At 44.4% G+C, this 57,671-nt stretch carries 47 protein-coding genes, 1 pseudogene and 1 riboswitch (2 of these 49 only partly in view); of the genes and pseudogenes, 10 read left to right on the forward strand and 38 right to left on the reverse strand.

The window, feature by feature from the left end:
• Window positions 1-741 carry the 5' portion of a cytochrome P450 family protein gene (locus tag HW560_RS23820; protein ID WP_179264927.1) on the reverse strand. It extends 522 nt beyond the left edge of the window, so the window shows 741 of its 1,263 coding nt (coding positions 1-741); it begins with the start codon at window positions 739-741; the stop codon falls past the left edge of the window.
• 35 nt (window positions 742-776) lie between these two features.
• Complete coding sequence (locus HW560_RS23825; RefSeq protein ID WP_090897605.1) at window positions 777-1,358, reverse strand: cysteine hydrolase family protein; 582 nt, start codon at window positions 1,356-1,358, stop codon at window positions 777-779.
• A gap of 129 nt (window positions 1,359-1,487) precedes the next feature.
• On the opposite strand from HW560_RS23825, the gene HW560_RS23830 reads away from it, so the two are divergent.
• Window positions 1,488-2,084: a TetR/AcrR family transcriptional regulator gene (locus tag HW560_RS23830; protein ID WP_090897602.1), complete on the forward strand. Its 597-nt coding sequence runs from the start codon at window positions 1,488-1,490 to the stop codon at window positions 2,082-2,084.
• A 92-nt stretch (window positions 2,085-2,176) separates the two neighbouring features.
• Here the strand turns inward: HW560_RS23830 and HW560_RS23835 are convergent, their stop codons facing one another.
• On the reverse strand, window positions 2,177-2,647 hold the full coding sequence (locus HW560_RS23835; protein ID WP_090897599.1) for a GNAT family N-acetyltransferase: 471 nt from the start codon (window positions 2,645-2,647) through the stop codon (window positions 2,177-2,179).
• 86 nt (window positions 2,648-2,733) lie between these two features.
• Entirely contained in the window at window positions 2,734-3,909 is a 1,176-nt protein-coding gene (locus HW560_RS23840; protein WP_179265898.1) for an MFS transporter, read from the reverse strand.
• Window positions 3,910-4,113: 204 nt separating this feature from the next.
• On the opposite strand from HW560_RS23840, the gene HW560_RS23845 reads away from it, so the two are divergent.
• Entirely contained in the window at window positions 4,114-4,662 is a 549-nt protein-coding gene (locus HW560_RS23845; protein WP_090897593.1) for a TetR/AcrR family transcriptional regulator, read from the forward strand.
• Between the two features lie 150 nt (window positions 4,663-4,812).
• Here HW560_RS23845 and HW560_RS23850 read toward each other — a convergent pair whose 3' ends face one another.
• The 7 genes from HW560_RS23850 to HW560_RS23880 all read right to left on the reverse strand — a co-directional run bounded on the left by HW560_RS23850 (window position 4,813) and on the right by HW560_RS23880 (window position 10,224).
• The gene (locus HW560_RS23850; protein WP_090897590.1) at window positions 4,813-5,163 is read right to left on the reverse strand and encodes an MmcQ/YjbR family DNA-binding protein; all 351 of its coding nucleotides are present in this window, start codon (window positions 5,161-5,163) and stop codon (window positions 4,813-4,815) included.
• 131 nt (window positions 5,164-5,294) lie between these two features.
• A complete protein-coding gene (locus HW560_RS23855) occupies window positions 5,295-6,017 on the reverse strand; it encodes a class I SAM-dependent methyltransferase (protein ID WP_257032055.1) in 723 nt (240 codons plus the stop codon).
• Window positions 6,018-6,274: 257 nt separating this feature from the next.
• A complete protein-coding gene (locus tag HW560_RS23860; protein WP_179264929.1) occupies window positions 6,275-6,559 on the reverse strand; it encodes an antibiotic biosynthesis monooxygenase in 285 nt (94 codons plus the stop codon).
• A gap of 120 nt (window positions 6,560-6,679) precedes the next feature.
• Window positions 6,680-8,044 carry a DEAD/DEAH box helicase gene (locus tag HW560_RS23865; RefSeq protein ID WP_090897581.1) on the reverse strand — a complete coding sequence of 455 codons (1,365 nt, stop codon included), beginning with the start codon at window positions 8,042-8,044 and terminating at the stop codon, window positions 6,680-6,682.
• Window positions 8,045-8,174: 130 nt separating this feature from the next.
• The gene (locus HW560_RS23870) at window positions 8,175-8,489 is read right to left on the reverse strand and encodes a DMT family transporter (RefSeq protein WP_179264930.1); all 315 of its coding nucleotides are present in this window, start codon (window positions 8,487-8,489) and stop codon (window positions 8,175-8,177) included.
• Window positions 8,486-8,827, reverse strand: a complete 342-nt coding sequence (locus HW560_RS23875; RefSeq protein WP_090897576.1) for a DMT family transporter — start codon at window positions 8,825-8,827, stop codon at window positions 8,486-8,488. The genes HW560_RS23870 and HW560_RS23875 overlap by 4 nt, the downstream gene beginning before the upstream one ends.
• A gap of 97 nt (window positions 8,828-8,924) precedes the next feature.
• A riboswitch (guanidine-I (ykkC/yxkD leader) is annotated at window positions 8,925-9,025 on the reverse strand.
• 212 nt (window positions 9,026-9,237) lie between these two features.
• Window positions 9,238-10,224, reverse strand: coding sequence for an aldo/keto reductase (locus HW560_RS23880; RefSeq protein ID WP_179265899.1), 987 nt, complete (start codon window positions 10,222-10,224; stop codon window positions 9,238-9,240).
• Between the two features lie 235 nt (window positions 10,225-10,459).
• Here HW560_RS23880 and HW560_RS23885 point away from each other — a divergent pair, with 235 nt between their 5' ends.
• Window positions 10,460-11,377: an AraC family transcriptional regulator gene (locus HW560_RS23885; protein ID WP_179264931.1), complete on the forward strand. Its 918-nt coding sequence runs from the start codon at window positions 10,460-10,462 to the stop codon at window positions 11,375-11,377.
• Between the two features lie 183 nt (window positions 11,378-11,560).
• Entirely contained in the window at window positions 11,561-12,019 is a 459-nt protein-coding gene (locus HW560_RS23890; RefSeq protein ID WP_163754719.1) for an OsmC family protein, read from the forward strand.
• Window positions 12,020-12,174: 155 nt separating this feature from the next.
• Here the strand turns inward: HW560_RS23890 and HW560_RS23895 are convergent, their stop codons facing one another.
• From HW560_RS23895 to HW560_RS23900, 3 genes and pseudogenes are all read right to left on the reverse strand, one after another.
• Window positions 12,175-12,399 carry an S-layer homology domain-containing protein gene (locus HW560_RS23895; protein ID WP_143067052.1) on the reverse strand — a complete coding sequence of 75 codons (225 nt, stop codon included), beginning with the start codon at window positions 12,397-12,399 and terminating at the stop codon, window positions 12,175-12,177.
• A 6-nt stretch (window positions 12,400-12,405) separates the two neighbouring features.
• A pseudogene (locus HW560_RS34070) lies at window positions 12,406-12,507 on the reverse strand (S-layer homology domain-containing protein); the annotation flags it as partial.
• A 62-nt stretch (window positions 12,508-12,569) separates the two neighbouring features.
• Window positions 12,570-14,081 (reverse strand): glycoside hydrolase family 30 protein, encoded by a 1,512-nt coding sequence (locus HW560_RS23900; protein ID WP_090897557.1) that lies wholly within the window; start codon window positions 14,079-14,081, stop codon window positions 12,570-12,572.
• 344 nt (window positions 14,082-14,425) lie between these two features.
• On the opposite strand from HW560_RS23900, the gene shc reads away from it, so the two are divergent.
• Window positions 14,426-16,321 carry a squalene--hopene cyclase gene (shc, locus tag HW560_RS23905; RefSeq protein ID WP_179264932.1) on the forward strand — a complete coding sequence of 632 codons (1,896 nt, stop codon included), beginning with the start codon at window positions 14,426-14,428 and terminating at the stop codon, window positions 16,319-16,321.
• A 123-nt stretch (window positions 16,322-16,444) separates the two neighbouring features.
• On the opposite strand, the gene HW560_RS23910 is transcribed toward shc, so the two are convergent.
• Window positions 16,445-19,825 carry a discoidin domain-containing protein gene (locus HW560_RS23910; RefSeq protein WP_179264933.1) on the reverse strand — a complete coding sequence of 1,127 codons (3,381 nt, stop codon included), beginning with the start codon at window positions 19,823-19,825 and terminating at the stop codon, window positions 16,445-16,447.
• Between the two features lie 574 nt (window positions 19,826-20,399).
• Window positions 20,400-21,455 carry a YeiH family protein gene (locus HW560_RS23915; protein ID WP_090897548.1) on the reverse strand — a complete coding sequence of 352 codons (1,056 nt, stop codon included), beginning with the start codon at window positions 21,453-21,455 and terminating at the stop codon, window positions 20,400-20,402.
• Between the two features lie 181 nt (window positions 21,456-21,636).
• Here HW560_RS23915 and HW560_RS23920 point away from each other — a divergent pair, with 181 nt between their 5' ends.
• Entirely contained in the window at window positions 21,637-22,530 is an 894-nt protein-coding gene (locus tag HW560_RS23920) for a LysR family transcriptional regulator (protein WP_090897545.1), read from the forward strand.
• Between the two features lie 29 nt (window positions 22,531-22,559).
• On the opposite strand, the gene HW560_RS23925 is transcribed toward HW560_RS23920, so the two are convergent.
• The 8 genes from HW560_RS23925 to HW560_RS23960 all read right to left on the reverse strand — a co-directional run bounded on the left by HW560_RS23925 (window position 22,560) and on the right by HW560_RS23960 (window position 33,311).
• Window positions 22,560-24,182 carry a glycoside hydrolase family 13 protein gene (locus HW560_RS23925; protein WP_179264934.1) on the reverse strand — a complete coding sequence of 541 codons (1,623 nt, stop codon included), beginning with the start codon at window positions 24,180-24,182 and terminating at the stop codon, window positions 22,560-22,562.
• Between the two features lie 59 nt (window positions 24,183-24,241).
• Window positions 24,242-25,135: a carbohydrate ABC transporter permease gene (locus HW560_RS23930; RefSeq protein ID WP_090897539.1), complete on the reverse strand. Its 894-nt coding sequence runs from the start codon at window positions 25,133-25,135 to the stop codon at window positions 24,242-24,244.
• A gap of 13 nt (window positions 25,136-25,148) precedes the next feature.
• Window positions 25,149-26,063, reverse strand: a complete 915-nt coding sequence (locus HW560_RS23935) for an ABC transporter permease (protein ID WP_063565144.1) — start codon at window positions 26,061-26,063, stop codon at window positions 25,149-25,151.
• A gap of 61 nt (window positions 26,064-26,124) precedes the next feature.
• Window positions 26,125-27,861, reverse strand: a complete 1,737-nt coding sequence (locus HW560_RS23940) for a type 2 periplasmic-binding domain-containing protein (RefSeq protein WP_090897536.1) — start codon at window positions 27,859-27,861, stop codon at window positions 26,125-26,127.
• 345 nt (window positions 27,862-28,206) lie between these two features.
• On the reverse strand, window positions 28,207-29,865 hold the full coding sequence (locus HW560_RS23945) for an extracellular solute-binding protein (RefSeq protein WP_257031419.1): 1,659 nt from the start codon (window positions 29,863-29,865) through the stop codon (window positions 28,207-28,209).
• A gap of 49 nt (window positions 29,866-29,914) precedes the next feature.
• Entirely contained in the window at window positions 29,915-31,321 is a 1,407-nt protein-coding gene (locus tag HW560_RS23950; RefSeq protein ID WP_179264935.1) for a response regulator transcription factor, read from the reverse strand.
• Window positions 31,318-33,030, reverse strand: coding sequence for a sensor histidine kinase (locus HW560_RS23955; RefSeq protein WP_110002140.1), 1,713 nt, complete (start codon window positions 33,028-33,030; stop codon window positions 31,318-31,320). The genes HW560_RS23950 and HW560_RS23955 overlap by 4 nt, the downstream gene beginning before the upstream one ends.
• Window positions 33,031-33,188: 158 nt before the next feature.
• Complete coding sequence (locus HW560_RS23960; RefSeq protein WP_079697598.1) at window positions 33,189-33,311, reverse strand: sporulation protein YjcZ; 123 nt, start codon at window positions 33,309-33,311, stop codon at window positions 33,189-33,191.
• Between the two features lie 233 nt (window positions 33,312-33,544).
• Between HW560_RS23960 and HW560_RS23965 the strand changes: the two genes are divergently transcribed.
• On the forward strand, window positions 33,545-34,030 hold the full coding sequence (locus tag HW560_RS23965; RefSeq protein WP_179264936.1) for a CcdC protein domain-containing protein: 486 nt from the start codon (window positions 33,545-33,547) through the stop codon (window positions 34,028-34,030).
• A gap of 224 nt (window positions 34,031-34,254) precedes the next feature.
• On the forward strand, window positions 34,255-35,436 hold the full coding sequence (locus HW560_RS23970) for a multidrug effflux MFS transporter (RefSeq protein ID WP_179264937.1): 1,182 nt from the start codon (window positions 34,255-34,257) through the stop codon (window positions 35,434-35,436).
• Window positions 35,437-35,758: 322 nt separating this feature from the next.
• On the opposite strand, the gene HW560_RS23975 is transcribed toward HW560_RS23970, so the two are convergent.
• Window positions 35,759-36,637 carry a helix-turn-helix transcriptional regulator gene (locus HW560_RS23975; RefSeq protein ID WP_179264938.1) on the reverse strand — a complete coding sequence of 293 codons (879 nt, stop codon included), beginning with the start codon at window positions 36,635-36,637 and terminating at the stop codon, window positions 35,759-35,761.
• A gap of 135 nt (window positions 36,638-36,772) precedes the next feature.
• Here HW560_RS23975 and HW560_RS23980 point away from each other — a divergent pair, with 135 nt between their 5' ends.
• A complete protein-coding gene (locus HW560_RS23980) occupies window positions 36,773-38,752 on the forward strand; it encodes an alpha-amylase family protein (RefSeq protein ID WP_179264939.1) in 1,980 nt (659 codons plus the stop codon).
• A 113-nt stretch (window positions 38,753-38,865) separates the two neighbouring features.
• Here HW560_RS23980 and HW560_RS23985 read toward each other — a convergent pair whose 3' ends face one another.
• The 4 genes from HW560_RS23985 to HW560_RS24000 form a co-directional block, all read right to left on the reverse strand.
• The gene (locus HW560_RS23985; protein ID WP_179264940.1) at window positions 38,866-39,924 is read right to left on the reverse strand and encodes a threonine aldolase family protein; all 1,059 of its coding nucleotides are present in this window, start codon (window positions 39,922-39,924) and stop codon (window positions 38,866-38,868) included.
• Entirely contained in the window at window positions 39,921-40,355 is a 435-nt protein-coding gene (locus HW560_RS23990; protein ID WP_231952523.1) for a MarR family winged helix-turn-helix transcriptional regulator, read from the reverse strand. The genes HW560_RS23985 and HW560_RS23990 overlap by 4 nt, the downstream gene beginning before the upstream one ends.
• Window positions 40,356-40,544: 189 nt before the next feature.
• Window positions 40,545-42,263, reverse strand: coding sequence for an ABC transporter ATP-binding protein (locus HW560_RS23995; protein WP_179264941.1), 1,719 nt, complete (start codon window positions 42,261-42,263; stop codon window positions 40,545-40,547).
• 2 nt (window positions 42,264-42,265) lie between these two features.
• The gene (locus HW560_RS24000; RefSeq protein ID WP_179264942.1) at window positions 42,266-42,697 is read right to left on the reverse strand and encodes a hypothetical protein; all 432 of its coding nucleotides are present in this window, start codon (window positions 42,695-42,697) and stop codon (window positions 42,266-42,268) included.
• Window positions 42,698-42,892: 195 nt separating this feature from the next.
• On the opposite strand from HW560_RS24000, the gene HW560_RS24005 reads away from it, so the two are divergent.
• Window positions 42,893-44,992 carry a serine hydrolase domain-containing protein gene (locus HW560_RS24005; protein WP_179264943.1) on the forward strand — a complete coding sequence of 700 codons (2,100 nt, stop codon included), beginning with the start codon at window positions 42,893-42,895 and terminating at the stop codon, window positions 44,990-44,992.
• Window positions 44,993-45,095: 103 nt separating this feature from the next.
• Here HW560_RS24005 and HW560_RS24010 read toward each other — a convergent pair whose 3' ends face one another.
• The 9 genes from HW560_RS24010 to HW560_RS24050 all read right to left on the reverse strand — a co-directional run.
• The gene (locus tag HW560_RS24010) at window positions 45,096-46,037 is read right to left on the reverse strand and encodes an alpha/beta hydrolase (RefSeq protein ID WP_090897503.1); all 942 of its coding nucleotides are present in this window, start codon (window positions 46,035-46,037) and stop codon (window positions 45,096-45,098) included.
• A 76-nt stretch (window positions 46,038-46,113) separates the two neighbouring features.
• A complete protein-coding gene (locus HW560_RS24015) occupies window positions 46,114-48,243 on the reverse strand; it encodes a serine hydrolase domain-containing protein (RefSeq protein ID WP_179264944.1) in 2,130 nt (709 codons plus the stop codon).
• Between the two features lie 194 nt (window positions 48,244-48,437).
• A complete protein-coding gene (locus HW560_RS24020; protein WP_179264945.1) occupies window positions 48,438-49,799 on the reverse strand; it encodes a sensor histidine kinase in 1,362 nt (453 codons plus the stop codon).
• Window positions 49,796-50,470 (reverse strand): response regulator transcription factor, encoded by a 675-nt coding sequence (locus tag HW560_RS24025; protein ID WP_024634381.1) that lies wholly within the window; start codon window positions 50,468-50,470, stop codon window positions 49,796-49,798. Before HW560_RS24025 ends, HW560_RS24020 begins: the two co-directional genes overlap by 4 nt.
• 237 nt (window positions 50,471-50,707) lie before the next feature.
• Window positions 50,708-52,798: a serine hydrolase domain-containing protein gene (locus tag HW560_RS24030; RefSeq protein ID WP_179264946.1), complete on the reverse strand. Its 2,091-nt coding sequence runs from the start codon at window positions 52,796-52,798 to the stop codon at window positions 50,708-50,710.
• 34 nt (window positions 52,799-52,832) lie between these two features.
• Entirely contained in the window at window positions 52,833-54,287 is a 1,455-nt protein-coding gene (locus tag HW560_RS24035; RefSeq protein WP_179264947.1) for an alpha/beta hydrolase family protein, read from the reverse strand.
• Window positions 54,288-54,419: 132 nt separating this feature from the next.
• Window positions 54,420-55,403: an alpha/beta hydrolase gene (locus tag HW560_RS24040; protein WP_090897486.1), complete on the reverse strand. Its 984-nt coding sequence runs from the start codon at window positions 55,401-55,403 to the stop codon at window positions 54,420-54,422.
• Window positions 55,404-55,533: 130 nt separating this feature from the next.
• Window positions 55,534-56,520: an alpha/beta hydrolase gene (locus HW560_RS24045; RefSeq protein WP_179264948.1), complete on the reverse strand. Its 987-nt coding sequence runs from the start codon at window positions 56,518-56,520 to the stop codon at window positions 55,534-55,536.
• Window positions 56,521-56,745: 225 nt separating this feature from the next.
• Window positions 56,746-57,671 carry the 3' portion of a sensor histidine kinase gene (locus tag HW560_RS24050; protein WP_179264949.1) on the reverse strand. It continues 442 nt past the right edge of the window, so only the last 926 of its 1,368 coding nucleotides appear in the window; its start codon lies beyond the right edge, outside the window; it ends in the stop codon at window positions 56,746-56,748.

Below are 57,671 nucleotides of genomic sequence, written 5' to 3' on the forward strand. Positions count from 1 at the left end.
TTCCGGTTCACTGAGTCGATCGCCCTCTTCTTCTATAGCAATCAATTGGCTGATCAAATCATCTGCAGGATGTTTGCGTTTCTCAGCTACCAGCTGTGCGGTATAGTCACCGAAAGCTCGGAGGTGTTCCTCCACTCCCGGTTCACGCACTCCGAGACCCAGACCATGTGCAATTGCGGAGGACCAGGTCTGGATCTGCGGGCGATCTGCTTTAGGCACTCCCAGCATATCGGATATCACATGAATCGGTAAGGGATAGGCGTAATCCTTGACCAAGTCCATCTCGCCCTGGGCTTGAACCTGATCCAATAATTCATCAGCGATCTGCTGTACACGTGGACGAAGACTTTCCATGTATTTTGGGGTAAAGGCTTTGGAGACCAGTCGGCGTAATCTCCGATGATCAGGATCATCTACAGACAGCATCGATTTTCCGGTAAAGAACGTTGGAGGAGCATCTGGATCTATGTTTTCCACATAGGCTTTCAGGATATTCTCATTGCCGTCAATGGAGAGTGGGTCTACTGTGAAGTGGGCATGATCTTTGAGTACCTGTGACGCTTCTTCCATTCGTGTGACCAACCACTGCCCGCGATCTGTACCACCCATTGGCAAGGATACTGGAATAACAGGACCTGTTTCACGCAATTGCTTGATCAGTGAAAACGGGTTTTCACCACTATCCCCACTAAACAGGCTCAGTGCTGCTTTTTGTGAAACATTAAGATCTAACTCACTCATAATTACCATCCCTTCGCTTCGACCATTTTATTGGTTTACATTAATGCATTGATCCAATCATCTACAGCCAGCACATCAGCTTGTTGGGGGAATACGCTCTCTACAAGAACTCGATGAACTTCAGGGTCCCTATCCAGACAAGCATCAGAAAGTACAGTCAGCGCGTAATCCTTATCCGCCGCCTCACACAAGGTAGACAGCACTACTCCACTTGTTGCGATACCGCTAAGAATAAGTGTATGAATGCCATGGGATTGAAGAAGGGTTTCCAGGTTGCTCCCTGAGAATCCACTGACGCGGAACTTGTCCACCACGAGCTCTCCTGGAAGCGGCTGTACCGATTCGTGAAGGTCCATTGCCACTTTCATCGCCGGATTAGCTTCGTTTCCACCATCGCGGCTTGACTTTTTTCCAAACAACTTGTTACGCTCACTGATTGGAGGGGAATCCTGGCGATGACCAACCTTCACAAAAATCACGGGTACGTTATGTCTACGGGCTGCTTCTACCGCTTTCTGAAACGGGAGCAGTTCATCCTCGTGCTTCGCATATTGCGATACAATGATGTTCTGCATATCCATGACTAGAAGTGCAGCTTGGTTATGATGACTCTCCATGGGTTGCACATCCCTCTCATTTTGTTTAAAATCAAGAGGAGAACTCTCCGCTTAACCTCTTCTTGATATTAAACGGAGGGTTCTCCCCTTGTCAAATTTTAGACGTTGAAGGATAGGAAGTGACAGACAGTGGATAGAACCAATACAGCCTCTCGCTCGGAACGACGGGATGCCGCCGAAAATCGCCAACGTATTTTGGATGTAGCTAGCAAACTATTCGAGCTGCACGGCGTCGAGCGGGTCAGCATGAACCAGATCGCTTCCGCAGCGCAGATTGGAGCGGGTACCTTATACCGACGATACCGCAATAAAAGTGAGTTATGTATGGACTTGATCAAAGATAACGCAGCGCTGTTCTTCGATGATGTGGAGATATATTTGCAGGAGAACGCACAGCATCCACCATCTGAGCGATTGCGGGGTCTGCTGACGTTATTTATCCAGTTTAGAGAGAAAAATGCGGAGCTGCTCTCGGGTATCGAGAATGCAGTATATCAAGGATCAGAGTCCAGAACCTCAAGTCCTCTTTATGACCAATTGCATCAACAGCTATTCGGATTATTCGAAGAGATGGCAACAGGGAATGACGAATCGCAAGCCATCAGTTTGTTCAAAACGGACATGCTCCTGACCGCCATGAGTAATGATTCATATCTGTTTCAAAAAAACGTGCGCGGCAACTCTCCCGACCGCATTGTGGAGCAGCTCTGTTTGACGTTTCTTTAACGTATATGGATATATAAAATGCAAAAAGCCTAATTCAATGTCGGCAATCTGCCGCTAGAACTAGGCTTTTGGTGCATCATGAGGTGTGAATATTATAATGTTTTGATATACCATGCATCACAAGCGAAATGCTCTGTTGCATTTAACGGATCATCTAATGGAATAAAACCGTTCTTGATATAGAACTTGTTGGCTGCGACCATGTTGTTAAGCGTCTCAAGATAACATTGTTCATAGTGTTCTTTGGCAAAATCAAGGGAAATCTGAAGCAATTCATATGAGATTCCGGTGCCTCGTGCTTCTTTTAATGCATACATCTTCTGCAATTCACAAATATGTGAAAATCCCTCCACGGGTCCGATACCGCAGCCAGCTACCACGGTGGAGTTATGCTCAACCACCCAATACCTGGAGCCCTCGCGCTGATAAAGATGATAAAAATCGCCCAGATTCGGGTCAGCCCACGCTGTTCCTGACTTATTGGCCCCGAATTCGATCAAACAACTTCGAATTAAAGACTCTACTTCTTGATTATCTTTTTCTTCTATCTCTCTAATGAACATGCAGTAAGCCTCCGCATCATGAAATAATTGCTGCTCTTCACTGCACAAATTATACTACAATTCTGATTTAACACACTACCATTCAACTACAATGAAACAGAGTCACTCGTTTTGGTAGGCAGTGTCTGTTTGATCTTCAACAACCGTCTTACATAGATTATGAAAAGCAGAAAAGAAACCTGGACTGACAAAGCACTGACCATAAACAATATGTGATAGCTCATGTATTGGGATACCAGTCCCAAGGCCATGGCACCCAGCCCGATACCGAGATCAGTCGCCGTCGAAAAGAAGGCATTGGCCGCCCCTTTCCGATCCTCGGGAGCGAGGCGAAGCGTTATGGCCTGAAGAGCTGGCTGAGCGGAACCAAAGCCGATCCCGTACAGAACTGCTGAAGCGAGCACGCCAAGTAAACTGGTTGCAAAGCTAAGCACAATCAAAGCAATGATCGTAATGATCAGCGCCGGGACAATGACTGCTGTGTCTCCTTTCTTATCGGACAGCTTTCCGGCAATGGGCCGGGATAGCGCAAGTGTCGCGGCATAAACCAGAAAGAATGTGCCAGAATTGACTTTGATCTGCTCCGCAAACAAGGGTACAAATGTAGTAATTCCCCCATATGCAATGAAAAGAAAAAAGATTGGCGCCATCACAGGCAAAACTGATTTTTCGAAGATTTGGATTTTCTTTCTGTCCGTATGTGGTTGAAATGGCATTTTGGCTCCCAGCGTCAAAAGCAGGGCTACGACGGACAAACCAACAGCAAAGAGAAACATCGTCTGATATGATGTGCCTTGCATAATCCCCAGACCGATCATAGGGCCAACCGCCATGGCTAGCGTCATTGAGGTGCTAAACCACCCCATACCTTCCCCGCGCCGAGCGGATGGAATCAGGTCAGTCACAGCTGTCATCATGGAAGTTGTGGATACAGCCCAGCTCATTCCATGTATGATACGAAGTCCGATCAGCATGATGATTCCACCAACCCAGTTGTACATGTACATCACCAATATAAATAGAAGCAGCCCCCCAATCATAAACGGACGTCTGCCGAATCGATCCAGTAGTCCACCCACAAAAGGACGAAAGATAACGGAGGACAGCATTAAAGCTCCCATGGCCAAGCCCACCTGTTTTTCATTGCCACCCATCTCTTTAATGAAGAGCGGCAGTGTAGGATACAGCATATAAAATGCAGTAAATAAAAAAAGCAAACCCAGCGTCATTAGAATAAATGACTTTGTCCATAAACGTTGCATCATTCATCCCCCCAACTGTTGTTATGATATCTATGATGCGATCTGATCTTGTACAAAAACAAATATTGATATATTAATGAACATCTGTTAATAATTATAAACAGAATGAGTAAGGTTACCATTGTTAATTGGACTCGTTTCGTTAATTAGTGAACATTAAACATAAATTTGTTTATTATCTTTAGAAAGTTTGGTGAGAATCACATGACCAAAGTGGATCGAAGAATTCGAAAATCACAAGAAGCCATCAAAGCAGCAGTGATTGAATTGATGTCAGAAAAAAATTTCGATGATATCACTCTACAGGATATTTCCGATAGGGCAGACGTTAGCAGAGGCACCATTTATCTGCATTACGTAGATAAGTATGATCTGTTGGACAAGCTCATTGACGGGCATATCAAAGAATTAAGTGAAATTTGCCATTCGGTTGCCGACTTGGAATGGAAAGAATCCATCATTCCCTGGTTTACCTATTTGGAACAGAACTACTTGTTCTTCTCGACGATGATGGCCAGTAAGGGAGCGGTACAATTCCGCAACCGCTTGGTTGAGTTTCTTAATGAGGATTTTAAGGAGGAAGTACACTTATCTCAGGCCAGAAAATCCGGATTAAGTGAGGATATCATCCTCCAATATGTGGTCATGTCTTATGTAGGGGTCGTTGAGTGGTGGATCAAGAACGAAATGCCCCATCCACCCGAGGTCATGTCTGAGCAATTAGGAGAATTAATCAAAATGAATTTGGGGTAACGTGCAATGTGCACGTAACTAAAATAGCGGTAGTCTCAGGATATGAAGTTAACATCCTGGGACTACCGCTATTACTTTTTGAAAAAAGCTGATTTTTCTGCTAGTGGCGCCGAACACCTGCTGCCTGAATTGTTATTGCATGTGGACTAATTACGATATGGATTCCAAAAGACTCTTGGACAGCGTTTTGACAACCAAGTCGTATGAATGGTCAATCATGACAAAGATATCCTGCTCCGACAAGGAACCATCTAGAACAATGGTATTCCAATGCTTTTTGTTCATATGATACCCCGGTTGAACGGCTTCATGCTGCTCTCTCAGGTTTTCCGCAATGATCGGATCACATTTTAAGTTCAAGCGAGCGTTATCCGCCTTGTCCTCAAACATAAGTGCAAACATTTTCCCTGCAATTTTGATAACAACCGGATCGGCTCCGAAGGGATAATCCTTCGTTGCACCTTTTTTCTTCAAACAGTACTCTATAATCTTATTCTTCAATTCAGTATCTCTCCTTTGCGCAGAAGACAACAACTTTTCCTACCCAATCTAATGATACCGAATGTACGTTTGCATGTAAATATCAAGCATTCCATTTCAACTATTCTTCCAGTAATAGAGAAATTATCTTCTCAGACAGGTTCTTTAATCGCTACGATACGTAATCGGGTAGTGTCGAGAAACCATTGACCTTCTCGCTCAAAGTGGGGCTTAACCTCAGTCAAGATAGCTTGATAAATTGATTCCATGTCTGCGGAGGAAACATCTTTAAAGAAATAATCAGTGAAACTATCTAACCAATTCCGAAGTCCTTCTTCTTCTTTGAGCGGAGCAGGCTTGTCAAAATACTGAGCGAATGTGACACGAAAGCCGTTCTGCTCCAGCAGGGTGGCGTATTCACCAAGAGTAGGATGATACCAGGGATTCCGTCCTGCCCATGTATAGCCATGCTCTTCCAAAACCTGTTTCATCGCAGTGGTCAAGATGGAGACATTGCCACTTCCGGCAAATTCAGCTACGAATCGTCCACCTTCGCGCAGGGCCAACCAGATGGATCGGGTTGTAGCTGCAGGATTATTGATCCAATGTATAGCTGCATGTGAGAATACAGCGTCAAAGGGTATATTGGTCCGATATTGAGAAGCGTCTTTCACCTGAACATTCAGGTCAGGATACTTCTGTTGGGCAAGTGACACCATTCTCTCCGATAGATCGATACCTGTCGGTATCGCTCCGGCAGCTGCGATCTTGGCTGTCAAATCTCCGTTGCCACTGCCGATATCCAGAATACGTTCCCCGGTTTGGGGCTGCAATAAGGACAAGATATCCACTCCCAGATTAGATAAGAAATCCATTGAATGAATTTGGGGTACTGAAGTATGACTTTTTTTGAATTTTTCATCACTCATGAGTTCAACCTCCTTTATAGACCTTAGATATCTATAATAGCTTTAATAATTAAAACCTGTCAACTTGCGTTCTTAAGACTGCATTATAGTATTTATTAAAAAACCTATACATAGAAATGATGCGACAAAACTTCAATGGACATACAAACAAAAAAAACCAATCCCATGAGAGAAATCATAAGATCGGTTTTTCATCATTCGAATTAAGCATTCGATACTCTAGCTGTCTTCACTTTCTGTACTTCGTACATATTTACCGTAGTGCTAATCAGATACTCGGGTTTCTCCTGTCCTCTTTTCTCCTTATGACCTTTAATATGAACATCACTCTTCTCCCAATTCTTCCATGCTTCTTCTGATTCCCAACGAATTAGCACCATTACTTCTTCGTGTTCTTTACTCTTTTTATTAACCATTACACTGAAATCAATCAGTCCCGGCATTTCCTCTACAGGGCTAGGGGCACTACAACATTGGCCTTGGGACATTTTTTTAAGTTCCACTCTATTATTCTGTTATTATTGAGAATCATTATCAATATCATATCGATTTTGTGTTCATAAAAAAAACCTCCTCCACGAAGTGGAGAAGGCATTTTGCTCGTTTTTTTAGAGAGCTTTATTCACTTTGCTGCTCTTTGGTTTACTGTGACTTGTACTATTGTGGTTTGGTTTACCGCTATTTGGCTTACTGTGATTAGCTTTACCGCTCTTCTTAAACCACTCGGATTTAGGTTTGCGAGCCGGATTCGCTTTTGACTTCGCTGGTTTATCAGCTGCAGATTTATGGGTCGCAGACTTTGATGTTTGATTCGATTTTACAAAAGTAGGCACACTTGTCATCGGATAAGGATGATTTTTCACTTCAGGAATGGTCTTCTTGATTACTTTCTCGATATCCTTCAGGAACGGAAGCTCTTCCTTTTCACAAAAGGAAATGGCCATTCCGCTATGCCCTGCTCTGCCCGTACGGCCAATTCGGTGAACATACGTTTCTGGAATATTAGGAAGGTTGAAGTTGATTACATGTGACAGCTCTTCAACATCAATGCCCCTTGCGGCTATATCCGTCGCCACCAGCACTCGTGTAACTCCGCTTTTGAAATTATTTAGAGCTCTTTGACGCTCATTTTGAGATTTGTTGCCATGAATGGCCTGCGCCGTAATATTCACTTTGGACAAATCGCGAGTTACACGGTCAGCTCCACGCTTTGTACGGGTAAACACCAGTGCCGAAACAATAGATTTATCCTGCAAAATATGATTCAACAGACTCTGTTTTTTGCCATTTTCCAATAAATACACAGACTGTTCAATTCGATCCACTGTGGAGGATACGGGCGTAATTTCTACTTTTACCGGATCAACAAGCAGCGTTTTTACCATTTTTGTAATTTCCGGAGGCATTGTAGCTGAGAAGAACAACGTCTGTTTCTTGCTCGGCATCTTGGCGATAATCCGTTTAACATCATGAATGAAGCCCATATCCAGCATACGGTCTGCTTCATCAAGAACCAGTATTTGCACATGTTTCAGATCAATGCGCTTTTGATTGACCAAGTCAATCAGTCTACCAGGCGTTGCAATAATAATATCTGCACCTTGATTAAGGGCACGCTCCTGGACTTTTTGTGAAACGCCTCCCACGATTGCTGCACAACGAATATCGGTGTAACGGCTATATGCCTTAATATTATCTGAAATCTGAATCGCAAGTTCTCTTGTTGGTGTTAAAATCAATGAGCGAATATGACGTGCGGCTTTGGGGCCATTCGACTTTTCGCTTAATAACTGAATGATAGGCACAGAAAATGCTGCCGTCTTGCCTGTACCTGTTTGCGCACAGCCAAGCAAATCTCTGCCTTCCAATACGGCTGGAATCGCCTGTTCCTGTATAGGTGTCGGGGCAGTATAGTTTGCTTTGTTCAAGCCTTCCAAAATTGCGGGTATAATATTCAAGTCTTTAAATGTCATTAGGTCTCCTTAATTTACGCAACAAATATTCATTTGACGTATATCTCATTTCAAAACGTAACACATAAGGATAACATTAAAAAGCACTTCTGTATATTATATTTTCAAAATCAAGTCCCGAACCAATCCATTAACTTATCAGTTTCAACCCTACTGCTGATCCAAGCACCATGGCAATAAACAGAATTCTTAACGCATTTCGAGGTTCTCCATAAAATATCATGCCGAGAATAGCTCCCCCGGAAGCGCCGATTCCCGTCCATACGGCGTATGCCGTCCCCATCGGAAGAGTCTTCATCGCAATCGATAGGAACAGAAAGCTTAGTCCAAAACCTGCAACCAACAGTATAATTGACATCAGGTTACGATCTTTGTGCAATTTATTAATCATCATAACCCCAATCATTTCAAAGACACCTGCCAAAATAAGATATACCCAGTTCATGATTCATATACCTCCTTTGTTTTTCCTTTGCTTAGAATTTTAAGACCGATTACACCCAATAAAAGAACCCCAATGAGCAGCATTTTCCCAGATTGAATCGCCGCATCGAACAATATAATTTCTGCCAGTACAGTTCCTGCTGTACCCAATCCAACGAATACTGCATATACCGTCCCTACATCAAGTGAGCGGGAAGCCGCAATCATCAAGGTGAAACTGACAATAATGGCAATCAGTGTAGCCCCCCACTCCAAAAAATCACTGGCATGTTTCAATCCAATGACCCAACCGACTTCAAATAAAGCTGCAATAACGACGGACAACCAGGTTTTGTTCATTTCTATCCACTCCTTATCAAATTTTGCTACGTGTATTATTCGTTACATGAAGCCAAAATAAAAAAAGCCCGGGAAACAAACTGCATTAAAGCAGTTCATCTCCCAGGCTTTTGTCCCTCCGTGACACAACCAATAGGCTGTGAGTTTTCTCTCGGACCAGACCGACATAACTGTCGCGGAACCCTAGAAAACATTTGAATATTTTGATGTGACTCCAATTATACACAATTCTTTTTGATTGGCAACATCTGAAGTTAATTTTATCCAATAACTGAGATACAATTCTTTGAAAATCGGATTTTCTTCCCATTTGATCTGGGACTCCAATCTCTCGATTACAATTTTCTTCACTTGGTTCGATAAGCGTTTACTCAACCTTTCCACCCATCTTTCTGGCATACTAAAATGGATCAAAGACCCGTTCTTCTCTCCAATTCTTCCGTATATCTTGAACCCAACAGAGTGATTTTTGAAGCTGCGTCATTAATGCTCTGTACATCTTCATTTGTAAGTTCAACGTACGCCGCATCCATATTTTCTTTGAGACGACTTGACTTGCGCGTTCCCGGGATCGGTACAATCCACGGTTTCTGGGCTAGCAGCCAAGCAAGTGCGATCTGTGCAGGGGTGGCTTGGATCTTATCCGCCTTCTCTTTTAACAGATCAACCAGCACATGATTGGCCTCGAGGGCCTCTGGAGTGAAGCGTGGCAGAATATTACGCAAATCCCCCTGATCAAACGTTGTTTTCGCATTAAAACTTCCCGTGAGATATCCTTTACCCAAAGGACTAAAAGGGACAAAACCAATACCGAGCTCCTCAAGCGCTGGAATCAGTTCTTCTTCCGGACGTCTCCACCATAAGGAATATTCGCTCTGAACAGCAGCGACCGGCTGAACGGCATGCGCACGTCGAATCGTGTTCACGCCAGCTTCCGATAACCCCCAATGCTTCACTTTACCTTCTCGAATCAGATCCTGCACGGCTCCGGCAACCTCTTCAATCGGCACATCCGGATCAACACGGTGCTGGTAAAACAAATCAATTGCCTCGATCTTAAGTCGTTTGAGAGACTCTTCGGCAACTTTCCTGATCTGCTCAGGACGGCTATTCATTCCGCTCTGTTTGCCACCTTGAATGTCAAATCCGAACTTCGTCGCTATGACAACCTGATCGCGTACAGGAGAAAGTGCTTCGCCGACGAGTTCTTCATTGATATATGGACCATAAACTTCAGCGGTATCAAAGAAAGTTACGCCGCGTTCAACAGCTTCACGTATGACCGCGATCATCTCCGTTTTGTCCGAAGCTGGACCATACCCGTAGCTCATTCCCATACAACCAAGCCCAATTGCCGAAACTACCAAGCCGCTATTTCCAAGTGTCCGTTTTTGCATCATATAACTTCCTTTCCTGATCTAATTTGTAAGCCTAACTTACCTTGAGTTTATTTTTCCTTTTGGGATCAAACTGGATTATTCAGCCTGCCAACTTACTATTATTATGCCGAACTGAAGGAGCGAAGCGGTATATCATTTGTCTTAATTGATTGCCTGATCCTCTCAGGCCTACTTTTGTCTAAAGTCGTTAAGTCTTATAATGAAGCAAGAACAACTCGCAAGGAGGATATGTATGTCCGATAACGCAGTTCAGCAGAAACAGGAACTCACCGAACTAATCAAACGTCACTCCATTCATAACAGTTCTAAGGAAACTGCAATCCCTTCCCTGTATGTCTATCAGCATTCCAGCATAAGCGAGCCTGCTTACCGGGTTTACAAGCCTTCCTTTTGTGTGATCGTTCAAGGCTTGAAAGAAATCTTGCTTGCACAGGAAAGATTCAAATACGGACCATCCAATTATCTCATTGCTTCCATGAACCTGCCGGTGATTGGTCAGATTATTAAAGCATCCACTGATAGGCCTTACCTGGCTCTGAAGCTTGAGTTTACAAAGAACCAGATTCTTGAAGTACTGAATGATTGTAATATTAAGGTCACGTCTAAAGAAAACGCCAGACGTGCCCTATTTGTTGGACAGATGGAGCCCTCCATTCAGGATGCTGTACTTCGATTGGTTCGGCTGCTGGATACACCGGAAGAAATCCCGTTCCTTGCCCCACTGTATACGCGAGAGATTCTGTACCGGCTTTTGCAGGGACCTTATGGAGCTGAACTGGCCCAGATTGCCGTGGAAGGCAGCAGCAGCTATCGAATTCGAGAAGCCATTGAGCATATTGTTCGGCATTGGGAGCAGCCTTTTCGGATCGAAGATCTTGCGGAGACAGCTAATATGAGTGTGTCCTCGTTCCATCGACATTTCAAAGAAATTACCGCCATGAGCCCACTTCAGTTTCAGAAGCAGCTAAGACTTCAGGAAGCACGTCGACTCCTCATGGCTGAGTCAGCTGATGCTGCGGATGTAGCGTTCCGGGTTGGTTACGAGAGTGCGTCGCAATTCAGCCGAGAGTACTCCCGCATGTTCGGCGCGCCGCCGAGAGCAGATATCCAACGTTTGAAGGAAAAATATGATCATATTATGAGTGAATAAGTACACCGGCTGAAAAGTTGAAATGTTAGAGAAATGGATAGCCATTAGGCTATCCATTTCTTAATTTAAAGAGTGAATATCTAATTCTATTCCCATCCTTATATTGACAGCTTGTGATTCATGGAACTATAATCCTTACTAAACCAAGTTACATACCATGTTTTATAAAGGAGAGGTATCCGGATGGCTAATGTTCAGACTTTCAAAGCTACTGCCCATCTACAGGATGGGGTTAAAGTGATCACTAAAGCAAGACAATTCGAACTGATCATCGATGAGCCAACAAATCTCGGGGGTACAGACACAGGAATGAATCCTGTAGAAGCTTTACTTGCCTCCCTTGGCGCATGTCAATCCATTGTGGCCCGGGTCTATGCTTCCAAATTCGATGTAGTCCTTGATGATTTCAGAGTTGAAGTTGAAGGTGATCTGGATCTTGACGGATTTTTTAACCGATCTGATGTACGTCCCGGTTATTCTGATATTCGATACACCTTCTATATTAAAACCAGCTCATCTGAAGAAAAAGTTGAATCATTTGTACAATTTCTAGAAAGTAAATGTCCTGTGGGTGATACGATTTCCAATCCGGTAAATACCAAACTCAATCGTGTCATTATCGAAAATGGGATATCGTTGTAAAAAACGAATGAACCAGATACAAAGAGAAATAAGCAATATAAAAACATACACACAATACAGAAAGGCTGCTCTCCAACAAGTTAAACTTGCTGGAGAGCAGCCTTTCTAAAATCTTGAATTTATTTTGTTAATTTATTTTTTAATTGTTTTGATCATTATTTTGTCAATTGAATAGTTCTTTCGATGAGTGTAGCGGCTTCTGCGCGAGTTGTATTCCCTTTTGGTTTCAATGTTCCGTCAGGATAACCGTTAACAAGCCCATTGGTAATGGCCGCAGCAAGTGCTGAACAAGCCCAGCTGGATATTTCAGCACCATCGGAGAAGCTGATAGTACTATCTGAATCCGCGATCTGCGCTGCACGAACGATCATTGTCGCCATTTGCTCGCGGGTCACCAGTTCATCTGGACCAAAGGTGTTATCAATATATCCATTCACAATGCCCAGACCTGACGCAGTGGAAATTGCGTCTTGCGCCCAATGCGTCGTAGTATCCTCAAATTCGCGGCCCCTAGCTTGCTAGATGCGGGAATCTGAATTCCTGCTATCCCTTAAGAAACATTGCCATACCATTTATACGTCATGGCGGACTTGCCTGGAATGGTGACAACGAAGCTTTGGCTGCCCCATTGGATCTTTACATTTTTCGACGAACTGGAAGAGTTATAGGCAACTACCACTTTGGAACCATCCGGATTGCGGAAAGCCACATTTTTGACTTCAGATCCGGTGTTGCTGTCAATGCGGTATGCATTGGGTACTACAAATTTACTAAAGTGACCCAGCAAATAATATTGTTTGTGATATGTCACATTATTTTCAGGAGCGTCATTACGGTTGTCCGAGTTGCGGATGGTAATCATGCCTTTGTTCGTGTTGTTCGGTGAAAGCAATGCCGGACCGTCTTTTTGATCCAGAGCAGCATTCCAGAGAATGATCGATTTGGACCAGTTTCTTGTAATATTAATGAACTCGTTCATCATATTATCGAAACCTGAAGAGGTACCATTCTGCGGATCATTCCAGTTGCCGAAACCACCCTCCGTGAACCAAATTTCCTTGTCCGGGTGACTGTTATGCATGGAGGTCATGGTCGATCCGTCCCCACTGTCATAATGGTGGAATGCGCTGCCGGATACGTAGCTGCCCTTGCCTGCGTTCTTCAGATTCGTAATGACCTGGTTCGGGAAGTTCCAGTCCAGAAAGTTGTGGTCGAATGCAATAATCTTGGTGTTAATTCCGGCATTGCGCAGTGTTGGTCCAAGATAATCGCCGATAAAGCCCGTCTGATCCTGTACATTCATCCCCATGGAAGGATAATGGGATGGCTCGTACAATGGCTCATTTTGCAACGTAACAGCATAGATGGGTACACCTTCAGCCTGGTAGGCTTCAATGTATTTTTTGAAATAATTCGCATATGTTCCGTAGTGTTCCGCTTTCAGTTTGCCGCCGTTCAGATTGTTGGAATATTTCATCCAGGCAGGTGCACTCCATGGGGAACCCATGACTTTGATATTGGGATTCTTAGCGAGTGCCGCTTTGACCATGGGCAAAATGTAAGCCTTATCCCGGTCGATCGTAAATTGATTGAGTGAAGTATCATTTGGCGTATCGGCATAAGTGTAGGCGGCCCAGGCAAAATCAGAACTTCCGATCGGCTGTCTCAATAAACTAAGCCCAATGCCTGTGTTACCAAACAACCTCTCCATCACTTCCGCGCGCTTATTGTTATCCAGCTTGTAGTTCATGAGCCATGCGGAAGCATCCGTTAATGAAACTCCAAATCCATCCATCTGCTGATACGTTTTGTTCTCATTTACCGTAATGGTAACATCGGCATTGCCTGAGTTGCTGCTGAAGTTTTTGGATGCAATCTTGGTAAGTCTCGCATCTGTTCTAAGTCCAACTGCTGGTTCGGAGTTGGGGTCTGAAGTTGAAATCCATACCTCCACCTGTTCACCCGCTGCATGCGCAGTCTTGGGCATATATGAACCATATGAACCCGCCGTTACCAGAAAAGTGGACAGCAACACTAAAGCACTCTTTTTCCATATCTTCATCAACATATCTCCTTTAATTTGTTATAATTTGAGCTGCCAAATATTGAATACTACAAAATGAAATCGATTTCATTTTCAAAAGCATAAAGTCCATTTTTCAGTTATTGCATGTTGTTGTACTACCACCTCCTTTTTGAAGGGTATCGGAGAAAGATATAGATCAAAATCTTGTAAGCGTTAACAAAGATATTTATACACTTTATTGGAAATAATTTCAACAGTAAAATTCATTTTTTTATTAAAATTATAGAGAACCCCTGAATAGACTGCTCCTTCTGCTCCTCATTTCCCTTGGTCTACCATCATATAATACAAAAATGACGTACTCTGGAGGTATCCCTGGAATGAGCCATGTACTGAGCACAATAGATAAGGAAATAAGTCGGATGACGACTTCCTTGCTACAACAGCAGCGACAAGACGGCTCCTGGCATTTTTGTTTTGAGAACGGTACGGTTATTGATGCTTATGTCATCATTCTCTTTCGGATATTGGAAGTCCCGAATGAAGCGCTGATCCGGGAATTGCATGATCGTATCCTTAACGAACAGCAACAGGATGGATGCTGGAGATTGTACGCCGATGAAGAGGATGGAAATTTATCCGCATCGGTTGAAGCCTACTACGCCCTGCTTTACTCCGGATACAGCCAGAGTACGGACGAGCCAATCCAGCGGGCCAAAAAATATATTCAGTCCAAAGGAGGTATTGGAAAAGTTACGAGCATTTTGACCAAAGCCATACTTGCCGCTACCGGACAAATGAAATGGCCTTTATCTATCTCTATGATCCCGCTGGAGATACTGATGTTCCCTATCTATTTTCCCATCAACTATTTTGAATTTTCCGGTTATTCCAGAGTTCACCTCACTCCCATGCTCATTATGGCAGACTTACGTTTCGCCCTTGCAGCCCCCCATGCCCCCGATCTGTCTGATCTGACCGACTTACGAAATGTTGCAGATGAGCCAACTGCTCGCGGATATCAGGAAATGCAGGACGACATTCTAAGCGGGAGAAGCCGACTGCTTGGTAACCCTCGCCACATCCACAACACTGCAAGAACGAAGGCGGAACAGTTCATGATAGAGCGGATTGAATCGGATGGCACATTATACAGCTACGCTAGCAGTACAATTCTCATGATCTTTGCCCTATTGGCCCTAAAATACGATAAGCAGCATCCCCTGATCACAAAAGCCATAACAGGACTCACGGCAATGCAGTGCCGTTCTTCTGGAGGCAAAACAACGATTCAAAACTCCCCATCTACCGTGTGGGATACGGCCTTAATCACCTACGCATTGCAGGAGGCTTGTCTTACCGATGACCATTACGCTATTCAACTCGCGGCCTCCTATTTGCTCTCCCGTCAGCAAGATAAAACAGCCGATTGGAGCATCCATAATCCGAATACAGTCCCTGGAGGATGGGGATTTTCGGAGTCGAATACAATCAACCCAGACGTAGATGATACAACAGCAGCTTTACGGGCTATCCGAAGCTTGTCCACTACTCTTCCAACGTTTCAGGAATCCTGGAATCGCGGACTGAATTGGGTTCTGTCCATGCAAAATAAAGATGGCGGCTGGCCGGCATTCGAAAAAAATACGAACAAGGAGATGCTCACCTGGCTCGCCATCGACGGTGCCAAATCTGCGGCCACAGACCCTTCAGAGGCTGACCTGACAGGACGTACTCTAGAGTATCTCGGAAACTTTGCCGGGCTTGACACCAGGCATGAATGGATCAATCGTGGAACTACATGGCTCATTCGAAACCAGGAGAAGGATGGCTCATGGTATGGAAGATGGGGCGTATGTTATATCTACGGTACCTGGGCAGCATTAACCGGTCTTATGGCCGTTGGGCTGCCTGCAAGCCATGATACAGTGCAAAAAGGAGCGCAGTGGCTCTTAAGCATCCAGAACTCCGACGGTGGCTGGGGAGAATCCTGTCAAAGTGACCGACTCCTTCACTATGTGCCATTAGGGGAAAGTACCCCTTCTCAGACCGCTTGGGCACTTGACGCACTAATTGCAGTCCAACCCAAACCTACACCTGAGATGAATCAAGGTATTCTAAGGCTTATTGCATCAATGTACGAGAACGATTGGAGAACCACTTATCCAACAGGAGCTGGTCTGCCCGGGAACTTTTATTCCCATTATCACAGCTATACATATATTTGGCCTCTTCTCACATTAAGTCACTACAGAAGTAAATATGGGGCATCTTGAAAACTTACTTTGCGCGGCTATTTTTTCAATATTTCAGATCCGGATCAATGTTCACCCATACTTCATCAAAGTAACCTAAAAAACAGGGAACTCTTAGAGCTCCCTGTTTCTGTTTGAAATAATTTATTGAATGATCAAATTAAAGCCATTTTGAATCTGATTCACATTAGGGTTGGCAATGTTGCTTGTTGTCAGATTATTGAATGTGGCAGAACCATTACCCGTATAGGTGTAAATTGCTGCACCTTTATGCGGAGTTGTGAACCTAGATGTCTCAATTCCGTCCAGACCAGTACCATTAATGTTGATGTTATTAAACACAATGTTCTGGAAACCGCCGCCGTATCCGAATTGAACGGCACTGCGCTGCGTGTTGAGTATATCAATATTGGTAAACGTTACGTTCTTGATGGAATCGTTGGAAGCTTCGAGATCAATAGCTCCGCGTTCACCATTGTACAGATCTTTACTTGTGCCGCTGTTAATGATCGTTGTATCGGAGAACAGAATACCTGTGTTATTTTGGAAATGGTATCCAGGGAAAACAGTGTTCATCCGGATCGCCGAACCGCCAACCGTGTCAACAATCAGGTTGTTGGTTGCCTTATGTCCGCTGCCACCAAAGAATGCAATGCCTGCTGCGCGCCAGTTATTCTCAATCGTGTTGAACGAGAATGTATTGTTCACACCGGCAGGCGCACCATTCACGTTGCTGGTCCATACGGCCAGACCATCATCACCATTGTTGCGGACGCTGCTGTTGCGTACAGTCGAATTGCTCGTGCCTTGGGCAAAGTTGACACCGTCGGCAAGGTTGTTCCGAATACGACTGTTCTCGATCACAAGGCCATCGGCAATGATTGCAGGAGTGTGGGCGTAATCCCCTACCCAGAAACCACATTCAAAGTGCTCGACCCATACGTTGCTGACCTTTGAATTTTTACCAAAATTGTCCATAAAGCCTTTGTAAACTGCATTCTCGTTATAGCGCGAACGCAGCATGGAATTCATATAAATATTGCTGAAATCCAGCTTGCCCTGCACACGGAAAGAAATCCCGCCTGAGGCTGCATTAGGGTTGGTAAATTGAATGTTCGTATGCCAGATGCCTGCACCTACAACGGTGAGGTTGTTAATCATATTTGTCGGCGTACCAATTTTCCACATATTGCCCAGATGGAACGTGCCCTCAGGGATATATAGAGTCTTGCCTGTGGATACCGCGGATTGGACTGCCGCTTCGAATGCGGCAAGGTCATCTTTTCCATCATTTGCAATCGCACCGAAATCGGTTACAGAGACGGAGTTAGCCGGGCGCGGGATTACCGCTTGAACGGGTTCGATTTCGAGGAAATCCACACCGTATTCCAGGTTATCTCCATTGTTTTTCTGAATACGAATGGTGTCTCCAGCTTTTAGAGGTGTATCCAGTTTCCAGTGCACTTCATCAAAACGGAACAACGGACGTCCTGCACTTTGCGTATCCCCCGGATGATCACTGGAGAAGTACTGCCAATTGTAGTAGGAGGTCAAAGGAACCGTTTTGGCCTTGGTCCCGTTAACATAGACGTCAAGTGCGCCGTTAAGACCCATGCCATCTGTGGAATCCGGCATCGTGAATCGCATGGTTACACCTGCGCCTCCCTCCCCTTGTCTAACCGTCCATTGTGCATAGGAACCGTTGGAAGGAAGAGCGATATAGCGCTGGCCAGAGGCTTCCGAAGCCGTCAGAGCCTGATCAAAGGTCGGTGCGGATTTCAATGCGGCACTGCCACCACGTGTAGCATCATCCGTATCATACCGGGTATAAGGCATGCTTGCACCACGGGCTGAATATACGTTCAAACTTGTTGTAGCGACGTTATTCGTTTGTTTGACCGGAGCTTCATTGTTGTCCACTGCTACGGTAGTTGTCACATTGTAGTTACCGGTTGCAGCATTCCAGGTACCTACATTGACATTGACCGAAGCTCCGGGTGCCAATGTACCGGTATAGGAACCACTATACGTCTGAAGCGTTGCTCCGGCAGCATTCTTGAGAACCACTGTAACTCCGTGTGTACCACCTGCGGAGGCCATGTTGCCTTGATTTTTCAAATTAACTGTAAATGTTACTGTACTGTTTGCTGTAGGGGTTCCTGGACTCCAAGAAACCGTGCCTACCAGATCAGAACTTGTAATCGGTGCAACCACCAAAGAAGAGGTGTGTGTGTAACTGTTGTTTCCTTCATTCTCTTCGATGATCTGGTTATTCTCATCTACCTTGGCACTGAGCGTATATGATGCAGCTGCTTTATTGCCAGCATTAAGCGAGACCGTAGTCGAAGCCCCTGCTTGCAAAGCAGCTACAGGTGAGGAACCCGCCAGTTCGTTGTTCAGATAGAAGTTGACGCTTGAAGCTGGAGAAGCGGCAGAACCAATGTTTTTGACGATAGCATTAAGGGTGACGGCATTGTTCTCCACTGGAGACGATGGAGACCAGGACATACCTGTAATCGTCAGATCAGGATTGGGTGCAGGTGTACCGAATACCTGAAATTCAGCAATTTGCCCGGCAGGAGCGCCCGAGTTCGCGGTAATGTTCAATTGCAGACGTTTAACCGTTGCTGTAACGGGAATGGTCACTGTGTTACCGGAAGCCGGATTGAATGTATATGATTGGGCGGAAACCAGATTGCTGAAGGTTGTTGTATCCTGGTTATGTCCAAGCACTTGAATAGTCTGTGTTCGGGTGCTCCAGACCGGATCCGGGTTCAGTTTAAGTACAATGGATGTAATCTGATGATTGGAGCCGAGATCCAACGTCAGTGAGCTTGGATTGCTGCCCCCTTCCCAGTACGAATTGATATTGTTATCGTTTGCATTCGCAGCTACGAAAGATAAGGTGCTGGACGATGCAGTTATCGACTTCCCGATGGCGATGTTGCTTCCCTCTGTAGGGATTGGGGGATCCACAGGATCGGGGCCAGGTAGCGTTGGTCCCTCACTGCCTGGACCGTAAATTTCAAATGTCGACAGTTGAGCTGCCGGCCACTCGGAATTGCCCGTTACGCTTAAGCGAACGTACCTTGTCTCAACAGCAGGAAAATCGATAGTAACCGAGTTCTCCCCCACCGATGGATTAAATACATAATCCGCAGAAGCTACGATATCTGTGAACGATGAACCGTTCGTGCTGCCTTGCACCGTTATCGTTTGGGTTCTCTTTTCCCACACTTTCGGAAGCTTCAAAACAATTTGGTCCATGGTGGTATTGGTGCCAAGGTCCACTTGAATCCATTGGGGGAACGCACTATTGGTACTTTCCCAATAGGTTGCTTGGTTATTGTCAATCACATTGGTCGGGATGTATGTTTGGTTGTACCCGCTCGCGGTCACCTGTTTGCCCTGTGCCAGGTCCGGCCTTTCGGCTGCTGATACAGGAGATGGAAATCCGACACTCAGGAATACGTTCGAGATCAGCATCGTTAATACGATTGACCACATCATGTACTTGTTGCGCAAATTCAATTCCTCCTCAGGTTATTAGCAAAATGGTTTTTCAATGAAAATGGACGGTTGATCTGCCTCATTCTTTCGCTGCGCCGATCATCACCCCCTTATCAAAGTACAAGACAAAAAAATAGCAAAGGCATACAACAAGGCTTGCGAAACCGAAATGCGTAACCGCCACTTAACTTGGGGAGTTTTTTGGAGAGCTGATCTATTTTACCGCTTTCTTTTGTCATTTCTGGAATAAATTTATTATAAACCGCTTTCATTTCTCCTTATCGGACTCCTAGAGACGGTATTCGGACTTCTGATGTTCCTTTTTGGATGTTTTCGAGCAGCCTTGAGGCTTGCGAGCAGAAAGTACATCGTTATCCAGACTTTCCTGTGTGCATTCCAGACTTTTGAACCAAAAGAGGAAAAAATTTATATTTTTTCAAGTGATGGATTTATACTATTCCTTTTGTGTTCGTTCTGGATCTGATGACCATCACCTCTCGAACAACAAAAAGCACACATTGATCCACTAAGGGCCACTGCGTGCTTTTTATTAACGTTATGAAGGGAATACCTAGGTTTAAGCACATTCCTAGTTCAGGCCAAAGCCACGAACAAGCATGAATCCGAGAATGGACAACACCATAGATCCCAGCAGTCCTGCCAAAAAAGGTTTCTTGCCCAGACGACGGAAGGTTGCAATATCCACACCCAACCCCAATCCAGCCATGGCCATCGCGAGCAGCATATAGGAGACAACCAGAAGTCCTGAGATCATCTCTTGCGGAATAATACCCAGCGTGTTTAACCCACTCATAGCCAGAAAACCGAAAATGAACCAGGGTACTGGCAATTCACGCCACCGGATTCCTTTAGATGATTTTTGCTCTCCCCCACGCGCCTGTCGTCCACTCCACAAGCCGATGATCAACGCAATGGGCACCAGCATGCTGACCCGAGTTAGTTTCACGATGACTGCCATATCCAGTGCTGTTTGCCCTCCAGGTGCAGCCCCAGCAATGACATGTGCCACTTCATGAAGCGTGGCGCCTGTGAATATGCCATATCCATTCGCACTTAAACCCAATACCGGGTATAGCAATGTATAGACTAGAGTGAAGATTGTGCCCAATATCGCCACCGTGGCCGCACCTACTGCTGTTTCTTCATCTTTGGCCTTGATCTGTGGCGCAATCGCGACCACTGCCGCTGCACCGCAGATGGCTGTTCCACAAGCGGTTAGCAGCCCTATTCGTTTGTCGATCTTTAACCACTTGCTGAGTCCGTAGACAACAAAAATCGTAACAATAACATTGATTGCCGCTAGCGCAAAGACTTTGTAGCCTGCATGGACAATATCCAGAAGGTTTAGTTTCAAACCCAGCAGGATGATGCCGAACCTTAGCAATCGTTTTCCGGAAAAGGATATTCCTGATTGAGCGTTCAGTGGAACGCCGCGCACCGCCCGGTATAGGATACCTAGCAGAATTGCAATTACCAGTTGACCCATAATATCTAAGAGTGGTAGATAACCCAGCAGCTTGGCGATAAACGAGAGCAGTAAAGTCAGTCCGATCCCCTGCAGAAATCCCCTGTTCCTAACACCGTTTATGTTTTTAACGAATTTCAATTGTGTCTGTAAAATCATAGCTCCACACTTCCTTATTGGATAAGTATATCCTCACTATAGAAGCAGACAGAAAGGAAGTGAAATATGAATCTGCGATCCTAATCATTACAAAAACTTATGATTGATTGGATATCTTATGCTAAAATGAGTTCACTAGGCTTATAACGTTGAAAATACACTACTTAAATGAGGAATTATAATGATAACTGATGCGTTAAAAGTCTTCGTTACCGTTGTAGAACAAAGCCATTTCTCCAAAGCCGCAGAACTGCTGAATCTGTCCCAACCGGGGGTGAGCCTGCATATCAAAAATCTGGAGAATGAGCTGGGAGCCAAGCTGCTGCATCGTTCGCCAAAGCAGGTGTCCTTGACTGAAGCGGGGACGATCCTCTACAAACATGCCAAAGTCATTCAGGCCCGCTACGATGAAGCACGACAGGAGATCCAGATGCTGCGGGATGAGGTGACCGGAAGCATTCAGATCGGGGCCAGCTTCACCATAGGTGAATATATTTTGCCTAAGAAGCTGGCAGAATTCGCAGCGCAGTATCCGCAGGTCAACATCCAAGTTACCATCGGCAATACCCAGGAGATTCTGTCGGCGGTTAGGGGCAATCAACTGGATATCGGATTTGTGGAGGGTGAAGCACAAGCCTCGGCAGAACTTGACGTTATCCCTTACATGAAGGATGAGATGATCGTAGTAGCTCCTTCCGGTCATCCCCTCTCCGGTTCCGTCGTGGTAGAGCAAAATATGCTTCAGGATCAGGTCTGGGTGCTTCGTGAGTCGGGTTCAGGAACACGCGCGTTTAGCGATCATTTTATGGAAGAGACTGCGATCCGTCCCAAGCGGTCCTATGTCTTCACCAGCAGTCAGGGTGTGAAGGAAGCTGTTGCTGCGGGACTCGGAATTGCAATGGTATCCAGATGGATTGTTCATAAGGAGCTGGCAACCGGGGAAGTCGAAGAACTGCGAATCAGACAACTGCATCTGGAACGCAGCTTCTCCATCATTCGTCTCATCGAGCATTCACATTCCATGGCGCTTGACGTTTTCTTGCAAAAGCTTCTTTTCGTCAAAAAAGAGGGTTGAAGGCTATTTGCCTTCAACCCTCTTTTGAACTACACAAGCAGATACATTCTTGCTTCATAAGGACGAAGTGTGTTCTCTGAAACAACGTCCGAATAGTTACTAATCAATAAACTTTTATCTCCTGCAAATTCGCTTGTAAGCTGGAATGGAATAACTTTGCCGTAAAAGTTGCACAGGACTAGCAATTTGGTTTCACCAAGTGTTCGTGTGTAAGCGAAGAGGTTCGTGTCTTCCGGGTACAGAAGTTCATAATCCCCATAGATGATCACTTCATGCTCTTTTCGCAGCTGAATCAGTGTTTTATAGTAATGGTAAATGGAATGCGGATCATGTATAGATTCTTCTGCATTAATCTCCGTGTAGTTCGAATTCACCAATATCCATGGTTTACCTTCCGTAAAACCCGCATTTTCGGAAACATCCCATTGCATCGGCGTACGTGCGTTATCACGGCCTTTTGCATAAATGGATTCCATCACTTCTTCCTCAGCGTACCCATTCTCGACCCGTTCCTTATACATATTCAGCAACTCAATATCACGGTATTCTTTAATAGGGTAACGAACGTTCGTCATCCCTAACTCTTCACCCTGGTACACATATGGTGTACCTTGCATGCCATGCAGAAGAGTCGCCAGCATTTTGGCAGACTGCACACGATATTCCCCGTCATTTCCCCAACGGGACACGATCCGCGGAAGGTCATGGTTGTTCCAGAACAAACTGTTCCAGGCTTCGCCCTTCAGCTCGGTCTGCCATTTGGACAACACTTTCTTTAATTGAAGCAGATCCAGCGGCTGGAGGTCCCACTTGCCTTTTCCCTCCTGCTCATCCAGGCTGATATGTTCAAATTGGAAGACCATGGATAGTTCACTGCCGTCCGGGTTGCTATAAAGCCTGGCACTTTCGGGCGTTGCTCCCCAGGTTTCTCCGACGGTTAGCAGATCACCCTTTTGGAATGTCTCTTTACTGAGTTCACGCATATATTGGTGCAGATTTGGCCCATTGCCTGTAATTTTATGGTCAGGCTGTTTGCCAATCAGATCGATAACATCAAGACGAAAACCACCTACACCTTTATCCATCCACCATTGAATCATGTCGTATATCTCCCGCCGTACCTTGGGATTCTCCCAGTTAAGATCCGGTTGTTTAACAGAGAAAAGATGCAGATAATACTGTCCCAGCTCGGGCACCCATTCCCAGGCCGATCCACCAAACGTTGAACCTAAATCGTTGGGAGGTGTGCCTTCCACACCATCTCTCCATACATAATAATCGTGGTATGGATTATCCTTGCTTTTCCGGGCTTCCTTAAACCAGGGATGCTCGTCGGATGAGTGGTTAAGCACCAGATCCATGATAATTCGGATGTCCCGCTTGCCTGCCTCCTGAATCAGCAATTCCATATCTTCAAGTGAACCAAACATTGGATCGATATCCTGATAATCCGAAATGTCATACCCGTTGTCATCTTGCGGCGATTTGCACACTGGTGACAGCCAGATCGCACCGATGCCAAGATCCTTCAAATAATCGAGTCGGGATAATATACCTCTCAGATCCCCGATTCCATCACCATTGCTATCTTGAAAGCTGCGGGGATAAATTTGATATACGACAATTTCTTTCCACCATTTTTTATTTCCCATATGGAACCACCTTTCTCTTGAACCAGTTTCTGCTCATCCGGATTCTGTTCCATTACCTATTATTCTTTTACCGAACCCACAACAATGCCGGTTACAAAATATTTTTGCAGCAGCGGATAAATCAGCAGCAGTGGGATGACAGCCACTACGATTTTGGCTGCATTTAGATTTTTGTTTGAAATCTCAGTCAGATTGCTGAGCTGAGCAGAGTTCGTGCCGGATTGAAGAAGCTCTGCGATATTCACGTTAAGCGACTGAATATAGGTCATTAGCGGATAATTGCTAACTTTGGTCATATAGATTAATCCACTGAAGAAATCATTCCACGTGCCCACGATACTGAACAGGGATACGGTCGCCAGCGCAGGAATAGACACGGGCACATATACTTTGAACAGGACCTGCAATGCATTTGCCCCGTCGATGAATGCCGCTTCTTCAAGCGCTTTTGGTACTGCGGCGAAGAAATTCATTACAAGAATGACACTGAATATTGGGACAGCACCCGGCAGTACAAGCGCCCAAATGGTATTGAGCATATCCAGGTTTTTGATCAACAGATAACTGGGGATCATGCCCCCACTGAACAGCATGGCAAAAATCATGATATTCATATATATATTTCTGCCCTTAAACTCCCTTTTCGATTTGGACAGCGGGTAAGCCATCAAAACAATAAGAATCATGTTGAGTACTAGGGATAGAGCCACACGTAGAACGGAAATGCCAAAGGATCGCCAGAACTGCGCATCATCAATAATTTTTGAATAAGCGGCTGTTGTAAACTTGACGGGTAACAGACCTACGGCATTGGCCGATACGGCCTCACTGCTGCTGAATGAAATCGCAACGATATTCCATAATGGAAGGAGGCAGATCAAGGCCAGCAATATAACGATGGCGTAGATGACAAACCGGCCCATTCGGTCTTTCAGGCTTGCGGAATAAGACACAAGTTTCGCCTCCTTAGAAAATTTTTCTGTCGGTGTATTTTTTGGCCAATTCATTGGCGGACAATAATAGAACAATACCAATCACTGACTTGAACAACCCAACTGCCGTACCGAAACTATACTGTCTGCCAACGAGACCAATCCGGTATACATAGGTATCCAGAATATCGCCCGACTCATAGACAACCGGGTTATACAGATTGTAGATTTGATCGAAGCCTGCGCTCAAAATATTGGTCAGACTCATGACCCCCATGAGCAGGATAATAGGCAGCATACCCGGCAACGTAATATGCCATACTTTTCTCCACCAGCTCGCTCCATCTATCCCTGACGCTTCATATAGACCCGGATCAATTGAAGTTATTGCAGCCAAATAAACGATGGAGCTATAACCGAATTCCTTCCATACGTCCGTCCCGATAATCAGTGGCTGGAACCAGGTGTTGCTTCCGAGAAAATTAATATTTTCCAAACCGAAAAAGGCTAAAATCTGATTTACACTTCCATCCAGGCTGAACATGTTAACGACCACGGAGGCCAGAACAACCCAAGACAAAAAGTGAGGCAGATATACAATGGTCTGCACGGATTTTTTAACAAACTTAAAGCGGATTTCGTTTAATAAAATGGAAAAAATGATAGCCATCAGTGTGCCGAGTAGAATCTTGGCAATGGCAATCACTAACGTATTACTGATCACTTGGCCGATGTCCGGCAGCTTGAACATATAAATAAAATGCTTGAGCCCAACAAACTCCGAGCCAAACATACCTTTGGCTGGTACATAATCCTGAAACGCCGTAATGACACCAACCATTGGAATGTAGCTGAATACGAGCAAAAATAAAATGCCTGGCAGCATCATCATATGATACATGGCACCCGTGCCCAATCGGTTTCTTGCTTTATATTTTTCCTGCTTCATGGATGAACCCCTTTCCTGAAGAAAGGCTGCGTAGCGCAGCCTGTCAGCAGTGTTAGCTTAATTATTTTTGGGATGTAGTCTCGGCTTCGATCTCCTGAATCACTTGGTCTCCGCCTTGTTTTTTCCAATTAGTGACGAATGTTTCGAAGTAATCCAACGGTTCTGCACCCGTTATGATTTTGATGAAAGATTCCTGTTCCATTTTGGTCAGGTTAGCCCATGTCTGTTTCATGCTTGGTGTAGTTCCAGAGAACGCTGGCGTCATCCAGTTGAATTTGCCTTCCTGTGTCAACTTATCGATCAGCCCCACTCCGTTCATGCGTGAGTGATATTTAGACCAAGCTGTTACATCATCCGTATCCTGGTCTTTCAAGTACGTTTGGATACTGCCAATATTGTTCTTGGATTCCGTTGTACGGACCTGATCCAAACCGATCTCGCCTTTAATTCCACGAACAACGTCGGAGTAATCATCCAGCAGGGATGTTGCCGAGTTGACTTCAATATTAAAAGGTCTGGTTGAACCGTCTACACCGCTTTCCAGATACTTAGCTGCCTCAGGCATGGTAGTTGCGACATCTTTGTCATTTGCCAATTTATCGTAGAACAGATTAATAATTTTAATCGCGAGTTCCGGGTGTTCATATCCTTTTCTCACTACGATAAACTGACCGGATGGATTGGCGTGTGCCACGTTTACCTTACCGTTTGCATCCTCCAGCGTATAAGCCGTGAATTTTGCATGTTTATCCATCTGCTTGACACTGCTCAGTCCCCAGTCTGGAATATGCCACGGTCCAAAAGCAATCCCGCTCTGACCATTGGTGTAGAGTGCAGTGATATCGTCAAATGTACGGGTTCCAAATTGCGGGTCAATGATACCTCTCTTGAACCAGTCGGCCATAATGCCCAGCATCTGCTTGGTTTCCTTTGTAGTGGAACCATAAACGATGCTGCCATCTTCACCCTTCATCCAATATTGAGGATATGCCCCTTCGGTTGAAGCAACACCCAGCATGGTATAGGCAGAACCGTTATAGTCCGTCGTATTCAAGGTGTTCACAAAAGGAATACCGACCGGTTTCCCGGTTTGCCCAGGATCTTTTTTCAGGAACTCTTCTGCTGTTTTCTCTACATCTTCCAGCTTGATGGCACCGTCTCCGTCAGCATCGAGTTTGATTCCCAGCACATCCAGCCAATCCTGACGAACCCAAACCATCGTTGGTGCGGAGTCCAGAGAGGTCGCCGGAAGGCCCATCAGTCGGCCATCGATTGTGGCATTGTCCAGTGCACGGCCATCGTAGGAGTCGTAAATCTGCTTGATATTATCGGTGGCATATTGTTTGTATACCTCTGTCATATCTTCAATCAGATCATTATCAACCAGTTCTTTAAGTTCATCCTTGGAATCGACACGCATCATATCAGGCAATTCTCCGGAAGCGATTGCAAGAGAAACCTGACGACTGTAATCTTCACCGTTAGCCTCAAATTGGTCCTTAATTTGTGCATTAAACGCTTCTTTGACCAGACGGGTATACGCATTGTTCTCATATGTATCTCCAGCCGGCAATTTCGGGTTCGCCGTTGTAACACGCCCCATCGTTACCGCCACTTCGTCTTTATAAGCACTGAACGGATCTCCAGGCGTTACCTCATATTGACCTGCATCCTCAGCAGTCGGTGGATTGGAAGCTCCCCCACAGGCTGCAAGGACGGATACCATCAATGCGGACATGGACAGCACTGCCAGTCGTTTTGTCAACAGCTTGCTTTTTATTGACCAATTATTACTCATCAAATTCAACTCCCCTTCGTTCTGATTATTTCTCTATCATGTTGTTTGCGCTTTCATTATAAAACTTGGAGAAGCTTTATTGAGATAGGGATTAAACGCTAGTTTGGATAGAGAAATGTGTACACATTTTGCTAAGATCAACGATCAACATTAACGAAGTGAACATTTATCTTACCTGCCGACTTACATTTGTCTATCCTCGTTAATAAGAATGGGTAGACAGCGAGTGTGGCACAACGAAAAACCGGCAAACTCCTAAAACAGGAGTCTGCCGGTTATGAATGATCTCGAATTTAGTACACAAATGTGTAGAATTGTAAAATTCAGCGTATATAGGTTAGCAACTCACCGTTGATTCAGGGATGCAGATACTTCAGCAGTTACTTGATCGCCACCTTGTTCCTTCCACTCCTGTACAAATGGATCGAATGATTCGATCGGCGCAGTCCCTAAAATAATTTTCAGAAATGTATCATGTTCCAGCTTGGACAGTTTGCTCCACAACCTCTCCACTGCTGGGGTACGTTTGTAGGTAAGGCTTCGAACTTTATGGATATTCGGATCAAAGAAGTTTCTTCCACCCACAAGCAGTGAATAACCACGCATAAAATTCTCGTTGTGCTGATCCCAGTACGAAATGCCAAGTTGATCATAAGGCTTTAGCTTGGTTTGTTTTATCGTCGAAACTGTATTTTCCAGCAGCTTATATTCGGACTTGTCCTTGAAATCGGCTGGGGTTTTGGTTCCGGCCAGAATATCCTGCACGGCTTTGGATTCATATCGAGCTTCATCTGCCGGGGCAAAGAAATTGCGGCTCAGCATAAAACTGGTACCATACTTGAACTCATCCCGAAGGTACAGATTGTTAATCTTAATGATCGCTTCGGGATGAGCATACCCTTTGCGAACCACCAGGAAAGAACTTGAGGGATGATCCACCTTCACACGAAATGCTCCATTTGCATCCAGTGGGAGCGCGTAAGCCTGCCAGTTCGCCTTGGGATCATTCAGCCAAGCGCTTGGGAGCGGCCAGTATCCTGCAAAGAAACCTTGAAAGAACATCCCAGCCTGTCCGCTAATGACGGTTTCCTCTGGTTCTTTTCGGATGCCCAGATCTGGATCAAGCAGACCTTTGGCATACATATCACGAAGTCTGACCAAAGCGTCCTTTGTCTCTGACAGAATCGAACCGTATACAGGTTTTCCATCTTTTTCGAGCCAATATCCGGGGAAAGCTCCATAAGCCGAGAAGATCGGCGTTAGATCAAAGGCAAAAGCGCTGTTGTTAAAATCGTTAAACAGACTTGTGCTTGAGGCAAGCCCGATCGTATCCCGTTTCCCGTTCCCATCCGGGTCCTGCTCCACAAAGGCCTTCGCTATTGCTTCCAATTCGTCCACCGTTTTCGGTGGTTTTAATCCAAGACGATCGAGCCAGTCCTGCCTGATCCAAAGCATACTGAAGTCCTCCGCCGTCACAGACGGAACAGCCATCATTTTCCCTTCAAAGGTCACTTGTTCCAGGGCCAATCCATGGGTGCTGTCGATGATTTTCTTCATCTCAGGTGAAGCGCTGCTTGCATATGCCTTGGTCAGATCTTCAATTTCTCCCGCTTTGACCATCTCATTCAACTGAACCTGATTAACAATCATTGCATCAGGCAAATCATTGCTGGCAATAGCCAGATCGATTTTCTGTCCAAAATTCTCCTTGGATACCTGCCACATGACCTCGACATCAATGTTAAGGTTTTGCTTAATCACCGTTTTCCACTTATTCTTTTCTACGGTCTCTCCTTCGGAGAGATCCGTACCTGTGGGGTCAACCACATATCCCAACCGGATGGAAACGGGATGTTCATATTTGCCAAATGGTTCGGTGGCGGCGGTGTCAGGTGTGCTGGTCGCTGGTCCAATTGCCGTTTTCCGAGAGTACGAAATACTGAAAAATACGATACCTGCAATCAAGCTGACGACAACAACACACACAGCCATCTTCTTGATCATTACTTTCCCTTCTTTCACCGGATCGCCAGTCGGTTGTGCGGAGCGTACACTATTTGTCCGTTCTGCCTAATTGTCGATATTCACTAGGCAGCACACCTGTCAGTTCGCGAAAGATTCGGCTGAAATATTTTTCATCCGTATAACCCACCCGCTCTGCAATCCAGAAAATCGTGTTGTTTGTGTTCAATAAATACTCTTTCGACTTCTCTATACGTATATATCGGGAATAATCGTTAAAGGTTTTCCCCATGATGTCCTTGAAGCATTGGCTGAAATAGCTGCGGCTAATATTCAGTTGCTGGGACAGCCCTAAAGCTGTAAAAGCCTGATCCAAATCATTCTGCATGATCATCACGGCTTTTTTCACCCCATCAATCATTTCCTGAGAATACGAGGTCTGTTCATCCGCCTTTCGAATACTCTCAGCGGTCTGCTTGATCCACTGTTCCACTTCGTACCAGGATTGAAAAGAATGGATCATTGAGATTCTTCCCAGCGTAGTCTGGGCAAAAAGATGGTTCCACTCCATGACCAGGGAGTACAGTAATCCCATCAGCTGCCCTTTTTGCAGCCTTAGAGATCTAAACTCTTCAACAAGCTGGTTATAATAATGATCGTTATGCGTCCACGGAGATAGAAACCAACTTCGTTTAATACGATCCATATCCTCATCCCGAGGTTCTATTGGAAATGTGTCTTCTTCATTCATGGAAACGACAATAACCGGATCTAGGGGTTCATATGCATAAAATAAGGACGTTTCTGTATAATTCATAATCCAGTTTTGAATTTGCGACCATGTCCGTTCCTGTACATCAGACAACACCAGTAGCGCAGCTTGAGGAACTTGATCCAAGTACCCCTTCAATCTATCAAATAGCTGATCCTCTCCACTCTGAGGTACCGCCCACATCCAACTGTTCCGTTCCACTTCAAATCGGACCTCGTCTACATTGGATTCGATTTCAATGGGCCAGTTCTGGCCGGATTTTCGGTCCAGTGAAACCAGTGCATACACTTTACGGTAATGGACATTGGTTTCACCTAGCTGCGGCAGCGTTCGTCTTGTATTCGTGAGCTCACCAATCCGGGTATGTATTCGATTCAGTACATGTTCGAATTGTTCCTTCTCAAGCTGGACTTTGGCTATATAGTCGATAGCTCCCAGCCGAAGCGCTTCCTGAATATAATCAAAATCCTGATGAAGAGTAAGCACGACAATATGAAGTTCGGGGTAGTGCTGCCTTGCGGCGCGCATCAGTTCAATGCCTGACATCACGGGCATCGCAAGATCCGTTAACATCAGATCCACCGAGTTGGATTCGAGAAAATCCAGCGCCTTAGCTCCGTTACTCGCTTCTCCAACAACCTCCATGCCAAACTCGTTCCACGGCATTGCGGAGCTTATTCCTTTTCGTACCAATTTATCATCATCCACAATCAATACCTTAATCATGCCGAGATATCTTCTCCTTTGATCGGAAGTATAAGCAGTATGCTTGTCCCTGTTCCCAATTCACTTTCAATCACCAGTTGAGCTTGATCCCCGTATTGTGCTTGTAACATGCGGTGAACATAATTAAGCCCGATGCCCATCCCAACTTTTTGATGATCAGCTACACGATTGTTCAGAAGTCTTTGAATCGCTTCTTCCGTCATGCCTGCTCCATTATCCTGAATCATGATGTTCAGCGTTTCTTTGCGCGTTACTTCAATTTGAATAAAACCTTCGTCGCTCAGTCCATGGTAAAGTGAATTTTCAACCAACGGCTGTAGAATAAAACGAGGTACCGGTATTTGAAGCACGTGCTCATCAGCCGAGATGCGCACATCAAACTCAAAGTCATATCGGATTTGCTGCAGGATCAAATACTGTCTAAGCGCGTCAATCTCCTCTTCCATCGTCGAAACCTGACCTAATTTGCCCAAATTGTAATACAACAGCTTATTCAGGGACTGTACCAGCTTGTCGATCTCCCCTTGTCCATTCATTACCGCGAGCCAGTGAACGGTATCCAGCGTATTCATCAAAAAATGAGGATTGATCTGGTACAGCAGCTTCTCCACTTCAAGGTCTGCACGAATTTTCTCTTTCTGCTGCACCTCTTTAAAGAGGTCACCGATTTGATGCTGCATATTCGAGAATTCACCCAACAGAAAATCAAATTCTGGAATCTGCGTGCGGGCCTGGCTGCCTGTTGTTTGTGGATTTTGTGACATTCCGTTGATCTCTGAATGGAACAGACCGAGGGGTTTATAAACCATCTTCCACAGCAGCCAAGCCAGAAATACGGTAAAACCAAGGAAAAATAAAGCGACCAACAATATTTGAAGCAACCACTGATTTTTCTCCTGTTGATACTTGGCCTGCGAGATCACCGACACAACGCTCCAGTTCTGGGTAGAATCCTGTCTGAACCAATGATAATCGCGAGCTATTCCGTCCGATGCTGCACCCTTCGATAAGCTGGAGAAATTCTCCCCGACTTTCATCGCTTCCGGAATCTCACTGTACACAATGTTTCCCTCTCCATCGAGGATCAAGTGGGATAAATCTCCTTTGTACTGATTGTAACCCAATATATCCTGCGCAAGGTGAAAACCGGATTCGACGTAAATATACACATCGTCCCTCTGGGGTAATTTTACCTTCCGCATGGCGGATAAGACGAGCTGATCATCAAACCGGTTCATACTGACATGAGGACCATAATAGGTAATCCCATATGCTTTGGAGAGCACAGGCAAAGATTCGGGTGCAAAACGATCCTTTATAGGAAAGTTTCCAAACTGTGTGGAGCTATCCTTCTGAAAATAATACAATGTCAAACCTATATTCGGGTTGGTAAACGTGACGACATTTAATTCGCTTTTTAGTTCATCCCGAGTTTCAATCAATTCAAATATATTGGAGGATGGCTTCAACACCTCATCCAACTTTTTGCCTAATGTACCACTGTAGGATAATTGCTGTGTAACATGATTCAGGTTGGTGATCGAATTCTCCAGTGAGGAAGTCACCTGCTGTAAATTGCTCCGAATGCCATCATCGATCTTGTTCGCAAAAATGGAATCAATGGTGTAATAGGAAATTGCAAATATACTAATGAAGGGAATAAACGCACTGAGAAAAAACAGCAAAAAGATCCTTTTTTTAAGTGTCATTCCAACCTATTCTCCTTACCTTCATCCATTCTATGTTGAATGCATAACTCCATAATTATAGATTGATAATTCAATATGTCAAACGCTTTCAAATTGTAATCAAGACAAAAAGACCCTGCCAGCGGAATGCCGGCAGAGTTGTTCATAAGGTTAAGAAATTAAACCAAGAAAGCTTTAGAGATGATGACCAACAAGATGAACAGAACAAGGATTGCGCCGATGGATGTGAAACCACCGTATCCACCAAGACCTCCAACATTTCCATATCCTACTTCACTCATGTAATCTCCTCCTCTTTTGTGTTATGTCATAAGGTATTCATATCGTTGTGTATTGACAAGGCTATTGAGACAATCATCAAAAAAAGGGCTCTGTCCGCTTATGCAGCAGACAGAAGCCCCCGTCATCACAGGAAGATGACAAAAGTCACCTTAAACGAATTACTTTGTACACTGATATAAATTTTAAAAATCCTCGATACTTAGGTTACAAAAAAACAGACGAGGTGCTTACCATGAATCCAATATCTTTAACAATTTCATTATTAATTGTCGTACTTATTTTGAAGGGCGTGATCCAGGGCAGCAAAAAGCCATTGCACGAATCAGGTCGAAAACTATTAATTCCGATCCTCTATATCTCTACATCTTTGTTTGAATTGTTCGACCCTACTTTGGTGCTTACATCTGGCAGAATGATCAGTTCAATCGCTTTAGGTGCAGTTCTGTCGATCCCATTAATTCTGGTGACGCAATTCGAGCGAAAATTGGATGGCAGGATGTATTATAAAAGAAACGTATCTCTTTATGTTCTAATTATTGTTATCTTCTCAATTCGATTCTTTGACTTCATGTTCATCTCAGGCATTGATCCCAAGACTCTTGGATTCCTGAATAATGTAGTTGCTCTATCCTATATTGCCATTTGGCGAATGGCTAGCTTCATTAAATTTCATAATTCCAAGTCCAGTACGTTCAGAGCTTGGGACAAAACCGCTTAATCGTACGATTAGCCAGAGCTGGTTGACTAGCTAAATCAAGCATGTTAACCTAGGCCGAGTATTAACAATGATTGTCAAACCCTCCTACTCTTATAATGATGAAAGGTAATTCAACAAATGATGATTTATAGTCGTCTCGCCATCATGATGCCCCCCTTTCCCTAGCTAGGCTCATATTCTTGTTGTCATAACAGAGTATAAGCTTGTAGGAGGGCTAATATATAATGAAGAAATATGCTGTACCATCTTTGCTTTTAATGATTGTTCTTATCGGTTTTCCACAAATCAGCGAAACCATCTACACTCCATCTCTGCCAGATATCGCAGCAGCACTTGGTGTATCTAATAGTTCCGTACAATTCACGTTAAGCATCTATTTTATAGGATTTGCCTTGGGCGTCTTCTGCTGGGGCTGGCTGTCCGACTTGATAGGTCGTAGGCCTGCAATGCTGGGCGGTCTCATCGTATATGGGATCGGGAGCTTGATGTGCTTTTATTCGGAATCGATTCAGTTGCTTCTCGTCGGCCGTTTCGTACAGGCTTTCGGTGCCGCAACTGGCTCGATTATCACCCAAACCATGCTTCGAGAAAGTGTATCGGGAGATCGAAGACATGCGATGTTTGCCCAAATCTCTGCTGTCATTGCATTTACGCCGGCAGTTGGGCCACTTATTGGTGGTTGGATTGATCAGGCCCTTGGCTTCAGATGGGTATTCTTGGCGTTAGTACTAATGAGCGTTTTGTTGTTCATATATGCTTTTCTTAAACTGCCGGAGACAACGAATGTTTCTTTACGATCCAAAGTCGCTATACTTTCGGTTGTTAAAAAGATGCTCGCTATGCCGCGCGTAATGGTGTTTGGCGTATTGATCGGAGGTATTAACGGCGTTTTATTTAGTTATTATGCCGAAGCTCCCTTCATCTTCATAGAACACTTTGATCTGTCGCCTGGCGTTTATGGTTTTCTGGGCATTATTGTGGCCTTGGCCTCAGTGGTCGGAGCAATGATCTCAAAACGATTATTGACCGTTTACACACCGGAAAAGATCATTCGTCTGGGTTGTCTGGTCATGACCAGCGGTGCTCTGCTCCTGACCCTTGGAAGCAGCTTGTCTATGCTGCCCAATCTTTTGCAGATCATCTGCATGTTAACTGCCATGTTTGTTCTGTTGATTGGCGCAGGTATTGCTCTGCCCAATTGTCTAAGTCTTGCGCTTGTTCATTTTCAAGATGTAATTGGCACAGCAGGTGCTATATTCAGCTTGGGCTACTACTTGCTGGTAAGCCTTACGACATGGGGAATGGGTGCTCTGCATAACGGTTCATTGCTGATGATGCCTTTATATTTTCTAATCATTAGCGGCGTAATGTGGTTGCTTGGCAAAAGATTTATCTCAGAAGAATAATCTATTAGGATCATTCATTAGGATCATAAATAATACGAAGAAATGTCCCGGGGCACATTTCAACAAAACAGAAGCAGTCCAGTACTTTTATCGTATCTGGGCTGCTTTTGTTAATTTTATTGAACATAAAGTCTGAAAGCCACATCGGCTTATCCAAAGATCTTAAATACTTTATATTCATATTCATATTCATTGCCCTAACTTTGAAGGTTCCACGCATATACGGAAGAAGCGAAAGTTCAAATCTTGAGCATTTGAAATTCCCGACATTGAATACGTTATCTTCCACCGTCCTTTCGGGCGGTTTTTAGTTTGATCACATCTATTCCATGAAATACAACTGATGCTTTTTGCGGTATTCTCCAGGCGTGAGGGAAGTTTGACGTTTGAACAACCGTGTAAAATAGTTATGGTCCTGCAGTCCACACAACTCGCCGATACGCTTCAGCGGAAGCTCCGAATGTGCCAATAACCGCTTGGCCTTCTCCATTTGCAGGTGATGCCTGTATTGAAGCGGGCTCATCCCCGTATACTGCTTCAGGCAGCGAGCCAGGTAATCAAAATGATAAAGCAGATCACGCTCCATCTGTCCGGAATCAAACGGCTGCTCGAGGCGTTGACCAAGATAAGTTGCCACTTTCTCGCTTAGAAAATAGGAGCGAGCCTGCGGGCTGTTCTGTCTCATTCCCTTCTGTAATTGCAGCAGGAATTGGCCCAACAGAACATGAAGCTCGAAGGAACGCTGACGGGTGAGTACATGGTGCAGCTCAAGCATTTCTTTCAGTATCGGCTCCAGGTTACGTAGATCCACTACGGCGAATTTGGGAATTTCAATGACTCCTGGGGGAGCCTCAATATCCTGGTCTGTTTGTTGAAGCAAAGGCTGCTCCCAAGTCGTCTTTTCTTTCAAAATCATCTTTTGCACAGAGGACAGCTGGAAATGAATCCAGTATACTTCCGTCTGCACATCCGTTGGTCTATAGCCACGGTGGTCTTTGCCAGGTTCAAGAACCAGCATCATACCTTCCGCAATCTCGTAACGGAGGCCATCTTCCTCCATGTACAGCGCTCCTTTGGCGCAAATAATAAGATCGAACACATCAAAGCTACGCTGGGCATGCTGCATCCCCGGCTGCCATTCGGTGTGCCCAATGGCTGCTAATAGCGGAAACGGCGGAACTTGAAGTTCAAGTACAAGCATTAGATTCCTCCTTTGTTCTAAATGTAGATAATGTGCTATATATAGTCGTAATTGTCAGCTGTATCAAAGCTGATGATCGATTAGAGTGGTAGATATAATATGATTCTATCATTTAATGACCAGGGGGAAGCAAGCATGAAATTTCGTCAAGTTCATCTCGATTTTCATACGTCAGAAGCCATTGAAGGCATTGGCCGTGATTTTTCGAAGCAGCAATTTCAGGAGATGCTCAAAACCGGGCATGTCGATTCCATCACCATATTCTCCAAGTGCCATCATGGCTGGGCCTATCATCCGACTACCGCCAATCAAATGCATCCACATCTGAATTTCGATCTTCTGGGTGCCCAGATTGAGGCTGCTCATGAGATAGGTGTGAAGACTCCGGTCTATCTCTCCGCTGGCCTTGATGAGCGGCTCGCCCGCAAACATCCACAATGGCTCATCCGCAATCAGCAGGAGCAGATCAGTTGGACAGCCGACTTCATGACGCCAGGATATCATCAATTTTGCATGAATACCCCTTATCTTGACGTTCTCACCCTACAGGTCGAGGAAGTCGTAAAGAAATATGATGTGGACGGAATCTTTCTCGATATCGTTGGTGTTCGGGAATGTTATTGTCAATATTGTGTTGCCGAGATTCGCTCACAGGGCTCCGATCCACGAAACATTCAAGATATGAAGAAACTGTGGGAACAGACGTATACTCGTTATGCTAATCGAATGAATGAGACTGTGCATGCAGTGAAACCCGGATTACCCGTGTTCCACAACAGCAGTCACGTCGACCGTGGGCGGCGGGATCTCGCCCATGTGAATACCCATCTGGAGTTGGAATCGCTACCAACGGGCGGCTGGGGCTACGACCACTTCCCGCTTTCTGCTCGTTATGCGCAGACATTGGGCATGGATTTTCTCGGCATGACCGGAAAATTCCATACGTCCTGGGGCGAATTCGGTGGATACAAACATCCCAACGCGCTGCGTTATGAAACTGCTCTGAGTCTTGCGAACGGGGCACGCTGCTCCATTGGAGATCAGCTGCATCCGGGTGGTCAGATGGATCATGCCACGTATTCGTTGATCGGGGAAGCTTACCGTGAGGTAGAAGCGAAGGAAGAATGGTGTCGAGATACTACGGCTATTGCCGATATCGCATTGCTGTCAGTTGAGGCAGCCTTATGGGAAACCGGAGGCGATCCTCATAACCAGCACATGCACCACCACGATACCGGCGCTGTAAGAGTTTTGCTGGAAGGCCACTATCTCTTCGATGTGGTCGATCTGCAGGCTGATCTGTCCAAATATAAAGTTGTTATTTTGCCGGATGCCATTAGCATTACAGAGTTAATCAAAACCAAACTGACAGCCTTTCTTGCCGGGGGCGGCAAAATTCTGGCCACTGGCCGTTCCGGTCTCTCACCGGATGGAACGGGCTTTGAATTCGATTTGGGCGTAGAATATCAGGAGGTTTCCCCATTCCGTCCCTCCTATTTCCGTCCGAATTTTGAGCTTCCTTCGCTGCGTACAGCCTCTTTCGTCATGTACACCGAAGGACAGGACGCAGTGCCCACGACAGACGGCATCGTACTTGGCAGTAAGGAAAATTCATATTTTAACCGTGACTTGTTCACGTTCTGCTCTCACCAGCATACCCCTTCTGATCTGCAGGAATCGGGAACTGGCATGGCTGAGGGTCAGGATGGAATCTATATCGCATGGAATGTTTTTGAAGATTATGCGACGAAGGGGAGCTTGGCTGTCAAGGAAATCATCTGTTACGCGCTGGACCGTTTACTGAGTAACAACAAGTCGCTAATGACCAATCTGCCTGCGCAAGGGGTTACCACGCTGCAGATGCAGACGAACTCGAACCGTTGGGTGAATCATCTGCTGTATGCCTCTCCAGTACGTAGAGGACAAGGTGTAGAAGTTATCGAGGATATCCCTCCACTTATCAATACAGAGGTGACGGTTGCGGCGGCTGAAAAAGTACAGGACGTGTATCTGGCGCCACAGAACCTTAGTCTCCCATTCAATCAGGTGAACGGGCTCGTTAGCTACACGATACCACAATGGTCCTGTCATCAAATGGTCGTGATTCAATTTTAGAAGTGCATTTTTGGAACATAATAACAGCAGACAAAAAAAAAGTCGCCATCAACATGGCGACTTCTTTTTTGGCGTTTTACTCCGCCAATGTACTATCCTTTAGAGATTAATGACTATACACAGGCTTTCAATTTGTTCAGACTCTGGGAAATATCGCGAATCAGTAAATCCACATTTCCCCGCTGAGTTGCCCAACTGGTACAGAAACGAACGACGCTGTGAGTGTCGTCCACCTTTTCCCAGAATGTGAACGAGTAACGGCTGCGTAAATCCTGAAGCAGGTCATCTGGCAGAATTGGAAATTGCTGATTGGTTGGTGAGTCATATAGGAAAGCAATGCCTTGCTCCGCAAGTGAATCATGAATCAACATGGCCATGTCCACCGCATGCTGGGAAATTTCAAGATACAGACCATCTTCAAACAGCGTTTCAAACTGAATACCCAGCAATCTGCCTTTGGCAAGCAGGCCGCCTTTTTGTTTGATCATATAACGAAAATCCGGCTTGAGCTTGTCATTCAAAATGACTACCGCTTCCCCCATCAATGCTCCGATCTTGGTTCCGCCAATATAGAATACATCACACAGGCGGGCGAGATCCGCGAGCGTCGTATCACAATTCCGGGAAGCAAGAGCATACCCAAGACGTGCCCCATCAATAAATAACGGGAGACTACACTGTTGGCTCACATCAAACAATGCTTGCAGCTCTGCCTTGCTGTACATCGTACCGTTCTCAGTAGGCTGGGATATGTAAACCATTCCGGGCTGGACACAATGCTCCGGAGACGCATCATTCCAATGAGCATCATAGACCGCTTTGACCTGATGTGCTGTGATCTTTCCATCTTCACTTGGTACCGTAATCACTTTGTGACCTGTGGCTTCGATCGCTCCTGTCTCATGGACCGCGATGTGGCCCGAAGTCGCTGCAATCACGCCTTGGTATGGACGTAAAATGGAGGCAATAACCGTTGTATTGGTCTGTGTACCACCAACCAAAAAATGCACATCCGCCCGTTCATTTTCACAAGCTTGTCGAATGAGACTCCTCGCCCGATCACAATGGGCATCTTTACCGTAACCGCTCGTTTGTTCCATGTTCGTTGAAATCAGTCTTTGCAAAATGCGCTCATGCGCGCCTTCGTTGTAATCACATTCGAATCGTATCATCGTCTTGTCTCTCCTGCTCTTTTGTTCAACTTATCCTGAATATTCATCATGGAAGCATAAACTTCTCTGATCTCTTCCTCATCCAAACCTTGCATTAACTTCACAATCTGCTGATCTGAACGTTCATTCAACTCACCGTAAAGCTCCTGCCCTTTTTCAGTCAGGCGAATCAAACTAACCCGGCTGTCAGCGGCCGAATCTACTTTCATCAGCAGCCCTTCTCTGGTTAGTTTACTTACAATTCGACTCATGTAACTGCGATCAATGGTCAGTGTATCCACCAGATTGTTCGCAATGCTCTCCCCTTGAATGCCAATTTCAATAATGACCCTTGCTTCGGCGAAGGAGTATCCCGTTCCCAGGATATGTTTATCAAGTACACCGAGTATATTGGTATAAAAACGGTTAAAACGCCGCATTTCAGTCAACATATCTGCATTTATTTGCTGAGAATCGATGTCAAACCCTCCCTTTTAGTGGACATTGTCAACATTATGATAATTCGTTTAGTGGACGTTGTCAACAATATAATATTGATGAACCTTATAGTCTGAATCAGTGTCACTTTATTGAAAAACAAAAAAACAAACCGCGCAAATGCACGGTTTGTTTTTCGGCTATCAGGAATGGCTGTATTGAACCTGGTGAAGCCTGCTGTATATCCCCCCTGCAGCGACCAGTTCCTCATGGTTACCCTGCTCTGCAATACCATCAGCATTGACTACCAGGATGCGATCTGCATTCTTGATGGTTGTCAGTCGGTGTGCAATAACAAGTGTTGTTCTGCCCACTGACAGTTCCGCCAAGGACTTCTGGATTAACGCTTCGGTTTCGGTATCCAGAGCGGACGTTGCTTCGTCCAGGATGAGAATCGGTGGATTTTTCAGGAACATGCGAGCAATGGACAAGCGCTGTTTCTGACCTCCGGAAAGTTTGACACCACGTTCGCCGATGACTGTATTGATCCCTTCCGGCAAACTAAGAATCAATTCTTCCAGAGATGCACGACGGGCTGCATCCCAGATTTGCTCGTCTGTTGCCGTTAAATCGCCATACGCGATATTTTCCTTAATTGTGCCTGAGAAGAGAAATACATCCTGTTGAACAATACCGATATGTCTGCGCAATGATTCCAGCTGAACCTCACGAATATCCATCCCGTCAACAGTGATCCGGCCTTCCTCTACTTCATAGAATCGTGGAAGCAGACTGCATATGGTCGTTTTACCTGCACCGGAAGGACCCACAAATGCAACGGTTTCCCCTGGCTTAATGGACAAACTGATATTATTCAGAATACGTCGATTCTCTTCATAACCGAACGAGACATTTTCGAAGCGAATATCTCCTCGTACGCTTTTTAGCTCAACGGCATTTTTCGCATCGGCGATTTCCGGCTCCGTATCGATGATCTCCAAGTAACGCTTGAAGCCGGCGATCCCCTTAGGATAACTTTCGATTACGGCGTTAATTTTTTCAATTGGACGGAAGAAGATATTGGATAACAACAGGAATGCCATGAAATCACCCATATCAATCCTGCCATCGATAAAGAACCAGGCACCGCTGATCATAACAAACACAGTAACCAGACGCATCATCATGTAGCTGACTGATATACTCTTCGCCATCGTTTTGTAAGCAAGCAGCTTTGTTTTACGGAAGTTCTCGTTGTCTACGGAAAATAGTTTTTTCTCATGCTCTTCGTTAGCGAACGATTGTACGACACGAATTCCGCCTACGTTGTCTTCAATACGGGAATTGAAATTCCCCACATCGCCGAAGAGGCGCCGATAGGTCTTCGTCATGCGCCCACCAAACACGATAATGACCCAGGCCATGATTGGAATGATGATAAAGGTGATCAATGCAAGCTCCATATTAATGTTCGCCATGAGCCAGAACGAACCGATTAATGTCATCACTGCGATGAAAACATCCTCCGGTCCATGGTGAGCCACCTCGCCAATATCGTTAAGATCATTCGTCAGATGACCAATCAGATGACCCGTTTTACGATTATCGAAGAACCGGAAGGATAGCTTTTGCAAATGAGCAAACATCTTCGAACGCATGTTGGTCTCAATGTTAATACCAAGCATATGTCCCCAGTAGGTCACGACATAATTCAAGACCGTATTCAGCGCATAGATCGACAGCAATACAATACATGCGAGGATAATGAGCGGCCAATCTTGACCTGGCAGCAACTCATTAATGAACTTGCTTACCGCAAGTGGAAATGCCAGCTCTAGTAAACCAGCTATTACTGCACAACCAAAATCAATTAAAAACAGTTTTTTGTAAGGACGATAATATGAGAAAAAACGACGAATCATTCTTATTCACTCTCCAGATCCTGATTAGGGCTTTCTTCTTCAAGTTGTAATTCAAAAAGTTGGATATATTCATCAATAACCTGGTCAATGGCTTTCAGCTCTCCACTAATCATTTGGTGAATATTCCTGAACTCCTCCTGACCAAGCTGTCTGGCCAATGTGGCTCTTCGGTTCTGCATTTGTTCCAAAAAGACAAGTATTCTTCCACGTCGAAACGTTTGTGCCCCGTTACCCCGTTTTCCGTGATGTTCGCCATGTCCTCTTCCGCGTCTGGAACGTTCACCTTGTTTTTCTTGTTTTTCTTGTTTTTCTTGTTTTTCTTGTTTTTCTTGTTTCTCTTGTTTCTCTTGTTGCTCTTCTTCCCCGCGACCGCGTCTGGCTCGCTGTCCATGGCGATCAGGTTGCTCGTTCTCATTTATATGTCTTTCTCTCATTTGAGAAGCACCTCCAATTTCGTATACATCTGTATACATTTCGTTTATGTATACGATTGTATACACAACAAACTGTTCTGTCAACCCGTATTTTTCCATTTTTTCAGGTCAATTCATATTCAGTTCATCGCCCTAGAGTACACTAACTCAGGTACCACCACAGAGATTCCCAATTCACAGATAAGACAGGAGAAGATGAGATTGACACTGAAAAAACGAACTTCATTCGCGGCGGTAACCCTGATGTTAACCATGTTAGCCCCAATGTCTGCTCTCGCCGCACCGGCAACCAGTACCAGCAGTAACCTTACGTATGATATGACCCAAAAAGTGGTGATGGAAAAGAGCAAGCTCCTTACCGAAACATATGGTACAACCAGTGTGCAGTATGCACTCATGGATGAGGGAAAGATCGTGATCTCCGGACAAGTAGGCCAAAATGACCCGGAGGATCGTATCCCCCTTTCTTCTAATACAATGTATGGCATCGGTTCAACCAGTAAAGTGGTGCTTACCGCCGCTGTGATGAAGCTGGTTGATGAAGGCAAGATCGATCTGGATGTGCCGGTTGTGAACTATATCCCGGAATTCAAAATGAAGGACAATCGTTACACAAAAATTACACCTCATATGCTGCTGAATCATTCATCCGGGATTCTTGGAACCTCAAGCGGTAGTGCCATACTGTATGGGGACAATGATACCTATGCACATGATACATTTTTGGATCAATTGGCCGAGCAAAATTTGAAGGCAGATCCAGGAGCCTACTCGGTGTATAGTAACGATAGCTTCACATTAGCTGAAATTCTGGTCGAAAGAGTTAGTGACATGAGCTTTACTGCATTTATACACAAATATATTACAGAGCCCTTGGGCATGAGTCACACCAAAACACCGCTGGATCTGGTTGACCCTAATCAAATGGCAGTAACTTATTCCCAGCCGGAAAAGAAACAACTTCCACTAGAGAACACGAACATGATTGGCTCTGGAGGCATTTACTCTACTGCAGAAGACCTGGTTAAATTTTCGCAAATCTTTACAGGAGAGATCAAAGGCATTCTTTCTAGTGAGTCGGCAAAAGCGATGACGCAGGAAGAATACAAAAGAGGCGTGTGGCCAGAGGACAGCGATTCATCTATTTCGTACGGGTTAGGCTGGGATAGTGTAAACCTGTTCCCATTTAGCGAATACGGGATCAAGGCACTTACCAAAGGCGGGAATACGATTGCCTATCATTCGTCATTAATTGTACTTCCGGAATACAACATGGCTGCAGCCGTTACCTCCTCAGGTGGGTCGAGCACCACCGACCAATTGATCGCGAGTGAACTGTTGCTTAGCGCACTTGAGGAAAAAAAGATTATTAAAGCGCGGAAGCCGGATAAATCATTTGGCGCACCTGTAAAAGCAACCATGCCGAAAGAACTAACGCAGTATGCAGGCATTTATGGGGCTGTTGGCAGCTCGTTATTGAAGTTGGAAGTGAATGATGAAGGGCAATTAACAACGTCTCTGCTATTATCGCCGAACAGTACGGAACAAAAGTATACGTATACCGCAGATGGCTCTTTCGTGAACGAGCAAGGTACAGAAAAGTTGAAATTCGCCCAAGAGGATAACGGGAATACCTACCTGTGGTCTCGCTCGTATCAGTCGGTGCCAGGGCTTGGACAAATCGCCTCCTCGGAATACAAGGCAGAAAAGCTCGAAACCAATACATTACCCGAAGATGTAACAGCCGCTTGGCAGAAGCGCGAAGGCAACATTTATTATCTGGTGAATGAAAAATACACCTCGACGGTATATGACAGTGCAACGCCGATCATCCCTATTCATATGTTCAATGAGGCACCAGGGTATGTGTATACCAATAAAATTATGGATCCAAACCTGGCCGTGAACCAACTGCAAATTCCAGGCTTGGCGGGCAGGGATACGATGGAATATAAGTTCTTCGAGAAAAACGGCGTGGAATACGTCTCAGCAGGAGGAAAGGTCTACGTCAGTCAAGAACTTGTAAGACCGCTCTATTCGGGGAAACAATCGAAGACAACGATCCAAACGAATGGTTATGCGACATGGTACTCGATACCGGCAGCCGCCACAGGTAAAGTGATGACAGTAAAAATGCCTTCGAAAGGTGCTTTCACTGTATATGATCAGACGGGTATCAGTACGAATCATACCGTGGTAAGTGGTGTAAATGAAGTTACATTACCTGTAAATGGTACGATTGTATTTGCTGGTGAAGCTGGTTCAAGGTTCGAAATTACGTTAACTAATCAATAATAATGAGTATGGAAAATACGCCCCTTCCCCGGTGTTCTACTGGGGAACGGGCGTTTCGTTCTTTCTGAAATCAATTCTGAAAGGTACTACGTTGATTCTAAGTTTATTTCACTTCATTCATAAACTTCCTGAAGTTTTCGACTATTTCTTTGGATCGGGTATGGTGTAAATAATGCCCGCCTTCGAATGTCATCACTTTACCATGTACAGAATTTTCAACTTGCTCTTCATGCAAAGGTATCCATCCTTCCGTTTCCGTATCATTCGCTTGTAAGAAGAAAATCACAGGCAGATCTTTGGGGAAGGTCAAGTTCTCAGTTACTTTGAAGTTAGGAGCAAAGTTTTCGCCTTCACTCAGATTGTTCGGATTAAACGTATTTTTGAGTGAAAGGATTCGAATTTGCTCTCTGGTTTCATCATCAACATCGGGTGCAATCAGTTGATCAGGGGCCAATTTCATTAACAGTCGGTAGAATCCTGATTTTTTAAGCAGTTTGTACGTTCCGGTTGGGAATGGATCATCGTTACCTCCCTGCGTTGGGACACTGCTCTCGATGCCGACAAAGGAAGTTACTTCGTTTGCATATTTGTTCACATAATCCAGTCCGTATATCCCTGAAATGGAGTGAGCCATGAGCGTGTAACGTTGAATACCAAGTTGCTGTAACGCTTCATGAATTTCACTAACCATATTTTCCGTAGTACGCTCTTTTTCAGTAATGTCACTTAATCCATAACCGAAAGGTTCAATGACAACGACTTTGTAAAATGGAGATAGCTCATCGATTAACGGTTTAAAATCGAGGGCTGGGGCAGGTGTTCCGTACCCCGGAAGCAATACCACGGTTTCTTCACCTTTTCCTTGGATCAACACATTCATGTTTTTCCCGTCAACCGATACGGACTGACCATAGGGTTTGATTTTCCCTGCCTCCGACTTGTTGCTAAATACATTTACAAAATAAACAGTGGCAATAAATAATGCAAAAGCGATAACTATGGCTCCGAATATTTTGAGCAAAATGATTAATATTTTTTTCATCATGATGGTATTCTCCTGTTGAGTTCGTTTGTTGTACCGCCGCTTGAATCTCTATTCATTTATATTCATTTATATTAATTTACTTTTTTAATGAAATTTCAAATTGGGAGCCAGCCTCACCTGCAAATACAATACGGCCGTTTTCGGGTAAAACAACAACATTCTTACCGCTAACCACGCTGTGATTAATACAAATTCCGTTCTGATCATAGATAGCAAAGGCTCCTTTTGCAGGTAACTTCACTGTCATGACTTTTCCTTTCGCAGTAGCGGGTACCGAAAACCATTTGGCATATCCATCTGCTTGAATGGTTGTTGCGGATTGTTTACCGGAATAGATTGGTTTCACCAATCCCTCACTGGCGAATACATAACCTGAAAATGTAAGATACTCTCCTCCGTTCTTTTTGGAGAAATGAATGTCCATCGGTTCTCGTCCGGCACTACCCGGAATCTGCAATTGATTGGCTGCTTCGCCTGCTCCAATAATCTTATTATTGGACATATACCCTGGATTCTCTTTATTCAATTGAATAGGCAGGATCGATGTAGCATTAAGATAGAGCATTGATGTGTATTTCGCATTCACCAGATAATATTTTTTACCATCACGCTTTGCCCATGCAGCGTTAATCTCCTTGGGTAATGTATTGGCTTTGAGCTTTTCCGCATTATATTCTGAGAGAGCCACCTGTCCGAGTCCTGGAACGGAGATATAAGATCGAGACCACAGGTAGGTATTCCCATTTTTCTCCACAACGAATTTCAACTTTTCTGTACCATCATCACTCACAAAAGTACCATCTGATGTATAGGTGTATTCTTGAACCGGATTACTTGGAGCCGTGAGAGAGGAGAGCGTCATTTGTCCTGCCTTATTTATTTTGATCTTCGTAACTGAATTATTGCCACCATAATTCCCTGCAAACTTGGAGATTTCTTTAGGCATATCAGCCTTCACAGGTACACCAAATGATTTTTCCGGTTTCCGTTCTTTAATAATGCCCTTTTCTTCAAGTGCGCTAAGTAATAACTCACTCGCAATGAATTGATTGGTTATGCTTGCTCCGCCTGAAGAGATCACGGCTGCAGCCATGTTGTATTCCGGAAGTACGACGAGTGAAGAATGATAAGATAACGTATCTCCACCTTTCGTAACAGCCTTGATGCCGTAGTCACTGAATGGGAACAAGTCCACACTATCCCACCCTAATCCGTAAGACATAGAAGAATCACTATCCTCTGGCCACATGCCTCTTCTGTATTCTTTTTGCTCCATGGCTTCTACCGACTTGTTGGAAAGAATCCCTTTGACCTCTCCTGTGAAGATTTGCGAAAATTTCACCAGATCCTTAGCGGTGGAATATATGCCTCCTGAAGCAATGATATTATAATTCTCGTGTGGAAGCTGCCCCTTATACAAAGGAGAGTAGATTCCCGCCATTTCTCCCGTATTAACTATATCCTGTGGTGTTTTGGTATGATTCATTTTCAGAGGCTCTGTAAAATATTTGTGTATAAATGCCGTAAAGCTCATACCAGTGACTCTCTCAACCAGAATTTCAGCTAATGTAAATCCATCGTTAGAGTACACCGAATACGCACCTGGCTCTGCCATCAGATTCTGGGTCGCCAATTGATCCAAAAAGGTATCATGTGCATAGGTATCATTGTCCCCATACAGTATAGCACTACCGACAGAGGTTCCGAAAAGCCCGGCCGAATGATTCAGCAACATACGGGGTGTAATCTGTTTGTATCGTTTATCTTTCATTGTAAAATCAGGCATATAGTTCACAACAGGCACATCCAAATCGATCTTGCCTTCATCAACCAGCTTCATTACAGCGGCTGTAAGCATCATTTTACTGGTTGAACCAATGCCATAGATTGTGTTCGAAGTAAGAGGTACCTTGTCGTTTAGATCGTTCTTGCCCGTTTGACCGGACACCGTAATCTCTCCACCATCAATGAGCGCATATTGCAGACTCGTCGTACCGTACGTCTCAGTCAGTAATTTGGCTTTTTCGATTACGGTTTTCTTTGTTGTCTCATACGTAAGGTTAATGCTGTTATTCATGGCAGCCGGTGCGGCCATTGCAGACATTGGGGCAAGTATCGTCAGCATGAGAGTCACAGCAGCTATAGTATTTCTCTTTCTTGCTCTCCTCACACTCATCTTCAGTTTTGTTACCTCTCTTGGTTTCATTCTTGCATCTACTCCTGTCTTCATCATTGTGTTAAGCCACCATAACGTGGGCGCTAAAGACAATATAACAAACCAAGATGTCCCCCTAATGACTACAACATGAACGGAGGATGAACAGGCAAAAAAAGTTTGCATCATCATACGCAAGGAGGTTTATACAGGGTGTCATAGCCTAGTGAAGGCATGAAATCCAATCACTCTGTGGGTGTTGTGATTGGCAAGATGACTATGAAGGTCGTTCCTCGTCCATATTCGCTCTCCACCCGGATGTCCCCTTGATGAAGCGAGACGATCTGCTTTACAATAGCTAGTCCCATACCGCTTCCTTCATATTTCTGACTGTGGGAACGATCAGCTTTAAAGAATCGGTCAAATATACGCTTTTGGTCTTCCGGGAGAATACCAATACCCGAATCCGATATGCGGATCATCACGTTCTTGATATTCTGTTTGATCGTGACGTTAATTCGGGCACCTTCTTCGGAAAATTTGATGGCATTGCCGAAGATATTGATCCACACCTGATTTAACTGGTCATAATCGGCCGTGATTTTGGTGGGCTGCAAATCAAGATCGATCTGAATGTTACGGGCCGACCATTGGGGTTGAATAGCAACAATTACTCGTCTGATCTGTTCATCCAGACTGAGCGTGGCGAGCCGCATTTGCAATGATTGAGATTCAAGCAAACTCAGCTTTAGCAGACTATCACTAATTTTGGACATTCGTGCAGTTTCAGTGATGATAATGTCGAGATAATCGCTTCTTTCGTCATCCGGGAGGTCTACCTGCTTGAGCGCTATAGCAAAACCGGAAATGGAAGTGAGCGGAGACTGAACTTCATGGGACACGTTTGCTACGAATTCCCTGCGCATCTGCTCAAGCTGCTTTAGATCGTGCATCATTTCTTCAAAGCTGCGAGCCAAAGTACCTATCTCACCTTTTTGTTTAATATTAAGCTTGACGTTGAAATCTCCAGCAGCTATAAGCCGGGTCGCTTCTGTCAATTTTTTGATTGGTCTTACCAGAAAAATAGCCGCAATTAGTATCAATAGGCTCCCTGCTAACAAGGAACAAATCAAAAAGGTTACAACAAACTTGATAAGAAATGAGGTGGAAGAGGAAGTGAGGGGCTCTACAAACATTGCTATGCTTCCCATTTCAGTTTTTATCGGCAATCCCAAGAAGATCGTATCGATTCCATTAACTTGGACTCTTCCTCCATCCAGCACTTTCTTCACTTGTTCTGTAGTCACTAGGAAAGGATGTTGTCCTTTAAGTTCTCCATAGGATTGAAACTGACCCGTTGCTTTATAGATTCGAATGTGGTAAGAGTTGAGTTGTTTCATTTCACTTATAAACATTTCTGCTTCGCGTAGAGGCATTGTCTCGTAGATGCGGACGATATCCTGGCCAAAGTCAAGCAAGGAGCCTTGTAAGTTTTCGTTTAATTTATCTTGAAATATCCAAGTTGTAGCAAGAAAAGAAAGGATTGTGCCCCCGATCACGGAGACCAGAAAGGTCAGGACTACACGTGTATAGAGGGAGCCGGTCACTCCTGCACCTCTAGCCGGTAACCAAGTCCCCGCACCGTTTCGATACGAAAATCGGAGATATCGGCAAAACGTTCGCGTAGACGTTTAATATGCACGTCTATCGTTCGATCATCGCCAGTATAATTAATTCCCCAAACTTGATCGATTAATTGCTCCCGCGTATAGACTTGTCCCGGTAATCCAGCAAGTTTATACAATAATTCGAACTCTTTAAGCGGCAAGGTGAACGACTCTGTACCCCTCAGGACCTTATAAGTCTGCCGGTTCAGAATAACGTTTCCTAATTGGATGGTCTGCGTTAAACCTATACGGTATCGTTTCAACAGTGCCTTGACGCGAGCCATCAACTCAAGCGGATCGAATGGCTTCGTCATATAGTCATCTGTCCCGAGCTGAAATGCTTGTACTTTCTCCCAGGTCTCGTTTCTTGCCGTCAACATTAGTAACGGAAGATCCGGATTGGCTCTTCGAAGTTCCTCGCATAATGCCCAACCGTCCATGACTGGCATCATAATATCAAGAATAACCAAATCGACTGGCGTGGAGGTATAGATAGCCAGGGCTTCCTTTCCGTCTACGGCGTTGATGGTTGTAAATCCGTCGTTGCGCAAAAATAAACAGACGAGTTTGCGAATGTTCGCATCGTCGTCAGCAACTAATATCGTAGGCATCGTTTCCACTCTCCTAAAAAAGATTAATTCTTCAGTTGAGCAAGAGCGAAGAATTCTAAATCATGCTACCTCATTGGTTGAAATCACTCTGTTCTACTATAAATATATCTTCTTCAATTGAACAAAAGCAGCCGATTACGTGAACTGCACCCCAATTGTTAGATGGTGTCTAACAATTGGGGTGCAGTTCATTTGATCGGCTGCCTTCGTTAAACATGCTACCTTACTAGAATTCATCTATTTCAATGAAATTTCAAATTTGGAGCCAACCTCACCTGCAAATACGATGCGGCCGTTCTCTGGTAAAACAACTTCATTCTTACCACTGACCACGGTGTGATTAATACAAATCCCCTTTTGATCATATACGGCAAAGGCACCATTTGAAGGCAGTTTAACGGTCATAACTTTTCCTTTCACAGTTGCTGGTACCGAAAACCATTTGGCATATCCATCTGCTTGAATCGTTGTTACAGATTGTTTTCCCGAATAGAGTGGTTGAACAAGTTCCTCACTGGCGTATATGCTACCTACAGCTGTGATGTACTCCACTCCGTTCTTTTCGGCGAAATAAATCTCCTTGGTATCACGTCCAGCCATGCCAGGGATCTGAAGCTCAGTGACTGCTTCGTTTGCTCCAATAATCTTGTTATTGGACACATACCCCGGAGTCTCCTTACTCGTATGAATCGGGAGAATTGGTGACGAATGTAGATAAACTGTTGATGTATATTTCTCATTCACCAGGTAATATTTTTTACCTTCACGCTGCTCCCATGAGGCCGTAATATCCTGGGATAATTCATTGGCTTCCAGCTTCTCCATTTTATATTCGGAGAAAGCCAATTGTCCAAGTCCTGGCAAGGATATATAAGATCGATACCACAGATAAGTCCTTCCATTCTTCTCCTTAACGAATTTCAACTTTTCCGTGCCTTCATCGTTAACAAAAGTACCATCCGCTGTATAGGTGTATTTTTGAGCCGGATGACTTGGAGCTGTGGGTGTGGATACAGTCATTTGTCCAGCAGTATTCATTTCGATCTTCTTAACCGAATTATTGCCGCCATATATACCTGCATTCGTGGCTATTTCTTTAGGTACATCTGCCTTCACTGGTACACCAAACGATTTTTCTGGCTTCCGTTCTGTAATAATCCCCTTTTCTTCAAGTGCGCTGAGTAATAATTCACTCGCAATGAACTGATCTTTGGCACTTGTCCCACCTGATGAGGTAACGGCTGCAGCCAGATTATATTCCGGCAGTACGATTAAAGATGAGTGATACGATATGGTATCTCCACCTTTCGTAACAGCCTTGATGCCGTATTCACTGAATGGGTACAAATTTACACTATCCCACCCTAACCCGTAAGATATAGACGTATCGCTATCCTCCGGCCACATGCCTCTTTTGTATTCTTCTTGCGCCATGGCCTCTACCGACTTACTGGAAAGAATGCCCTCGACCTCTCCCGTGAAAATTTGTGAAAATTTCACAAGATCTTCAGCAGTGGAATAAATGCCTCCAGTAGCGATGATATTATAATTCTCTTGAGGAAGCTGGCCTTCAACCAAAGGAGAATAGATTCCCGCCATTGCTGCCGGATCAACCACATCCTGTGGTGTTTTGGTGTGATTCATGTCCAGAGGCTCTGTAATATATTTGTGAATAAATGCAGTAAAGCCCATGCCACTAACTCTTTCGACTAGAATCTCCGCTAATGTAAAACCATCGTTACAATATACGGAGTACTCTCCTGGATCGGCTTTCAGGTTTTGATTCGCCAATTGATCTAGAAACGTATCATGTGAATACGTATCATTATCTCCATACAATGTGGCATTGCTTCCAGTGCTGCCCAACAGACCGGAAGAATGATTCAACAGCATGCGCGGTGTGATTTGTGTGTAGCGATGATCTTTCATCTTAAAATCAGGTAAATAGTTCACAACAGGCAGATCCAAATCCATCTTTCCCTCGTCAACTAGTTTCATCACAGCGGCTGTAAGCACCATTTTGCTAGTTGATCCTATGCCATAGATTGTATTTGAAGTAAGAGGCACCTTGTCCCTTAGATCGTTTTTGCCTGTTTGAGCGGACACCACAATCTCTCCACCATCAATAAGGGCATATTGCACACTGGTCGTACCGTACGTCTCGGTAAGGATCTTCGCTTTCTCCGCTACAATTTTCTTGGTTGCTTCATACGTCAGATTGCTGTTGTTACTCGTAGCTGGTGCGGCCAGTACTGACATTGGAGATAACATCATTAACGCCAGAGTTAAGGCGGTGATTGACATTCGTTTTCCCTTTTGTCGTCCCATTCACATCATCTCCTGATTTAAATGTTTAGGTTGATTAAAGTTCTTTGGGATCTATAAATTTCACCTCTGGATACAAGTCGCTCGGTCCCTGAATCAGAGTGCCACCCGTTCCTTTCAATTGCTTATTAAAGAAATCAAGTACATATTGATTTACGATGTTTGCTCCTCTTTTACCATTGATGTCTCCTGTGATCCCGGACAGTTTAACCAGCTCCGAATAGAATTGAAGATCCGTGAAATTGAAGTGCTGGGTTCCTTCTATATAAATCACATTTCCCCCATGTTCAATAACATTTTTCATAATGTGCAGCTCATCTGAAAGAAATTTATTTACTTCGTCATCCGAATTTCTATCATTTTCAAAATTGACTAACCAGTCTTTAAAACTTCCCGATCTGATGAACATAAACGGCTTGTTTATATCATCTCTATTTTCCACTTCATTCAGTGACCCGTCCATATTAACCCCGGCCTTGATTCGAGGATCCAAATACGTTGCATTAAACGCCGTTGCACCCCCAAAAGAATGCCCCATCGCACCGATGTTATTTAAATCCATTTTCCCTTTGAATTGACTTTCAATTGCACCTGAATTCAGCTTTTCGATTTGATTGATTACAAATTCCACGTCTTTTGTCCATATATCCCCAATTTCTCTGCGGTCATCTATGGTTGTCATCTTTGTTGTATAGCCCGTTACACGGCCATCCGGAAAAAGGGTCGCAAAGGTGCTGTACGTATGATCGATTGTCGCTACGATAAACCCATGACTGGCCAGATTCTCCGCCTGTGATGCTTGTAGAACTCTACTGGTTCCCATACCATGAGATAGCAGTACCACGGGATAAGGACTTGTGGAAGGTAATATTTCTACATTTTCATAAGAGTTGGTTTGACTATACTTCAAGTAGTCGAGCAAAAATTCGGGCAGTTTTAAAGAAGCAGAGAAGCTCTTAATATACGTTTTGAACATTTCTTTATCATTTGGAAACAGCGTGTCACGCTTGTTGTTATTCATGTTCTCCGTAGGATACCAGACTTGAACCATTAGTTCCCTCTTGTCGCTCTGATCTTCAGTTAAGACTTCGTCTCTGTTCTGGTCCGTAAAATGAAAGGTTTGAGTACCCACTTTCTCTGGACCATCCGGCTTCGGCAAATTAAATACAGGTAGGTATACAGACAAGGCAGTAGATATCACAAGTAGAATGACGATTAAGGAAGATAAACTATATTTCAAGAACTTCCCTATTTTTAGATTCACCATTTTTTCGGAATGCCTGAGTAAAACTATGATTATGAATAGAGCCGTCATGATATATACCAAAAGCAGCTGCCATCTGTATCCCTCAACAAACAATTGAACTAATAATATAACGCTGCTTCCTATACCCAAACCCAAGCCTGTTTTCTTAGAACTTCTTTTAATAAATAGTAGGTCTATGAGTAACGCGAAACAGGATAGAACTAAAAGTATTTCAAATAATCTCATGTTGAATTCCTCTCTCTTTCATCACGGACATCATCCGAATTGGATTTACTATGGAAAAACCGCCCCGCAGGACGGTTTTCATATTCTTTCATGCACACCTGGTAAGTCAAAGAGTGTACGTTTATACCATATTTATTTCGCTTCGTTCATAAATGCTCTAACATCTTCAGCAATTTTTTTGAATTGAGTATGGTGTAAATAATGTGAACCATCCATTGTGATTACTTTCCCATGTACCGAATCTTTGATCTGCCCTTCATGCAGCGGTATCCATCCTTCTACACCTTCATTATTCGCTTGTACAAATAGAAGAAGTGGAAGGTCTTTAGGGAAGGTTAAACCTTGAGCACCTTTAAAATTGGAATAAATATGATCCATCTCGTTTAATGACGTGGGATTATACATATTTTTATTCGAGATCATTCTCATTTGCTCAACGGTCTGATCATCAAATGCCAGTCCCTCATAGGGGTCTGCACTCACTTTCATCATTAATCTTAAGAGACCTGTATTTCTAAGAAGAGCAAACGTTTTTAATGGGAACTTCGCATCTGTAATACTTGGTTGGGTGGAAACACTACTGTCAATACCGACGAAGGCAGTTACCTCATCCGGATATTTGTTCACATAATCAATGCCGTAAATACCTGCAATAGAGTGACCCATGAGCATGTACTGATGAATATCAAGTTGCTGCAGAGCTTCATGAACTTCACTTACGATATTTTCTGTGGTTCTTTCTTTTTCTGTTCCATCACTTAATCCGTAACCGAAAGGCTCAACTGCAACAACTTTGTAATATGGAGATAATTCATCAATAAGCAGCTTGAAATCAAGCGCTGGTGTTGCTGTTCCAAAACCAGGCAGAAGCACAATCGTTTCCTTGCCTTCACCTTGAATGAGCACATTCATATTTTTCCCGTCTACAGATACGTGCTGACCATAGGGCTCTATCTTTTTCGCCTCTGAATTACTACTAATCACATTTGTGATATAAACAATACCTAGAAATAAAATAATGGCAATTAAGATTGCTCCTAGTACTTTAAGTATAATATTTCGTACTTTCCTGGCCCTCGATCCATTCTTCGCTTTCTTTTCCTCTGGTTGTGTCACTCTCATCTTCTCCTGTCTTGAACTGTTTGTTGGGTTCTCTTCTCTGCTGCTAATTAAATCTTAACCCGTGAAAATGTACTCCCCGTGACGTCAATATGAACTGAATATGAACAAGCAAATAAATTAATATTTACCGGGACGTCATAAATCCCCTGAATTTTTCCGCAATTTCTTTGGCATGGGAACGATACAGATAATGATTCGCTTCCAGCAGCACCACTTCACTATGCACAGTGTTCTCTATTAGCTTCTCATGCTCGGGAATCCAATTCTCCGCTGCCGGATGATTCTTTTGAATAAAGAAAAGAACAGGGAGATTTACAGGGAACGTTAGCTGTTCAGCTGCTTTAAAGTTAGAATACATGCTCTCTGCCTCATTTAATTGAGTGGTATTATACATATTTTTTCGGATCAGAATGTTCAATTGTTCTTTGGTCTGCTCATCATATGGTAGTCCATCATAAGGGTCAGCACTCAGTTTCAATTGTACTCGCGCAAATCCTAAGTTACGGAACCATTTAATCGGTTGTGTATCTGACGAATCAATCTTCTGTTCACTTATCGCTGGAACACTGCTATCCAATCCCACGAATGCACTTACTTCGTTTGAATATTTGTTCACATAATCCAGACTATAGATCCCCGATATGGAATGACCCATCAGGATATAGCGATCAATATGGAGACTCTGTAACGCGTCATGAATTTCACTTACGATATTTGCCGTACTGCGTTCCTTTTCGGTCTGATCACTTAATCCGTAACCAAAAGGCTCAATAACAACGACTTTATAATATGGGGATAGCTCTGAGATAAGCGGCTTAAAATCAAGTGCGGGTGACGCTGTTCCAAACCCTGGTAAAAGGACGATCGTTTCTTCTCCTTTTCCTTGAATGCTGACATTCATCTGTTTTCCATCTACAGACACGCGCTGTCCATACGTTTCCATTCTTTTTTGCTCCGAATGACTGCTGATTTTGTTAACGCTATACACGGTGGCCACGAAAAGTAGGATGACTATAACGATTGCACCTAATACTTTAAGCAAAATGTTCAACACTTTTCTCGTTCTGGTTCCACCCCACGGTTGCTTCTCTGTTTCTGGTGTCACACTCATCTGCTCCTGTCCTCATCTGTTTACTGGTCGTAACAAGCCGTTAATCCAAGCCTAACCAACCCAGATGTCCTCATCATGACGACAATATGAACGGAGTATGAACTAACAAAAAAGGGCCACGTTTCACATGCGCGGCAGCTTGCATGTGAAACGTGGCCTGAAAATATGGTTTAAACAATGAGATGAATATTCTACACATCCACATTATCCTGTAAGTAAGCCTAACTATTCCGTTGGTGGAGTGATGGGCAACGTGACAATAAAGGTCGTTCCATGACCAGGTTCACTTTCTACTCGGATGTCCCCTTGATGAAGCGATACAATCTGTTTAACGATGGCAAGTCCCATACCACTGCCGTCATACTTGCGACTGTGAGAGCGATCCGACTTGAAAAACCGTTCGAATATACGCTTCTGGTCTTCAAGAGGGATACCGATACCTGTGTCGGAGATTCGAATAATCACGTTCTTGATATCCTGCTTGGTGCTGGCGTGAATTACACCGCCATCCTTGGAAAATTTGATACCGTTGCTAAGAATATTCGTCCATACCTGGTTCAACTGATCGTGATCAGCCAAAACTTTAACAGCTTGGAGATCAAGCTCAAAGTGAATATTGCGAGCAGACCATTGTGGCTGGAGAGTTACAATAACCCGCCTGATCTGTTCATCCAGGCTAAGTGTGCTAAGTTGTGGTTGCTGTGACTGTGATTCAAGCATACTCAGCTTGAGCAGATTATCACTCATTTTGGACATCCGCTTCGCCTCGGCGATGATAATATCAAGATATCGGCTTCGTTCTTGCTCTGAGAGATTTACTTGTTTCAGCGCTTGAGCATAACCGGATATCGAAGTCAACGGAGATTGAACCTCGTGTGACACATTCGTTACGAATTCCCTGCGCATCTGCTCCAACTGCTGCAAATCATGCATCATTTCTTCGAAACTGCGCGCCAGTGTTCCCAGTTCTCCGGTTTGCTTGATATTCAGCTTGACGTTGAAATCACCAGCAGCGATCCGCTTCGTTGCTTTTGTCAGTTTTTTGATCGGTCTAACCAAAAATACGGAAGCAATCAGAATGATAATACTTCCTGCAATCAATGAACAGGTTGCAAAGATCGAAGCCCATTGGACGACAAACAAGGAAGAAG

Source organism: Paenibacillus sp. E222, from assembly GCF_013401555.1.
In the GTDB taxonomy this organism is placed as follows: domain Bacteria; phylum Bacillota; class Bacilli; order Paenibacillales; family Paenibacillaceae; genus Paenibacillus.

Bases quoted from the DNA above. Each gene is read 5' to 3' on its own strand.
- HW560_RS23920 (WP_090897545.1), top strand. From the start codon at position 21,637: ATGATAACTGATGCGTTAAAAGTCTTCGTTACCGTTGTAGAACAAAGC.
- HW560_RS23875 (WP_090897576.1), bottom strand. From the start codon at position 8,827: ATGAACAAAACCTGGTTGTCCGTCGTTATTGCAGCTTTATTTGAAGTC.
- HW560_RS23900 (WP_090897557.1), bottom strand. From the start codon at position 14,081: ATGAAGATATGGAAAAAGAGTGCTTTAGTGTTGCTGTCCACTTTTCTG.
- HW560_RS24010 (WP_090897503.1), bottom strand. From the start codon at position 46,037: ATGATGAAAAAAATATTAATCATTTTGCTCAAAATATTCGGAGCCATA.
- HW560_RS24030 (WP_179264946.1), bottom strand. From the start codon at position 52,798: ATGGGACGACAAAAGGGAAAACGAATGTCAATCACCGCCTTAACTCTG.
- HW560_RS24005 (WP_179264943.1), top strand. From the start codon at position 42,893: ATGAGATTGACACTGAAAAAACGAACTTCATTCGCGGCGGTAACCCTG.
- HW560_RS23985 (WP_179264940.1), bottom strand. From the start codon at position 39,924: ATGATACGATTCGAATGTGATTACAACGAAGGCGCGCATGAGCGCATT.
- HW560_RS23970 (WP_179264937.1), top strand. From the start codon at position 34,255: ATGAAGAAATATGCTGTACCATCTTTGCTTTTAATGATTGTTCTTATC.
- HW560_RS23860 (WP_179264929.1), bottom strand. From the start codon at position 6,559: ATGTCCCAAGGCCAATGTTGTAGTGCCCCTAGCCCTGTAGAGGAAATG.
- HW560_RS23835 (WP_090897599.1), bottom strand. From the start codon at position 2,647: ATGTTCATTAGAGAGATAGAAGAAAAAGATAATCAAGAAGTAGAGTCT.
- HW560_RS23995 (WP_179264941.1), bottom strand. From the start codon at position 42,263: ATGATTCGTCGTTTTTTCTCATATTATCGTCCTTACAAAAAACTGTTT.
- HW560_RS23980 (WP_179264939.1), top strand. From the start codon at position 36,773: ATGAAATTTCGTCAAGTTCATCTCGATTTTCATACGTCAGAAGCCATT.
- HW560_RS23965 (WP_179264936.1), top strand. From the start codon at position 33,545: ATGAATCCAATATCTTTAACAATTTCATTATTAATTGTCGTACTTATT.
- HW560_RS23880 (WP_179265899.1), bottom strand. From the start codon at position 10,224: ATGCAAAAACGGACACTTGGAAATAGCGGCTTGGTAGTTTCGGCAATT.
- HW560_RS23960 (WP_079697598.1), bottom strand. From the start codon at position 33,311: ATGAGTGAAGTAGGATATGGAAATGTTGGAGGTCTTGGTGGATACGGT.
- HW560_RS23945 (WP_257031419.1), bottom strand. From the start codon at position 29,865: ATGATCAAGAAGATGGCTGTGTGTGTTGTTGTCGTCAGCTTGATTGCA.
- HW560_RS23915 (WP_090897548.1), bottom strand. From the start codon at position 21,455: ATGATTTTACAGACACAATTGAAATTCGTTAAAAACATAAACGGTGTT.
- HW560_RS23990 (WP_231952523.1), bottom strand. From the start codon at position 40,355: ATGTTGACTGAAATGCGGCGTTTTAACCGTTTTTATACCAATATACTC.
- HW560_RS23890 (WP_163754719.1), top strand. From the start codon at position 11,561: ATGGCTAATGTTCAGACTTTCAAAGCTACTGCCCATCTACAGGATGGG.
- HW560_RS23955 (WP_110002140.1), bottom strand. From the start codon at position 33,030: ATGACACTTAAAAAAAGGATCTTTTTGCTGTTTTTTCTCAGTGCGTTT.
- HW560_RS23925 (WP_179264934.1), bottom strand. From the start codon at position 24,182: ATGGGAAATAAAAAATGGTGGAAAGAAATTGTCGTATATCAAATTTAT.
- HW560_RS24015 (WP_179264944.1), bottom strand. From the start codon at position 48,243: ATGAAACCAAGAGAGGTAACAAAACTGAAGATGAGTGTGAGGAGAGCA.
- HW560_RS23840 (WP_179265898.1), bottom strand. From the start codon at position 3,909: ATGCAACGTTTATGGACAAAGTCATTTATTCTAATGACGCTGGGTTTG.
- HW560_RS24025 (WP_024634381.1), bottom strand. From the start codon at position 50,470: ATGCCTACGATATTAGTTGCTGACGACGATGCGAACATTCGCAAACTC.
- HW560_RS23865 (WP_090897581.1), bottom strand. From the start codon at position 8,044: ATGACATTTAAAGACTTGAATATTATACCCGCAATTTTGGAAGGCTTG.
- HW560_RS23935 (WP_063565144.1), bottom strand. From the start codon at position 26,063: ATGAAGCAGGAAAAATATAAAGCAAGAAACCGATTGGGCACGGGTGCC.
- HW560_RS23870 (WP_179264930.1), bottom strand. From the start codon at position 8,489: ATGAACTGGGTATATCTTATTTTGGCAGGTGTCTTTGAAATGATTGGG.
- HW560_RS23950 (WP_179264935.1), bottom strand. From the start codon at position 31,321: ATGATTAAGGTATTGATTGTGGATGATGATAAATTGGTACGAAAAGGA.
- HW560_RS23825 (WP_090897605.1), bottom strand. From the start codon at position 1,358: ATGGAGAGTCATCATAACCAAGCTGCACTTCTAGTCATGGATATGCAG.
- HW560_RS23855 (WP_257032055.1), bottom strand. From the start codon at position 6,017: ATGGATTTCTTATCTAATCTGGGAGTGGATATCTTGTCCTTATTGCAG.
- shc (WP_179264932.1), top strand. From the start codon at position 14,426: ATGAGCCATGTACTGAGCACAATAGATAAGGAAATAAGTCGGATGACG.
- HW560_RS24000 (WP_179264942.1), bottom strand. From the start codon at position 42,697: ATGAGAGAAAGACATATAAATGAGAACGAGCAACCTGATCGCCATGGA.
- HW560_RS24035 (WP_179264947.1), bottom strand. From the start codon at position 54,287: ATGAGATTATTTGAAATACTTTTAGTTCTATCCTGTTTCGCGTTACTC.
- HW560_RS24045 (WP_179264948.1), bottom strand. From the start codon at position 56,520: ATGAGTGTGACACCAGAAACAGAGAAGCAACCGTGGGGTGGAACCAGA.
- HW560_RS23940 (WP_090897536.1), bottom strand. From the start codon at position 27,861: ATGAGTAATAATTGGTCAATAAAAAGCAAGCTGTTGACAAAACGACTG.
- HW560_RS23845 (WP_090897593.1), top strand. From the start codon at position 4,114: ATGACCAAAGTGGATCGAAGAATTCGAAAATCACAAGAAGCCATCAAA.
- HW560_RS23885 (WP_179264931.1), top strand. From the start codon at position 10,460: ATGTCCGATAACGCAGTTCAGCAGAAACAGGAACTCACCGAACTAATC.
- HW560_RS23895 (WP_143067052.1), bottom strand. From the start codon at position 12,399: ATGGCGACAATGATCGTTCGTGCAGCGCAGATCGCGGATTCAGATAGT.
- HW560_RS23975 (WP_179264938.1), bottom strand. From the start codon at position 36,637: ATGCTTGTACTTGAACTTCAAGTTCCGCCGTTTCCGCTATTAGCAGCC.